Source organism: Pantoea sp. RIT413 (assembly GCF_003057675.2).
GTDB classification, from domain to species: domain Bacteria; phylum Pseudomonadota; class Gammaproteobacteria; order Enterobacterales; family Enterobacteriaceae; genus Pantoea; species Pantoea eucrina.
Genome location: NZ_QBJB02000005.1, coordinates 57,188 through 114,858, shown reverse-complemented (window position 1 = coordinate 114,858; position 57,671 = coordinate 57,188). Strand labels below are relative to the sequence as shown.

At 56.1% G+C, this 57,671-nt stretch carries 49 protein-coding genes, 1 tRNA gene and 1 riboswitch (2 of these 51 running past the window's edge); of the genes, 38 read left to right on the top strand and 12 right to left on the bottom strand.

The window, feature by feature from the left end:
• Window positions 1-498: the 3' portion of a gluconate 5-dehydrogenase gene (gene idnO / locus DBY66_RS09190; protein ID WP_039380488.1), read on the top strand. The gene continues 267 nt to the left of window position 1, outside the view; only the last 498 of its 765 coding nucleotides appear in the window; its start codon lies beyond the left edge, outside the window; it ends in the stop codon at window positions 496-498.
• Window positions 499-641: 143 nt separating this feature from the next.
• Here idnO and DBY66_RS09185 read toward each other — a convergent pair whose 3' ends face one another.
• Complete coding sequence (locus DBY66_RS09185) at window positions 642-1,355, bottom strand: polyphenol oxidase family protein (protein ID WP_108569939.1); 714 nt, start codon at window positions 1,353-1,355, stop codon at window positions 642-644.
• Between the two features lie 931 nt (window positions 1,356-2,286).
• On the opposite strand from DBY66_RS09185, the gene DBY66_RS09180 reads away from it, so the two are divergent.
• Window positions 2,287-3,762: a SulP family inorganic anion transporter gene (locus DBY66_RS09180; protein ID WP_108569938.1), complete on the top strand. Its 1,476-nt coding sequence runs from the start codon at window positions 2,287-2,289 to the stop codon at window positions 3,760-3,762.
• Between the two features lie 220 nt (window positions 3,763-3,982).
• A complete protein-coding gene (locus tag DBY66_RS09175) occupies window positions 3,983-5,401 on the top strand; it encodes a GGDEF domain-containing protein (protein WP_108569937.1) in 1,419 nt (472 codons plus the stop codon).
• Window positions 5,402-5,408: 7 nt separating this feature from the next.
• Here the strand turns inward: DBY66_RS09175 and ddlA are convergent, their stop codons facing one another.
• On the bottom strand, window positions 5,409-6,503 hold the full coding sequence (gene ddlA / locus DBY66_RS09170) for a D-alanine--D-alanine ligase (protein WP_108569936.1): 1,095 nt from the start codon (window positions 6,501-6,503) through the stop codon (window positions 5,409-5,411).
• 413 nt (window positions 6,504-6,916) lie between these two features.
• Between ddlA and DBY66_RS09165 the strand changes: the two genes are divergently transcribed.
• The 26 genes from DBY66_RS09165 to DBY66_RS09045 all read left to right on the top strand — a co-directional run bounded on the left by DBY66_RS09165 (window position 6,917) and on the right by DBY66_RS09045 (window position 36,495).
• Entirely contained in the window at window positions 6,917-7,621 is a 705-nt protein-coding gene (locus tag DBY66_RS09165; RefSeq protein WP_108569935.1) for an MgtC/SapB family protein, read from the top strand.
• Between the two features lie 332 nt (window positions 7,622-7,953).
• Window positions 7,954-8,451 carry a type VI secretion system contractile sheath small subunit gene (gene tssB / locus DBY66_RS09160; protein ID WP_104085399.1) on the top strand — a complete coding sequence of 166 codons (498 nt, stop codon included), beginning with the start codon at window positions 7,954-7,956 and terminating at the stop codon, window positions 8,449-8,451.
• A gap of 38 nt (window positions 8,452-8,489) precedes the next feature.
• On the top strand, window positions 8,490-10,031 hold the full coding sequence (gene tssC / locus DBY66_RS09155) for a type VI secretion system contractile sheath large subunit (protein ID WP_199559919.1): 1,542 nt from the start codon (window positions 8,490-8,492) through the stop codon (window positions 10,029-10,031).
• A gap of 14 nt (window positions 10,032-10,045) precedes the next feature.
• Window positions 10,046-11,383: a type VI secretion system baseplate subunit TssK gene (gene tssK, locus DBY66_RS09150; protein ID WP_108569933.1), complete on the top strand. Its 1,338-nt coding sequence runs from the start codon at window positions 10,046-10,048 to the stop codon at window positions 11,381-11,383.
• A complete protein-coding gene (tssL, locus tag DBY66_RS09145) occupies window positions 11,380-12,030 on the top strand; it encodes a type VI secretion system protein TssL, short form (protein WP_071669200.1) in 651 nt (216 codons plus the stop codon). The genes tssK and tssL overlap by 4 nt, the downstream gene beginning before the upstream one ends.
• Window positions 12,030-13,676: an OmpA family protein gene (locus tag DBY66_RS09140; RefSeq protein ID WP_199559918.1), complete on the top strand. Its 1,647-nt coding sequence runs from the start codon at window positions 12,030-12,032 to the stop codon at window positions 13,674-13,676. The genes tssL and DBY66_RS09140 overlap by 1 nt, the downstream gene beginning before the upstream one ends.
• A gap of 19 nt (window positions 13,677-13,695) precedes the next feature.
• A complete protein-coding gene (locus DBY66_RS09135) occupies window positions 13,696-14,187 on the top strand; it encodes an Hcp family type VI secretion system effector (protein ID WP_039380468.1) in 492 nt (163 codons plus the stop codon).
• Between the two features lie 54 nt (window positions 14,188-14,241).
• The gene (locus DBY66_RS09130) at window positions 14,242-14,550 is read left to right on the top strand and encodes a hypothetical protein (protein WP_039380466.1); all 309 of its coding nucleotides are present in this window, start codon (window positions 14,242-14,244) and stop codon (window positions 14,548-14,550) included.
• Between the two features lie 135 nt (window positions 14,551-14,685).
• Window positions 14,686-17,289: a type VI secretion system ATPase TssH gene (gene tssH / locus DBY66_RS09125; RefSeq protein WP_108569932.1), complete on the top strand. Its 2,604-nt coding sequence runs from the start codon at window positions 14,686-14,688 to the stop codon at window positions 17,287-17,289.
• Between the two features lie 6 nt (window positions 17,290-17,295).
• On the top strand, window positions 17,296-17,943 hold the full coding sequence (locus DBY66_RS09120; RefSeq protein ID WP_108569931.1) for a hypothetical protein: 648 nt from the start codon (window positions 17,296-17,298) through the stop codon (window positions 17,941-17,943).
• A 33-nt stretch (window positions 17,944-17,976) separates the two neighbouring features.
• A complete protein-coding gene (locus DBY66_RS17785) occupies window positions 17,977-18,213 on the top strand; it encodes a hypothetical protein (RefSeq protein ID WP_146745174.1) in 237 nt (78 codons plus the stop codon).
• Between the two features lie 115 nt (window positions 18,214-18,328).
• A complete protein-coding gene (gene vgrG / locus DBY66_RS09115; RefSeq protein WP_108569930.1) occupies window positions 18,329-20,869 on the top strand; it encodes a type VI secretion system Vgr family protein in 2,541 nt (846 codons plus the stop codon).
• A 2-nt stretch (window positions 20,870-20,871) separates the two neighbouring features.
• Window positions 20,872-22,455, top strand: a complete 1,584-nt coding sequence (locus DBY66_RS09110; protein WP_108569929.1) for a DUF2235 domain-containing protein — start codon at window positions 20,872-20,874, stop codon at window positions 22,453-22,455.
• A complete protein-coding gene (locus DBY66_RS09105; RefSeq protein ID WP_039380458.1) occupies window positions 22,452-23,099 on the top strand; it encodes a DUF2931 family protein in 648 nt (215 codons plus the stop codon). The genes DBY66_RS09110 and DBY66_RS09105 overlap by 4 nt, the downstream gene beginning before the upstream one ends.
• Window positions 23,100-23,183: 84 nt before the next feature.
• Window positions 23,184-23,831 carry a DUF2931 family protein gene (locus DBY66_RS09100; RefSeq protein WP_108569928.1) on the top strand — a complete coding sequence of 216 codons (648 nt, stop codon included), beginning with the start codon at window positions 23,184-23,186 and terminating at the stop codon, window positions 23,829-23,831.
• Window positions 23,832-23,891: 60 nt separating this feature from the next.
• Window positions 23,892-24,458, top strand: coding sequence for a tetratricopeptide repeat protein (locus DBY66_RS09095; RefSeq protein ID WP_108569927.1), 567 nt, complete (start codon window positions 23,892-23,894; stop codon window positions 24,456-24,458).
• Window positions 24,459-24,511: 53 nt separating this feature from the next.
• Window positions 24,512-24,778, top strand: a complete 267-nt coding sequence (locus DBY66_RS09090; protein ID WP_108569969.1) for a PAAR domain-containing protein — start codon at window positions 24,512-24,514, stop codon at window positions 24,776-24,778.
• A gap of 3 nt (window positions 24,779-24,781) precedes the next feature.
• Window positions 24,782-25,936 carry a hypothetical protein gene (locus tag DBY66_RS09085; protein ID WP_108569926.1) on the top strand — a complete coding sequence of 385 codons (1,155 nt, stop codon included), beginning with the start codon at window positions 24,782-24,784 and terminating at the stop codon, window positions 25,934-25,936.
• Window positions 25,923-29,318, top strand: a complete 3,396-nt coding sequence (locus DBY66_RS09080) for an ImcF-related family protein (protein ID WP_108569925.1) — start codon at window positions 25,923-25,925, stop codon at window positions 29,316-29,318. Before DBY66_RS09085 ends, DBY66_RS09080 begins: the two co-directional genes overlap by 14 nt.
• Window positions 29,315-30,898, top strand: a complete 1,584-nt coding sequence (gene tssA, locus DBY66_RS09075) for a type VI secretion system protein TssA (protein WP_108569924.1) — start codon at window positions 29,315-29,317, stop codon at window positions 30,896-30,898. The genes DBY66_RS09080 and tssA overlap by 4 nt, the downstream gene beginning before the upstream one ends.
• Window positions 30,899-30,945: 47 nt before the next feature.
• On the top strand, window positions 30,946-31,263 hold the full coding sequence (locus tag DBY66_RS09070; RefSeq protein ID WP_146745173.1) for a hypothetical protein: 318 nt from the start codon (window positions 30,946-30,948) through the stop codon (window positions 31,261-31,263).
• 17 nt (window positions 31,264-31,280) lie between these two features.
• Complete coding sequence (gene tssF / locus DBY66_RS09065; RefSeq protein WP_108569922.1) at window positions 31,281-33,029, top strand: type VI secretion system baseplate subunit TssF; 1,749 nt, start codon at window positions 31,281-31,283, stop codon at window positions 33,027-33,029.
• Window positions 32,999-34,096 carry a type VI secretion system baseplate subunit TssG gene (gene tssG / locus DBY66_RS09060; RefSeq protein ID WP_108569921.1) on the top strand — a complete coding sequence of 366 codons (1,098 nt, stop codon included), beginning with the start codon at window positions 32,999-33,001 and terminating at the stop codon, window positions 34,094-34,096. Before tssF ends, tssG begins: the two co-directional genes overlap by 31 nt.
• Complete coding sequence (tssJ, locus tag DBY66_RS09055) at window positions 34,071-34,610, top strand: type VI secretion system lipoprotein TssJ (protein WP_108569920.1); 540 nt, start codon at window positions 34,071-34,073, stop codon at window positions 34,608-34,610. Before tssG ends, tssJ begins: the two co-directional genes overlap by 26 nt.
• Window positions 34,610-35,035: a type VI secretion system baseplate subunit TssE gene (gene tssE, locus DBY66_RS09050; protein WP_108569919.1), complete on the top strand. Its 426-nt coding sequence runs from the start codon at window positions 34,610-34,612 to the stop codon at window positions 35,033-35,035. The genes tssJ and tssE overlap by 1 nt, the downstream gene beginning before the upstream one ends.
• 104 nt (window positions 35,036-35,139) lie before the next feature.
• Window positions 35,140-36,495 carry a VasL domain-containing protein gene (locus tag DBY66_RS09045; RefSeq protein ID WP_158531831.1) on the top strand — a complete coding sequence of 452 codons (1,356 nt, stop codon included), beginning with the start codon at window positions 35,140-35,142 and terminating at the stop codon, window positions 36,493-36,495.
• A gap of 369 nt (window positions 36,496-36,864) precedes the next feature.
• Here the strand turns inward: DBY66_RS09045 and DBY66_RS09040 are convergent.
• Window positions 36,865-36,940: transfer RNA gene (locus DBY66_RS09040), tRNA-Ile, on the bottom strand.
• Between the two features lie 289 nt (window positions 36,941-37,229).
• Between DBY66_RS09040 and mug the strand changes: the two genes are divergently transcribed.
• Window positions 37,230-37,757, top strand: coding sequence for a G/U mismatch-specific DNA glycosylase (mug, locus tag DBY66_RS09035; RefSeq protein ID WP_039380244.1), 528 nt, complete (start codon window positions 37,230-37,232; stop codon window positions 37,755-37,757).
• A 41-nt stretch (window positions 37,758-37,798) separates the two neighbouring features.
• On the opposite strand, the gene rpoD is transcribed toward mug, so the two are convergent.
• From rpoD to rpsU, 3 genes are all read right to left on the bottom strand, one after another.
• Entirely contained in the window at window positions 37,799-39,646 is a 1,848-nt protein-coding gene (gene rpoD, locus DBY66_RS09030; RefSeq protein ID WP_108569917.1) for an RNA polymerase sigma factor RpoD, read from the bottom strand.
• Between the two features lie 249 nt (window positions 39,647-39,895).
• Complete coding sequence (gene dnaG / locus DBY66_RS09025) at window positions 39,896-41,641, bottom strand: DNA primase (RefSeq protein WP_108569916.1); 1,746 nt, start codon at window positions 41,639-41,641, stop codon at window positions 39,896-39,898.
• A 120-nt stretch (window positions 41,642-41,761) separates the two neighbouring features.
• Complete coding sequence (gene rpsU / locus DBY66_RS09020; RefSeq protein ID WP_001144069.1) at window positions 41,762-41,977, bottom strand: 30S ribosomal protein S21; 216 nt, start codon at window positions 41,975-41,977, stop codon at window positions 41,762-41,764.
• 280 nt (window positions 41,978-42,257) lie between these two features.
• Here rpsU and tsaD point away from each other — a divergent pair, with 280 nt between their 5' ends.
• Entirely contained in the window at window positions 42,258-43,271 is a 1,014-nt protein-coding gene (gene tsaD, locus DBY66_RS09015; protein WP_108569968.1) for a tRNA (adenosine(37)-N6)-threonylcarbamoyltransferase complex transferase subunit TsaD, read from the top strand.
• A gap of 31 nt (window positions 43,272-43,302) precedes the next feature.
• Here tsaD and plsY read toward each other — a convergent pair whose 3' ends face one another.
• A complete protein-coding gene (plsY, locus tag DBY66_RS09010) occupies window positions 43,303-43,905 on the bottom strand; it encodes a glycerol-3-phosphate 1-O-acyltransferase PlsY (RefSeq protein ID WP_039380238.1) in 603 nt (200 codons plus the stop codon).
• Window positions 43,906-44,012: 107 nt separating this feature from the next.
• Here plsY and folB point away from each other — a divergent pair, with 107 nt between their 5' ends.
• On the top strand, window positions 44,013-44,372 hold the full coding sequence (folB, locus tag DBY66_RS09005; protein ID WP_039380236.1) for a bifunctional dihydroneopterin aldolase/7,8-dihydroneopterin epimerase: 360 nt from the start codon (window positions 44,013-44,015) through the stop codon (window positions 44,370-44,372).
• A 190-nt stretch (window positions 44,373-44,562) separates the two neighbouring features.
• The gene (gene bacA / locus DBY66_RS09000; protein WP_039380233.1) at window positions 44,563-45,381 is read left to right on the top strand and encodes an undecaprenyl-diphosphate phosphatase; all 819 of its coding nucleotides are present in this window, start codon (window positions 44,563-44,565) and stop codon (window positions 45,379-45,381) included.
• 18 nt (window positions 45,382-45,399) lie between these two features.
• Here bacA and DBY66_RS08995 read toward each other — a convergent pair whose 3' ends face one another.
• Both DBY66_RS08995 and DBY66_RS08990 read right to left on the bottom strand, forming a co-directional pair.
• The gene (locus tag DBY66_RS08995) at window positions 45,400-46,632 is read right to left on the bottom strand and encodes a multifunctional CCA addition/repair protein (RefSeq protein WP_039380231.1); all 1,233 of its coding nucleotides are present in this window, start codon (window positions 46,630-46,632) and stop codon (window positions 45,400-45,402) included.
• Window positions 46,633-46,770: 138 nt separating this feature from the next.
• Window positions 46,771-47,394 (bottom strand): TIGR04211 family SH3 domain-containing protein, encoded by a 624-nt coding sequence (locus DBY66_RS08990; RefSeq protein ID WP_094110976.1) that lies wholly within the window; start codon window positions 47,392-47,394, stop codon window positions 46,771-46,773.
• Window positions 47,395-47,598: 204 nt separating this feature from the next.
• Between DBY66_RS08990 and DBY66_RS08985 the strand changes: the two genes are divergently transcribed.
• The 3 genes from DBY66_RS08985 to hldE all read left to right on the top strand — a co-directional run bounded on the left by DBY66_RS08985 (window position 47,599) and on the right by hldE (window position 53,294).
• Window positions 47,599-48,909: an inorganic triphosphatase gene (locus DBY66_RS08985; protein ID WP_039380227.1), complete on the top strand. Its 1,311-nt coding sequence runs from the start codon at window positions 47,599-47,601 to the stop codon at window positions 48,907-48,909.
• 29 nt (window positions 48,910-48,938) lie between these two features.
• On the top strand, window positions 48,939-51,788 hold the full coding sequence (gene glnE / locus DBY66_RS08980; protein WP_108569915.1) for a bifunctional [glutamate--ammonia ligase]-adenylyl-L-tyrosine phosphorylase/[glutamate--ammonia-ligase] adenylyltransferase: 2,850 nt from the start codon (window positions 48,939-48,941) through the stop codon (window positions 51,786-51,788).
• Between the two features lie 81 nt (window positions 51,789-51,869).
• Window positions 51,870-53,294, top strand: a complete 1,425-nt coding sequence (gene hldE / locus DBY66_RS08975; protein ID WP_108569914.1) for a bifunctional D-glycero-beta-D-manno-heptose-7-phosphate kinase/D-glycero-beta-D-manno-heptose 1-phosphate adenylyltransferase HldE — start codon at window positions 51,870-51,872, stop codon at window positions 53,292-53,294.
• Window positions 53,295-53,333: 39 nt separating this feature from the next.
• On the opposite strand, the gene DBY66_RS08970 is transcribed toward hldE, so the two are convergent.
• On the bottom strand, window positions 53,334-53,639 hold the full coding sequence (locus DBY66_RS08970; RefSeq protein WP_034828368.1) for an accessory factor UbiK family protein: 306 nt from the start codon (window positions 53,637-53,639) through the stop codon (window positions 53,334-53,336).
• 171 nt (window positions 53,640-53,810) lie between these two features.
• Window positions 53,811-53,960, top strand: a riboswitch (FMN riboswitch).
• Window positions 53,961-54,068: 108 nt separating this feature from the next.
• Here DBY66_RS08970 and ribB point away from each other — a divergent pair.
• Entirely contained in the window at window positions 54,069-54,725 is a 657-nt protein-coding gene (ribB, locus tag DBY66_RS08965; RefSeq protein WP_039380221.1) for a 3,4-dihydroxy-2-butanone-4-phosphate synthase, read from the top strand.
• Between the two features lie 39 nt (window positions 54,726-54,764).
• Here ribB and zupT read toward each other — a convergent pair whose 3' ends face one another.
• Window positions 54,765-55,532 (bottom strand): zinc transporter ZupT, encoded by a 768-nt coding sequence (zupT, locus tag DBY66_RS08960; protein WP_039380219.1) that lies wholly within the window; start codon window positions 55,530-55,532, stop codon window positions 54,765-54,767.
• A gap of 196 nt (window positions 55,533-55,728) precedes the next feature.
• Here zupT and ygiD point away from each other — a divergent pair, with 196 nt between their 5' ends.
• Window positions 55,729-56,508: a 4,5-DOPA dioxygenase extradiol gene (gene ygiD, locus DBY66_RS08955; protein ID WP_169713297.1), complete on the top strand. Its 780-nt coding sequence runs from the start codon at window positions 55,729-55,731 to the stop codon at window positions 56,506-56,508.
• Window positions 56,509-56,560: 52 nt separating this feature from the next.
• On the opposite strand, the gene DBY66_RS08950 is transcribed toward ygiD, so the two are convergent.
• Window positions 56,561-57,671 carry the 3' portion of a glutathionylspermidine synthase family protein gene (locus DBY66_RS08950; protein WP_104085425.1) on the bottom strand. It continues 53 nt past the right edge of the window, so 1,111 of the gene's 1,164 nt are visible here — the last part of the coding sequence; the start codon falls outside the window, past its right edge; it ends in the stop codon at window positions 56,561-56,563.

Here is a 57,671-nt window from a genome sequence, read left to right as displayed (position 1 = left end):
CTGGTAAATAACGCCGGCATCCAGCGTCGGCGGCCTTTTCTGGAGTTTCCTGAACAGGACTGGCACGACGTAATTGCGGTAAACCAGACCGCCGTGTTTTTTGTCTCGCAAAAAGTGGCGCAGCAGATGGTAACGCGCCAGCGCGGCAAAATTATCAATATCGGTTCAATGCAGAGTGAGCTGGGCCGCGACACCATCACGCCTTATGCGGCCTCTAAAGGGGCGGTCACCATGCTGACGCGGGGAATGTGCGTCGAGCTGGCGCGCTACAACATTCAGGTTAATGCGATTGCGCCGGGCTACTTTGTCACCGAGATGACGCAGCCGCTGGCTGACGATCCCGCGTTTACCGGCTGGCTGACTAAGCGTACGCCTGCTGCGCGCTGGGGTAAGCCGGAAGAGCTGATTGGTGCCGCCATCTTTCTGGCCTCTGCCGCCTCAGATTTCGTTAACGGACATCTGCTGTTTGTCGATGGCGGTATGCGCGTAGCCGTGTAGTGCGTGGCCCGAGAGCCTGCCTGGCAACATTTTAAACAGTGGAGATTCAGAAGGAAGCGCCAATCTCGCCGCCTGGAGCCGCGGCTCTGCTGACGTTTAGCGCGCTTATCCACGGGCCGGCTGCTCACAGGGCAGCAAAGCGATTAACGACGGCGGATCCACGAAAAGCGCGACTGGTATCCACTACTGAAGTGGGTATTGCGCCGGTAGCTGGATCCCGCCTCGGCCATACAGTAGGTACATACGTTGACCGCATCAATCTGTGCCGGCCCGAGTCCGCGCTCTAGCAGGATGCTGCGCGCCAGCCCGGGCAGGCTGAACCACGCCCCCTGCTGCTGCGCCTGCGCCTGCGCACGTACCGCCTGCGGATTCACGGGTTGCTGATGCGTCCACTGCAGCGGCGGCAGATCGCTGCGCTGCTGCATCTGGCGGATACGATCCTCGCCCAGCTCATAACAGCAGGGGCCAATGGCCGGACCGATAGCGACGCAAAGCGTATCGATACTCGCGCCGCTTGCCAGCAGGGCATCCAGCGCGCTTTGCAGAATTCCGCTAAGCGTGCCGTTCAGCCCGGCATGGATCGCCGCCACCTGCTGCTGCACGGGATCGGCAAACAGCACCGGCAGGCAGTCGGCAGTATAAACCGCTACCGGACGGTTATCTTCAGCAATCACACCGTCAGATTCACAGCTTTTTGGCGGCCGGTTTTGTCCCGATAACACCACGCGGGCGCCGTGACGCTGATGTCCGTAAGCGGCAGCCTCAGGTGCAGGCAGACCCGCAGGCTGAAAGGCATACTCCAGCCATGTCAGGCTATCCAGCAGCGCTGAACGCGGACCGCAGATTTTACTCTCCATACTTCTCTCCTGTGACCTGAACGTAACCGGCGACTGCGCACAGCTTACGTTAACCGGTACGTTTTTACAGCGCTCCGGCAGATATCTTTCTCATCACGGCTAACGTCATGCGTTCAGCTTATAGCTGCCCGTATCACAGCGCTGTGTTTCACGATGGCCTGCGCTGAGATTGCCGGGCAGAGCCGGAGTAACTGCATAAAAGAGTGGAACGGTAAATAATTTGACCACTGAAAAAACACCCGGCGGCGCAGGGGATTACGTTTTACCGTCAGAGCCACGCATATTTACATTTTGCGTTAGCTGCCAGGCGCTGGCGGCATTTCATGATATATAACCTGATTTTACGCCAGCGATGAGTGGATAATTTTGATGTTTTCCGGGTAATACAGATTATTGCGCTAAGCATTAATTTTAATAACTAAGAACTATCCTGGTTATAGTGCGATTATTAGCCAGCGCGGTGCGCGCTGCTGCCAGATAATATGTATATTTTTGTCAGCCAGCTTCTTGCGTTATTTTTTATAGATTTTTATCCATTGAAATATAATCGCTTTAACTAATTATCCTCTTTTAAATATGCTTGCTTAAACTGACTTATTAATTACCTTTCCTGACTTTTATTTTACAAAACGGCTGCCGTCCCGCGGCGTTAAATAATAAAGATGCAACTTAAATCTTAAGCGGCTATAACCAATTTTTGTGAGGTGAAGCTGCTTTGTCTCCGCTGCGGAGGTTTACGGCCTCCTGCTCAGAGGGCATTTATTATCTGCAAATCAGATACGCAGGCATAAAGAGAAGATGATTGTGATGATACAAAAACCGTTATCAGTGAAATATCGCGGCGCCGTTTTACCCTGTCATGAGCACCGCTCAGGCTATGTTAAATACCCTCTGCGTCATCTGTACCGCAATCAGCTGAGGAGCATGTGCCATGAACGTTAAAACACTGCGGCAGGATATTCCGGCCGGGCTGATGGTATTTCTGGTGGCGCTGCCGCTTTGCCTGGGCATTGCTCAGGCCAGCGGTCTGCCGCCTTTCGCCGGTCTGCTTACCGGTGTAATTGGCGGGCTGCTGGTAACCGCGCTGAGTCCGTCGCGCTTTGCGGTCAGCGGCCCGGCAGCAGGGCTGGTAACGATTGTGGTGGCGTCCATCCAGACGCTGGGCAGTTTTTCTGCTTTTCTGACCGCGCTGATTCTGGCGGGTGTCCTGCAGTGCCTGCTGGGCCTGCTGCGTGCCGGGCGGTTTATCGCGCTGGTGCCCGGCAGCGTAATTAAAGGCATGCTGGCCGCAATCGGCATTTTGCTGATTATGCAGCAGATCCCTGTGGCGCTGGGCGCAGCCGGAGAGGGCGGGCTGGGGGCGCTGATGTCAGGCAATGTCGCGTTCTCAGCCAGTGCTATTGGGGTAGCAGCCGCGGGCCTGCTGACGCTCTGGCTCTGGACCACGCCGCTGGTTAAGTCAGTCAGGGTGCTCAGCTGGATCCCCGGTCCGCTGGTGGCGGTGCTGATTGGCTGTATGGCAACCTTCGCCGGAGATCGGCTCTTTCCGGCGCTGGGCGACGGGCTGCCGCGTATCACGCTCCCTGCCTTTGACAGCTTTTCCGCGCTGGTGGCTGAGCTGGAAACGCCGGACTGGCTGGCGTGGCAGAATCCCGCCGTCTGGGTGGTCGCGATCACGCTGGCGCTGGTCGCCAGCCTGGAGACGCTGCTCAGCCAGGAGGCGCTGAAAAAACTGCGCCCGCAGTATCCGGCTCCTTCGCCTGATAAAGAGATGTTTGCGCAGGGGATAGGGAACTTAACGGCAGGGTTACTGGGCGCAATGCCGATTACCGCCGTTATTGTTCGCAGTTCGGTTAACGTCAGCGTCGGTGCACAGAGCAAACTCTCTATTTTGATCCATGGCGTGCTGCTGCTGGTCTGCGGCCTGTGGTTCAGTTCGCTGCTCAACGCGATCCCGCTGGCCAGCCTGGCCGCTGTGCTGCTTTACACCGGCTACAAGCTGGCGACGCCGCGCCTGTTTGCTGAGCAGATCCGGATGGGGTGGGCGCAGTCGGTGCCTTTTCTGGCCACGATTGGCGGCATCATCCTGCTGGGGATGCTGGCCGGTATTTTCCTCGGGATCGCCGTGCAGATCCTCTGCAGCATCTATCAGAGCCACCGCAATGCGCTGCAGCTCACCCGCCATGACGATCACTATGTGCTGCGCTTTCATCAGAATCTGACGTTTATGCATAACCCTAAGCTGCAGGGCGTGCTGGCAGAAATTCCGGAAAACAGCCTGGTGATTGTGGAGCAGGGTAACGCGGAATATCTCGATCCGGATGTGAAAGCGGTTCTGCGCGACTTTGGCGAAAATGCGCCGGAGCGGGGCATACGGCTGAGCCAGTGGCCGGTAGCCGTTAAGTAGGTGATTATGCCCGGCAAAAATCGGATATCACGGGTAGACGGTTTTTGTTCGGGCGCGGCATAATCGGCGGCAGAACGTCTGCAGGCCGGATGCCTTAGCCAGCCGAACAGGAGAGTAAACCCGAACCTGTTCGCTGAATTGGCACCGCACGATCTGATGTTCAATAAAAGGGGGTGCCACTGCAACGCGGCAACGATTTCAGGTTACAGGATGCGGATGAATGCGCGTTTCGCTGTTTGATGAACATAACGATAAGAAAAATGCTCTCACGCTTTTCTTGATTACGCTCTTTTTCTGTTTTCTTGGCAGCCACCTGCGGGTCCCTGAAGAGTTTTCACTGTTCTGGCCTGTTAATGCGCTGATTGCCGGGCTGATTGTCCGTCAGCCTTTTCTGCATACGCCCTCCACTTATCTTGTTGCTCTGGCCGCGATGATTTTTAACGACACGGTATTTTCAGGCTGGGCGTTTGCTGCTGTCACGATCAATATCGCCAATATTCTGTTTACGCTTGTCGCGGTCTGTATGCTGATCAGACCGCTGCAGACACCGGCTGCCAGCAGTCAGGTCGTCAATGCGATGCGCATTTTTCCCGCCTGTTTACTCGGGGCCGCTGCCTGTGCGACCTGGGGCGCCTGGGCGCAGGGCATCGATTTCAATGCGCGCTTTGTGGTCGCATGGGCTGACTGGTTCAGCGAACAGATCTCGACCTCGCTGATGCTGCTGCCCGTTATGCTGGCCCGCCCGCTGCGCAGCGTCTCTCTGCGTCAGCTGCTGACGCCGGCGACGCTGCTGCCGCTGCTCGCCGTGGTGCTGTCGCTGACAGCGGGCGCGCTGATTGGCGGCGCCGGCAGTCTGACCTTTCCGGTGCCGGCGCTGATCTGGTGTGCGATTTTGCTGCCTATGCCGGTCACCAGCGTGGTGATCCTGCTGACCGGTATTACAGAGATTGTGCTGGTTTCTCACGGCGTGATGAATATTCAGGGTAACGACGCGCTGTTGCCGATTGGCCACCTTACGTCGGCACGCCTCGGGGTGGCGACCGTTGCGCTGAGCCCGCTGCTGGTGGCGGTCAGTATGGACGCTATCCGTCAGCTTAATCAGCGTCTGGCGCTGCGGGCAAACGTCGATGTGCTGACGCAGCAGCTGTCGCGCTCCGGCCTGTATGAACAGCTGAAACAGATGCCGTTTTCTCTGCAGCGCCATACCGGCGTGATCATGCTGGATGTCGATTACTTCAAAACCATTAACGACAACTTCGGACACGACGCCGGTGACAGCGTGCTGGAAGAGATTGGGCGACGTATCCAACAGGTGGCGCAGCAGCAGGGCATGATCTGCCGCTTTGGCGGCGAAGAGTTTGTGATTGTGGTGTTTGATGCCGTGCCGGAACAGCTCTACCGGCTGGCGGAGTCCGTGCGCCAGGCGCTGGCGCGCGAAAAGTTCTGGATCAAAGGAAACAGCGTGACGGTGACGGCCAGCATGGGCCTGGCGTGGGATTGCGCCAGGCATGAGCGCGAGTGGCCGGAGGTGATTAACCGGCTGATTTCCGCAGCAGATAAACATCTCTATAGCGCCAAGCGCAACGGACGTAACCAGGTGGCGCCCGCCGCCGCGCTGAGCGCCAGTCATGTGGCCTGAGCGCCGCTTACATCGTGCTGGCTAAGCGCTGACGCTGCTGATGTCGCGCCTGCGCCAGCTCAATCAGGCGGCTGATCAGATCGCGATAGCTCAGATCCGCCGCCTGCCACAGCTTGGGATACATGCTGATATTGGTAAAGCCGGGCAGGGTATTCACTTCGTTCACCACGATCTCGTCGCGATCCGTCAGAAACACATCGACACGCGCCATGCCAAAACATTCAAGCGCTTTGAAGGCGGCCAGCGCGGTTGCCTGAATAGCCGCGCTGTTTTCCCGGCTGATGTTTGCCGGCACCACCACCTGCGCACCGCTGGCGTTGATATATTTGGTGTCATAGGCGTAGAACGCATCCTGCACCACTACTTCTCCGCACGGGCTCGCTTCCGGCGCGTCGTTACCCAGCACCGCGCACTCAATCTCACGCCCGTTAATCCCTGTTTCAATCAGGATTTTGCGGTCAAAACGAAACGCTAAATCGGCAGCAGCGTTAAACTCAGCGGCATCGGTAACTTTGCTGACGCCCACCGACGATCCCTGATTAGCCGGTTTGATAAACAGCGGCAGGCCCAGCTGCGCAATGACTGCTGCCGCGTCCAGCGTGTCGCGCTCTGCCTGGGTCACGCTGATCCACGGCGCAACGCGAAGGCCGGTATCACGCAGCAGTCGCTTGGTAAAATCTTTATCCATGCTCACAGCGGACCCCAGTACATCCGAGCCGACAAACGGGACATCCGCCATGCGCAGCAGCCCCTGCAGTGAGCCATCTTCCCCCTGCGTACCGTGCACAATCGGAAAAATGACATCCAGATGCGGCAGCGGCTCCGCCTGCTCACAGCCGATAAACTGCGCCCGCTCGCCTCCGGGTATCAGCGCCACGGCTTCTCCCTCCGGGTGCAGCGCAATGCGCGCCGGATCCGTAGCGTTGAGCAGAAAGCGGCCGGCGTCATAGCGCCGCCAGCGGCCCTGTTTATCAATGCCCAGCAGCACCGCGTCATATTTCTGCGGGTCCAGCGCATCCAGAATATTTTTTGCTGATTGTAATGAGACTTCATGCTCAGCAGATTTGCCGCCGAAGACAATCCCTACGCGCTGTTTTGCCATTGTTTCTTATCCGATTGCAGTTAAGCGAGCAGCTAAGATAGCACGCGTATTCCGGGTCAGGGGAGCGCAAATCGCATCAGAACGGCGCGCCTGCTGCCGTGCTCCCGCTGTTGCAAAAAACGGTCAATCATCCCTGAACAGACGGGAAATCAGTTTAATTACGCGACTTTCTGTGCTTAAAATCGCGGCGGTTTACTTAACAGGAGCACTCTCTTGGACAACTGTCCCAAACGATCGCAAAAGGCCTCCGCGCTAAGATAGTGTTCCCGCTGTCTTAACCGCGCGTTGAGATGGCATATTCCCTCCCGAATGGCCTCTGTTCATCTGCTGCCTCACGTGCAGCACGTCGCCCGCTGCGATCCATTCTTTCATTCTGAGCTGTTGTCAGCGTCTGCTGACATGCGGAGGATAAAATGGACTGGAAAATTTTCCTGCTGCGGGTGACTGCAGCACTGATTCTGGGTGCGCTGATCGGCAGCGAACGCCAGCTGCGGCAGCGCATGACCGGCCTGCGCACCAACGCGCTGGTCAGCACCGGTGCCTGCCTGTTTGTACTGATGACGCAGAGCGTACCTGGTATTGCCCATGACGCATCGCGCATCGCCGCCTACGTGGTCTCCGGCATCGGCTTTCTCGGTGGCGGCGTGATTATGCGTGATGGCCTGAACGTGCGCGGACTCAACACCGCTGCCACGCTCTGGTGCACGGCGGCAGTAGGGGTGCTGTGCAGCATGGGGCTGCTGCTGGAGGCGGCTATCGGCACCCTGATCATCCTGAGCGCTAACATTCTGCTGCGCGAACTGACGCGGAGCATCAACCGTCAGACGCTGGTGCCGGCCGCCGAAGCGGTGCAGCACTATACGGTGCAGATCACCTGCCTGGCGCAGGATGAGGTGCAGGTACGCAGCCTGATGCTGCACAGTTTAGGCAACAGCGATCTGCGCCTGCAGTCGCTGCAGAGTGAAGATATCGACAGCTCGCAGCGCATGATGGTCAGCGCCGAAGTGCTGGGTAAGCCCAATCTGACCCAGCAGCTGGAAAATCTTGTCAGCCGCATCAGCCTGGAGAAGGGCGTCAGTGCGGTGCGCTGGCAGGTGTGCGGTATGGAGCGCGATTAAAAGCGTCTGGTTTTACCTGCTTGTTAATTACATCGAGGAACTGTTCCATAAAACAACAGTTAAAATATAATGATCAAGTTAACTGCGCAGAGGTCTCATAACCTGGCGGAATGAAAAATACAATCGATTAATTTCCAGATAAATCTGAGCAATATTTTAAAAATCAATTTCAATGACTTAAGTCGAATTTTCGCTTTTTTTCTATATAAATCAATTATAAGAATTTAACCCATGCGGTTGATTTATTAATCCGGCCTATTTTATATTCACGCCATACCCCTAAGGAAGCAGAGGGGTTATCTGTTTTTTTCGCCATTTTTACAGGAGTAAATATGAGCAATTCTTATCAAAACGAGATCCCTAAAGCACGTATTAATCTGCGCCTTGACCTGCATACCGGCGGGGCACAGAAGAAAACTGAGCTGCCGCTGAAACTGCTGGTGACAGGCGATTTCAGCAACGGCAGAGATAAGCGTGTAGTTTCTGAACGCGAAAAAATCAGCGTCAACAAAAACAACTTTGACAGCGTGCTGAGCGAGTTTTCACCTGCGGTAAATTACGCTGTACCAGACGCCGTCGCCGCTGACGGTAGCGAACAACAGGTCAGCCTGACATTTCGCAGCATGAAGGACTTCGAGCCGGAACAGGTTGCCCGTCAAATCCCGCAGCTCAATGTGATGCTGGCCATGCGCAACCTGCTGCGCGATCTGAAATCCAACCTGCTCGACAATGCGACCTTTCGCAAAGAGTTTGAAACCATTCTCAGAGATCCGGCCCTGAGCCGTGAACTGCGCAGCGAGCTTTCTGCCCTCGCCAGTAACCACGACTGAATTCTCCCCTTAACGGACTAATACGAGAGACAATCCTGATGTCAGTTCAGAATGAAACCCTGTCTGCGGGCAGTGCCGCCGTGCCGCAGCGCCCGGCAGCGGAGGGCGTTTACGCCTCGCTGTTTGATAAAATCAATCTCAATCCGGTCTCTGAACTCAGCGATCTGAACGTCTGGCAGGATAGTCAGGCGCTGTCAGACGCCTCGGCCGATGAGCGCGTTACCGCGGCCATACAGGTGCTGCTTACCCGTCTGAAAAGCAGCAACACACAGGTTGAGAAACTCGACAAGCATCTGCTGGATCACCACATTGCTGAGCTTGATGCGCAGATTAGCCGTCAGCTGGATGCAGTGATGCACCATGAGGCGTTTCAGAAGGTTGAGTCGGTGTGGCGCGGCCTTAAATCCCTGGTAGATAAAACCGACTTTCGTCAGAACGTGAAGCTCGACGTGCTGGACATATCGAAAGATGACCTGCGCCAGGATTTTGAAGATGCGCCGGAAATAGTCCAGAGCGGTCTCTATTTGCAGACCTACGTTGCCGAATACGATACGCCAGGCGGTGAGCCGATTGGCGCAGTCATTTCAGCCTATGAGTTTGATGCATCCGCACAGGATATCGCGCTGCTGCGCAACATCTCTAAAGTGGCAGCCTCTGCGCATATGCCGTTTATCGGTTCAGCAGGCCCGGCATTCTTCCTGAAAGACTCCATGGAAGAGGTCGCGGCCATTAAGGATATCGGCAACTACTTTGATCGCGCTGAGTACATCAGGTGGAAATCTTTCCGCGAAACCGATGATGCCCGCTATATCGGCCTGACCATGCCGCGCGTGCTGGGTCGTCTGCCCTGGGGCCCCGACACCATGCCGGTACGCAGTTTTAACTACGCGGAGGAGGTGAAAGGCCCGGACCACGAGAAATATCTGTGGGTAAACGCCGCGTTCGCTTTTGCCGCAAATATGGTGAGAAGTTTCATCAGCAACGGCTGGTGCGTACAAATTCGCGGTCCGCAGGCGGGCGGCGCAGTAGATGACCTGCCTATTCATCTTTACGATCTCGGCACCGGCAACCAGGTGAAAATCCCGTCAGAGGTGATGATCCCGGAAACCCGCGAGTTTGAGTTTGCGAACCTCGGCTTTATTCCGCTCTCGTACTATAAGAATCGCGACTACGCCTGCTTCTTCTCGGCAAACTCCACGCAGAAACCGGCGCTGTATGACACGGCTGACGCTACGGCAAACAGCCGTATCAATGCCCGCCTGCCCTATATCTTCCTGCTGTCGCGTATTGCGCACTACCTGAAGCTGATTCAGCGCGAGAACATCGGAACCACCAAAGATCGTCGCCTGCTGGAGCTGGAGCTCAATAACTGGATAAAAACGCTGGTGACGGAGATGACAAATCCGGGCGATGCGCTGCAGGCTTCGCACCCGCTGCGTGAAGCAAAAGTGGTGGTGGAAGACATTGAGGACAATCCAGGCTTCTTCCGCGTGAAGCTGTTTGCGGTGCCGCACTTTCAGGTGGAAGGCATGGACGTCAACCTGTCACTGGTATCCCGGATGCCAAAAGCGAAAGCGTAAGGCGGCCATCCGGAATGAAAATTTACCGTCCGTTATGGGAAGAGGGCGCGTTTCTGACGCCGCAGCAGTTCCAGCAGCAGGCGATGTGGGACGCGCATGTGGCCGGTACCGTCGCAGGTATGACGCTGGCTCATCCATGGGGAGTGCTGTGTGCAGAGTTCGATGACGGCGCGCTGGCACTCTCAAAACTGAATGCGACGCGCATTGCCGTCCGTTTTACCGATGGCACGCTGGTTGATACCCGCCTGGCTGATGCGCTTCCGCCAGTTTGTGACTTAACGAACGTCACAGATCGGGATTGTGTGGAGGTGGTGCTGGCATTACCGCTCATCAACGCAAGCGGCGGTAATCTGGTCAACGATGCCGAAAGCGAGCGTCCGCGCCGCTGGGTCGCCGCCCGGGAGCGCGTGCAGGAACTGGCCGGTCATGAGATCACGGAGATTGCGGTGCAGCGTTATGCCCTGCGGCTGCGGCTGGCGCATCAGGAAAACGCTGCATATCTGACCTGTCCGGTAGCCCGTCTTAAGCGCAATGCGCAGGGAGAGTGGGTACGCGACGCGGCGTTTATCCCGCCCATGCTGGCACTGACTGCCTGTCCGGCGCTGGTTACGGGGCTGGGTGACCTGCTGCACCGCCTGCAGGCGCGGCGTCAGCATCTGATGCAGCTGCGCCGCGAAAGCAATGAGCGTATGGCGGACTTTGCCGTGTCCGACGTTTCCCTGTTCTGGCTGCTGAATGCGCTGAACAGCGCCGATCCGGTACTGACAGAGCTGCACCACGCGCCGTCACGTCATCCTGAACTGCTTTATCGCGAGCTGGTGCGGCTGGCAGGCAGCCTGCTGACGTTTTCCCTCAGCAATACGCCGGAGGAGATCCCACGCTACCGGCATGAGCTGCCGGAGCAGGTTTTCCCGCCGCTCTTTATGCTACTGGACACGCTGCTGGAGGCGAGTCTGCCTTCCCGTGTTATCGCCATTGAGCTGGAGAATCAGGGCGTACTGTGGAAGGGAAAGCTGCACGATGCCCGTTTGCGCGAAGGGGCCGATTTTTATCTCTCTGTTCGATCGTCTCTGCCAAATCACGAACTTCAGGCGCGTTTTCCGCTGCTGTGCAAGGCTGGCAGCCACGCTGACGTTTCTGAAGTGGTGAATATTGCCCTGAGCGGTATGACCATCCGCCCGCTAGCCCATGTGCCTGCGGCTATTCCGCTGCGCCTTGAGAACCAGTACTTTGCGCTGGATCTTTCAACGGATGCGGCGAAGGCGATGCTTGCCTCCGGCGGCTGTACTTTTTATACCCCGGAATCGCTGGGTGAGCTGAAGCTGGAACTCTACGCGGTGCTGCGCTCATGAATAATCTTAACAAACTGACGGAACGACTCTTTTTTCAGGGCTGGCTGATGGTGAGCCAGCTGCGAGGCGGGCAGCAAATTGAAAACGGAGACGCGCTCTATCGTGAGGCGGTTAACTGGGTAAAGTCAGCCCGTGAAGCGCTGTCAGAGGCCGGAGTCAGCGAGGCCAGCTGCGACCATATGTTATATGCCTTCTGCGTGTTGCTGGATGAGGCGGTACTGAACCGGGGAGTTCAGGATGATGGCTGGGCTCGCTGGAGCCGTGATCCGCTGCAGGTGCGTTTTTTTGGCTCCCTGAACGGCGGGGAAGCGTTATGGGATCGCATCCGTACCGTGCTGCATGAGCCAGCGCCGGAGATCGCTGTCCTGACCTGCTTTTACCGCACGCTGCAGCTGGGTTTCGTCGGGCACTATCGCGCTCAGGATGATGAACGCCGTGAGGATGTGGTGAATGCGCTGGCTGCGCGGGTGCCGCCGTTTACGCTGCCGGAAGATGCACCGCTGGTTATCCGGCCCGCAGGTCTGCGCACCGGACGCCGCGTTTACTGGCTGAGCTGGGGAGTGGCCGTGATGCTGCTCGCCGGACTCTGGTTCGTGCTGGAGTCAGCGCTGGCAGATATGGTGTCGCACATTGCGGGGGCGCAGTAATGTTCCGACCCGATTCACGTCAGGGCCTGGTGCTGCTGGGGAGCGGACTTGCCCTGCTGCTGGTAGTGGAGTACTGGGGTCTGAAGCCGCTGAACAGGGCGATGTTCTGCGGACTGATACTGCTGGTATCTGCGTTTATTCTGTGGCGGTTGCAGCGGTCCACCTCTGACAGTCACTCTGCTGCAGATGCCAGCCTGCCACCTGAAACCTGGCGCCGGCCGGTGATCCTCGTGACAGGAGACACCGCGCTGCTGTTTGGCGAGCGGGACCACCATGAGAGCGGGCAGGGATGGTATCTGAACGTTCGCCAGCCCGGTGAGTTATCCGCGCTGGCGGAACGGCTGGCTCTTCACTCTCCGTCACTGATGCCGCAGCTGTCAGTAATGCTGGCAATCGTCCCCGGACTGCACACCTCCGCAGAGATATTTACACAGCAGCAGTGCGTGTGGCTGCGGGCATATCTGCAGTGCCGCCGCGTGCTGAGCGGACTGCCGCCGCTCCGGATGGTGATATGGAGTTCGTCCGGGGATAGCGGCACATACTGGTTCAGCCTGACGGCCGACCATCCAGAGCTGCAGTTTCATCCGGACAAACGTGCCCGCCTTTCACTGAGTGAATGGGCAGCACAGGATGCGCACTCTGTTCACCACGCGCTCAGGCTGCAAAGCGTGATGCAGTGGTATGCGGGGCAGTTTGCCGCTTCGCACTCAGCGCGCCCCTGCCAGATCGGTCTCTGCCTGACGCCGTCGCCGGCGCTGGCGGACAACCTGTGGCAGCAGCATGTTGCCGGGCTGACCACGCTTTCATCTGAAAACAACGAATCCCCGCTTTCACTACCGCTGCCGGATCGCCTTCTGTCCGGCCTGGCGCGGCGGCCGGGGATCAGCCGCTGGCTACGCAAATTGCGCATAGCTGGCCTGATGCTGGGTTTGTTTCTGGCACTCGCCATGCTTTTTTCTTTCATTCACAACCAGCGCCTCACACGCAGCGTGACCGATCACCTTGACCTGTGGCGCAGCCTGCCTGATGACGCCATTGCGGCGAAAACCCTTGCGCGCAATGCGCTTATCCGCGATCGCGCGCTGCTGGATGAGTGGCAGCGCAGCGGTGAGCCGATGCGGTTTGGTATGGGGCTCTATCAGGGCATGCGGCTGACCGCACCGGTGAATGCGGCCATACACCGCTGGGCACCCCCCCCGCCGCCGGCCCCGGTTATCCGGCAGGTCGTACAGGGGCCAGAAACGGTGCGCCTTGACAGCCTGTCGCTATTTGAATCGGGCAGGGCAACGCTAAAAACCGATTCCGGCAAGGTGCTGCTCCACGCGCTGGTGAATATCAAAGCCCGGCCCGGCTGGCTGATTGTGATAGCCGGCCACACCGACAGTACCGGCAGTGCACAGGGTAATCAGCTGCTTTCACTGAGACGCGCGGAAGCCGTGCGCAACTGGATGCGCGACACCGGCGACGTGCCGGAGAGCTGTTTTGCGGTGCAGGGTTACGGTCATGACCGCCCGCTTGCCGCCAACGACACCGCGGCGGGTCGCGCGCGTAACCGTCGCGTCGAAATCAGTCTGGTACCGCAGGCTGACGCCTGTCACGTAGCGGACGGACTCACCCGGTCATCACAGGATGATGGCCATTCTTAATCTGAAAAGGAGCAATACCATGGCAATTCCGGTTTATCTGTGGCTGAAGAATGATGGCGGAGCGGACATCAAAGGGTCTGTAGATGTGAAGAGTCGCGAGGGCAGCATTGAGGTGGTGGCACAGGAGCATAACCTGTACATCCCTACCGACAACAATACCGGCAAGCTGACCGGCACCCGTATTCATACGCCCTTTCTGCTCACTAAAGAAATCGACGCGTCAAGCCCGTATCTCTACAAAGCGGTAACCACCGGACAGACTCTGAAATCGGCGGAGTTCAAATGGTATCGCATCAACGACGCGGGTCAGGAAGTTGAGTACTTCAACACAAAGCTTGAGAACGTGAAGGTGGTGAAGGTGAATCCGGTGATGCACGACACCAAAGATCCGGCAAAGGAGAAGCACAACCATCTGGAGCACGTTGAGCTGCGCTACGAAAAGATCACCTGGACCTATAAAGAAGGCAACATCATCCACTCCGATTCCTGGAGCGAACGCGCTACCGCGTAACTGATTCACCCTGCTCAGGGCGTTGTGCTCTGAGCACCTGCAAATGGAGGCGTTATGTCGCATCTCGCTAACTGGGCGACCAACTGGCAGAAAGATCCGCGTTTCAGCAAGAACTATACGGAACGCCTGATTGAAAAAGCGTGTGCCATCGATTCTCAGCTTAATGATGCTTATTGCAGCGGTACGCTCAAGGTGATTGCCGGACCACACCGGAAAGCGGGGCCAAATGGCGGCGGTGATGCCCGCTGGCATATGACACTGCAACCGGATACGGGCAGCTCCTGCTGGCACGTCATTCTGGATAACAGCGTCACCCGGCCAATTGATATCAATAAAAGAGAGCACCTCGGCCACAGTTTTTAACCCCTCTGTGGCGACACCTGTCGCCACGTTCAGTGAGCGTTTTTACACCAGCGCTCAGCCAATCCTGTTTTTAAGCCTTATGGGCCTCGGTGAACGGCCAGGGGCGGTAGCGTGCCTGAAACGGAGAGAAAATATATGGAACATGCGTCTGCAGCGCTGCTGCGCCGGCTTAACCCTTTCTGCGCGCGTGCGCTGGAGGCCGCTGCCTCACTGTGCCAGATCCGCGCACATGCAGAAATCTTACCTGAGCACTGGCTGCTTAAACTGCTGGAGCAGGGAGAAGGGGACATCACGGTCATCGCGCGTCGCTACGAGTGGGACATGGATGACGTCTGGCAGGATCTACTGAGCTTTCTCAACGATCGGCCACGTCAGGTGTGTGGCCGGCCAGCGCTGTCGGCCCGTCTGCACCATCTGCTAAAGGAGGCCTGGCTGGCTGCCTCGATGGCCGGGGAGGAGCGTATCCGCAGCCTGCACCTGCTGCTCGCCATGGCCGATCATCACGGGCTGATGTGCTGTGCTGCACTCTGGCCGGTTCTTACCCTGGATCGGCCCCGGATAACGGCGCTGCGCCCGCTGCTGGATGCGCAATCGGATGAAAGCCAGGCGGAGCCGCAGCGTATACCGGATATCACCGTTCAGCCGTCCGATCTTCCCGGAGAAAAAAAATCCGCTGCCTCAGAGGCGTTATGCCGCTTTACCCGCGACATGACTGCTGATGCGCGCGACGGAAAGATCGACCCGGTATACGGGCGCGATAATGAAATCCGCCAGATGGTGGATATTCTCTCCCGCCGCCGCAAGAACAACCCGATTCTGGTGGGCGAGCCGGGCGTGGGTAAAACTGCGCTGGTGGAAGGGCTGGCGCTGCGCATTGCCGAAGGCAACGTGCCGGAGAGTCTTAGCACGGTCAGCGTGCGCACGCTTGACCTCGGTATGCTGCAGGCGGGGGCGGGCGTAAAGGGCGAGTTTGAGCAGCGCCTCAAAACCATCATTACTGAGATACAGCAGGCGGAGCAGCCGGTGCTGCTATTCATTGACGAAGCGCACACCCTCATCGGTGCCGGTAATCAGGCCGGTGGCGCAGATGCGGCTAACCTGCTCAAACCCGCGCTGGCGCGTGGCGAGCTACGTACCATCGCGGCTACCACCTGGAGCGAGTACAAGCAGTACTTCGAAAAGGACGCCGCGCTGGAGCGTCGCTTTCAGAGGGTAAAAGTTGATGAACCGGATGATGAAACCGCCTGCCTGATGCTCAGAGGCCTGAAATCGCGTTACGCAGAGCATCATGACGTACATATTAGCGATGCCGCCGTCCGCGCGGCCGTTACGCTTTCCCGGCGTTACCTGACCGGACGACAGCTGCCTGATAAGGCAGTAGACCTGCTGGATACCGCGAGCGCCCGCGTACGTATGAGTCAGGATACGGTGCCGGAAGCCATCACGCGGTTACGTGCCCGCACGGACGCGCTGAACGTTGAAAAACGCGCCATTCTGGATGATGAAGCGCTGGGCGGTCCCGTCCAGGCAGGGCGCATGCATGACATTCTGAGCGAGCTGGCCCGCGCTGAGGAACGCCTTGAACAGCTGGAGCTGCGTTACCAGGCCGAGCGCGAAATGATGGAGACGCTGCTGGCCTGTCGTCAGGACGCGACGCAGAACGTCAGGCGTGGCACGTTACACTCTGCCCTGCAGACGCTGCAGCAGGGTGAGCCGCTGATCACGCTGGACGTAGACGCGCGTACGGTAGCGGGCGTCATTGCCGACTGGACCGGCGTACCGATCTCTTCCTTAATGAAGAATGAGCAGACGGCGCTGCTGACACTGGAAAAGACGCTGGAAACCCGCGTGGCAGGCCAGCCGGCAGCGCTGAATGCCATCGCACAGCGACTGCGGGCGTCGAAAACCGGCCTGACCGCTGAGAACGGCCCGCTGGGCGTGTTTCTGCTGGTGGGCACCAGCGGAACTGGTAAGACAGAGACAGCGCTGGCGCTGGCTGACACGCTGTACGGCGGCGAAAAGTCGCTGATCACCATTAATCTCTCCGAGTACCAGGAGGCGCATACGGTGAGCCAGCTCAAGGGCTCGCCGCCGGGCTACGTGGGCTATGGTCAGGGCGGCGTACTGACCGAAGCAGTGCGCCAGCGCCCGTATAGTGTGATCCTGCTTGATGAGGTGGAGAAAGCGCACCGCGACGTGGTTAACCTGTTTTATCAGGTATTTGACCGGGGCTTTATGCGCGACGGCGAGGGACGGGAAATTGATTTCCGCAATACGGTTATCCTGATGACCTCCAATCTCGGCAGCGACGCGCTAATGCGGTTGCTCAGTGAACAGCCGGACGCCAGCGAGGCGGATCTGCAGCAACTGCTGCGTCCGATTATCCGCGACCATTTCCAGCCGGCACTGCTGGCACGCTTCCAGACGGTAATTTACCGCCCGCTGAGCCGTGACACGATGCGTATCATCGTTGAAACGAAGCTTGAGAAGGTCAGAGATCGCCTGCAGCGTCACTACGGCCTGCATACGGATATCACAGACGCGCTCTGTGATGCCCTCACCGCCGCCTGCCTGCTGCCGGATACCGGCGCGCGCAACGTTGACAGCCTGCTCAGCCAGCAGATTTTGCCGGTTGTGAGCAGGCAAATCCTCGCCTGGCAGGCGGCGGGCTCTTGTCCGCAGCAGCTATCTATGACGTGGACAGAAGATGAAGGTTTCGTGCTGGTGTTTAGAGAATAGTAACTTATGGACAGTACAAAAAAGATTGCCAGAGATATGCTTGATGCGATTAATCTTGATGACTCAGGACTATTGGTGAATTTCACCAAAGGATTTATTTCTTTTTCGGTGAGCATGGCTTACCTGAGTTATGATTACATAGATACTGAACATCGCAGAAATAACAGTAACGATAAATATCGGATAGCAGAGTTAGTTAAGCGGGGCATTTTCAGAAAAGAGGTTATTGAGAAAATCGTCAGCGTTTTTATTGATGATTTTACTTCAAGAATCAATTTTGAAAAGGTAAGGGATGTTGCAGACAAAACTGGCGTTAATATTATGGGCCGATTGTCTTTCTCCCATCTGACAGGTGTCAATCTGGGACGTGCTCTGACAGCTAATGCTACAAATGCTATATTCTCTGGCACGATAATTGGCTCACTATTATACCTTGGTAGCGAAGCATCGAGAGCAATTTATACATCAAGAAATCTTGAGTCAGCTAATCCGGTCATTTACTCCAGACTAAGACGCATGGGTAATCTGGATTTACTCTATTTTGTTGTTAAAGATACTGTTGCTCCCTTTGAAAGAGCCTGCAATATACATAAAGAAAACCCTCTTGAGTTTGACGAGTTATGTAGACATTTTTTTAATGGTTTAAAAGGTTAATTTTATCTGCCTGAGAGTATGGTAAGAGGAGTCATGAAAAATTCTTTGATAAAACGCATAGGCTTAACTTTGGCATCACTCGCTGTCAGGGCAATAGGCTCAATGCTGATGGCGACAGGTTTGGTTATGTCAATCTGGTATGTTTTCTTTTCAATTAGCGATTATCGCTATGTCATAATTGCTATTTTGTTCTTGCTGGTATATGCAGGTTATAGTTTGATTAAATTTAGCTTTGAAAAAATGCATAATGAATTTGATATTCACTATTAAGTTTTTCTCATGCGGAAATTTAATTATTAAACACTTTAGCTGACCTGCGTTTTTCCACTGGCTATGAAAGCACACAGGCACCCCCGGTGGGAATTGATCTTATCATGGAGGATAAATGGTCCCTTATAATAATCTCATTAAATCTTCTCCGCTTTCACTCAATCGATTTCATCTGGAAATTCCTGACTGCCTCTTTCAAATGGATGTCGAAGAATTTGATGCTCAGGAGGGGTTGAGTGAAATCTATCGCTATACAATCAAGTTTACCAGTGACAAATCAAATATTCCTTCTCAGAAAGTGCTACGTAAACATATCTGGCTGTATATGTACGACATGCCAGGTGCGCGGGATAAAATGCTGCCTTTGAAAACGCGAAAAACTGTGCATGGCATTGTCACAGGTTTTCGACGCCTGCAAAGCTCCGTCGATCAGGTTTTGTATGAAGTGGAGATAAAACCCTTCATTGCATTACTTGATAAAAATTTTCGCACTCATCGTTTTTTTGTTAATAAATCCGTTACTGAAGTCGTTTCTCAGATATTAGCAGAGCATGGACTGGAGAGCTGGCAATATCAATTCAGCCTGAAGCGGGATTATCCGAGGCGTGAACAAATTAATCAGTATCAGGAAAGCGACCTTGCTTTTATCCAGCGGATATTAGCTGAGGTCGGGATTTTCTACTATTTCCGGTTGCAGGAAGAAGTATGTACTGAGGTTATTCATTTTGGCGATAGTCAGGCAGCATTTGAAGCGGGAAAAGTATTACTGTTCACCACACCCTCAGGCATGGAGGATGGAGGCATCGACTCAGTCTGGGGCTTAAACCAGCAGCATCATATTGTACAAAAAAGCGTGACGACGAAAGATTATAATCATCGCACAGCTCAGTATATTTTGCGTTCTGAAGAAGCAGATATGATGCGGGGGGATGGCGACAAAATAAATTACGGGAAGGCTTATCATTATCGCGCCCGACATCTTCAGGCAGGCGATAAAATGTTTCCCTCCGCAGAAACCGCCAACTTCTATGCGCAACTCGATCACGAACGGTTTCTGGCTGCTCAGTCTGTTATCGTGGGTACAAGCAGCGATCCTGGCCTTGCTGCAGGGCAGGTTATTACTGTAACCGATAATAATATTCCCCCTTCTTTGCCGGAACAGCTTCTCAATCCACTTGTTATGGTCAGACTGGGGTTTGTTGCCAGCAGAAAGTCAGCAATGCGCGTAACGCTTAGCGCCGTTCCCTATAGTGAAACCCTCTGCTGGCGTCCCGATTTACCTGAACGCCCAAAAGTCAGCGGCACCATGACGGCGCGCGTGACCAGCGCAAAAGATAACGATATCTACGCCTGGCAGGATGCAGCGGGATTATACCGCGTGGTATTTGACGCCGACGAGGAGAGCCGGGAGCGCGGTCTGGAGAGCATGCCGGTGCGTCTGGCGAAACCGTACGGCGGCGATATGTACGGCTTCCACTTCCCGCTTATACAGGGCACCGAGGTAGCGATAGCGTTCCGCGAAGGCGATCCGGACCAGCCTTATATCGCGCACGCGTTACACGATTCAAGGCATGTCGATCACGTCACTGAAGAGAACAGCACGCGCAACGTCATCCGTACGGCAGGCTTTAACAAGCTGCGCATGGAGGATAAGCGCGGTGAGGAGCACATCAAGCTCAGCACGGAATATGGCGGGAAGACGCAGCTGAATCTGGGGCATAACGTTGACGCGAGCAGGGTTCTTCGTGGTGAAGGGGCTGAACTGCGGACGGATAAGTGGGTAACCGTTCGTGGCGGAGCCGGTGTATTCATCAGTGCAGACAGCCAGCCCTATGGCAGCAATAAAATGCTCTCCATGAAAGAAGCTGAGGCACAGCTTGAACATGCGTTGAGTATTGCCAGAAGCCTGTCAGGTGCGGCAGAAGGTGCACAGGCATATCCAGCGGATATTCAAAGCCAGAAATTAATGACAGACGCACTGACAGAACTGGTACAGCCGGGGATGGTATTGAATGCACCGCAGGGAATAAGTATCAGCAGTCCGGAAGGCGTACGCGTCTCCTCGGGAAGCGCCAGCGTAGGGATCGTAGCGCAAAAAAATGCTGATATCAGTGTGATAAAGCGCTTTACGGTAGCGGCAGGTGAAGCCATCAGTATGCTGGCACGTCAGGCTGGTATGAAACTATTTGCGGCGAAAGGAAAAGTTGAAATCCAGGCGCAGGATGATGCGCTGGACGTCATAGCGAAGAAAGATGTCACCGTAACCACCACCGAAGGTAAAATTAATATTACAGCAACAACGGAACTGGTCATTAACTGCGGCGGTGCTTACATCAGGTTAAGTGACGGAAATATTGAACTGGGCTGCCCGGGAAATATTCTGCTGAAATGTGCCAATGTGCAGAAAATGGGAGCAGCTTCTGTAGACACTCCTGCTCCTGAATTTCAAAAAGGCTATGGCGGTGTTTACTCCCTGACTGACGAAGCAGGCAATATTATCCCCCGGACTGAATATAGGGTAACAACTGCTGATGGGCAGGTATTCCATGGAGTGTCAGATGACAGCGGAAAGACGTTGCCGATATATACCGCAATGCCTGGGAAATTAAAAATTGAGATCCTTGGCACTGGCAATTCAGTAGCAGGGAGTAAATAACTATGCCTGATTATCATGCATGGGAAGCCACTGAATGCGAGCATATTACTGATGTAAACATTTCAGAGAAAAAAGTTGTCTGTAAGCGTAAGCCTGTTCCAGGAATAACAATTATTATTGGGGTTTTCTTTGATGGTACGGGAAACAACACATTTAACACTCAGAACCGCATTCTGGAGTCATGTTCTCATCTTGATGTTGGAATGAAGGCAGAAGATGCAAAAGCTTGCGCCAGGAAACTGGGCTGGAATGTCAGCAGTGCCGGAAGTTATATTGGGTATTATTCTAATATCCACTGGCTGAATACGCTTTACGCTACCGATGACGAAGTGATTGAGGGGCAGGCAGTTTATCAACGAGCAGTCTATGTACAGGGCATTGGTACTGTCAGAGGTAGTAGCGATAGCTCGATAAGTATGGCGACAGGCGGCTGGTTTTATGGCGTAGTTGATAAATCTGATGAAGGCGTCGCTCTTATCACTGAGCAAATTTCGAAATTCCTGGAGCTTAACCAGGAAGTAAATTTTGCAATTGAGAAAATTCAGTTCGATGTTTTTGGATTTAGTCGTGGAGCAGCAGCAGCCCGCCACTTTGTAAACCGTGTAAGAAACGACGATAAAGCCATACGGCTGGCAATAGCTAAAGGGCTGGGCGGTCGAAATCACCATGGTAAACCTGCAGGAGAAACCCGCTTTCTGGGGTTATTTGATACTGTGTGCGCGGTAGGTACGGTAAGTAATTTATTTGATGTACATAATGGTGTGAACCCTGGCGTTGAGCTGGATTTACCTCCGGGTATTGCACAGAAAGTCTTTCAAATTACGGCGATGCATGAGTGCCGCTACAACTTTAGTCTTAACAGCATCAGGGAATCGTGGCCGGAACTGGCCCTGCCAGGCGTGCATTCAGATATCGGCGGTGGCTATAACCCGAGGGAAAAAGAATATCTTTACCTGACCGAACCCCGGAACGAAACTGTTAATGAAGGTATTTCTTCTGAAATGACCAATGTCTATCGGCGTTCAGTGGCAGAAATATCCGATCTCAATAGTAATCCATTGTTAAGTGCAATAATTCCGAACGGTGAGGTAAAGACAGAGACCTGGTATGACTATCTGGTCAACGAGGATAAAAAACGTGGTGGCACCCTACAAAAACGTGTTGGGGCGGCAATAACTATTGAGAGAGTAGTGACTAATGACTGGAGCAAAGTGAGTTTACGGGTAATGCTGGACGCGGCTCAGGAAGCAGGAGTAATGATGAAAGAAATTGAACCTACAAATGAATATTTGAATTTACCGGATGATCTTATCTTCTTATGCCAAAAAGCAATTGATCAAGGAAAGGAAGTAAGAAAAGGCAATCACCCAATGCCATTTGTCTCACCAGAACTAAAATTGATTGGAAAGTATATTCACTGCTCCGCTCACTGGAACCCTGTAGTTGTTAAAGATGTCTGGCTGGACGGGAAGAAAGTAAAAACTATCTATGGCGCTGTCAAATCATCTGATTTGTTTTTTTATATCAATCGTCCGAATCCCGGCTGGGTTCGCGCTGTGTGGAATATGCAGGGAGGAAAATCATGAGATTAATTACCAGACCAATTCAGCTTTTATTGCTTGTGTGTACTGCTACCGCCTGTACCAGCAATAAACCTGACAGTTACAAGACTCCCTGGGAGAGGTGGTATTTTGCTTTTACCACCCCTAAATCTTTGCCGGCACAGGTAACACTGTTAAGGCTGCTGGACATAGATGGCTATGCAACTACATATCGGACTATTGATCAACCTCGGGGTATCAGCACAGGACGCTGGAGTGAAAAAAATTCAGCAGGAAATACGCAATTTAACCAAGCCGAAAGATTGCCGCAAATAATGATATTTTGCTGGGACTCAATTATAGATAAAAAAATTTACCAATCCACTCTGTTTTTCACTCAGGATACATGGAAAAAGATGATTAGCCCTTACCCTGACGTTCTGAAACCAGGAAAAAATGCATACCGACAGACGATGCTGATAGGTCTGGCGCCTGAGGGGAAAGTCCGCGTCTGGCTGAGGCAATATGGTCATTCAGATATCCCATTAATCGATACAGAAATAATAACTGTTTCAGGTAAAGAACTAGATATGTGCAAAGGTGTCACAGGAAGTGATTTTTCCTATGGTTACAGTAATGAAACAAAAGCGTTTATTTCAAATAAAAAATACCCTTATGGCTCTTGGTAAATTTGATTAAATGCGGTTTGATTATTCATTCAATATGTTATTATTTCTTAGCGCTCAGCCTGAGATAATAAGGTGAGGGTGAGTATGAAAAATACATCCAGGTTAATTTCGTTTTTCTTGATTTTGTTTTTTACTATTTCTTGTGCCAGTAGTAAATCTGACAGTCTCAAAACTCCCTGGGAGAGGTGGTACTTTGCTTTTACCACGCCTAAATCTTTGCCGGCACAGGTAACATTGTTAAGGCTGCTGGACATAGATGGCTATGCATCTACATATCGGACTATTGATCAACCTCGGGGTATCAGCACAGGACGCTGGAGTGAAAAGAATTCAGCAGGAAATACGCAATTTAACCAAGCCGACAGATTGCCGCAAATAATGATATTTTGCTGGGATTCAATAATTGATAAGAAAACTTACCAATCCACTCTGTTTTTCACTCAGGATACATGGGAAAAGATGATTAGCCCTTACCATGACGTTCTGAAACCAGGAAAAAATGCATACCGGCAGACGATGCTGATAGGTCTGGCGCCTGAGGGGAAAGTCCGCGTCTGGCTGAGGCAATATGGTCATTCAGATATCCCATTAATCGATACAGAAATAATAACTGTTTCAGGTAAAGAACTCGATATGTGCAAAGGTGTCACAGGACATCCAGATGGATATGTATACTATGGAGATACTCCTCATTTTATTAAAGATAAAAAGTATCCTTATGGAATCTGGTAAGTAACTATATTTAAAGTAAAATTAGCAAAACAACCTCCCTCTCATCTAAATGGATTTTTCATGAAGCCATCGAATAGCTTATTTTTTATTTTTATCTCTGCTTGTTTATTTTCTGCAACAACCATTGCCGATACCATATCAACAACCAGGGCGGACGATGCAAATAAAATAGCTAATATGTATCATTTAGGTATGGGGGTTCCGCGGGATATGAAAAAAGCCTTCGAGTTCTACCAGATCGCTGCTGAACTCGGAAACATGGATGCTCAGGTTGATTTAGGTGATATGTATTATTACGGAAAAGAAACCGCGCAAAGCTACGAAAAGGCGAATTACTGGTATGAGAAAGCAGCGAAAAATGGCAATGCCACTGCCCAGATGAATTTAGGCTATGCATACCTCAATGGTAAGGGAGCTGAAATGAACTATGCCAAAGCCAGAAACTGGCTTGAGATTGCAGTAAAACAAGGCCAGCCTTCGGCGATGTATCACCTGGGCACGATGTACTTTGATGGCAATGGAGTTGCTGAAAACAAGGAGCTGGCCGTCGAACTTTTCAAAAATAGTTGCTCTAAAGGTGATTACAATGCGTGTGATAAGTTAAAAGATATTAAGCAAAAGAACTAATAAAATTATATGCATAATGAAATTTATATGCGAAATTAAAGATGGGTCTCAATATGTCGAAAGGTTTTGTGTTGCTGGGTGATAAAACCACACATGGTGGACAGGTCATTTCCGTCTCATCAACAATGGTAATTAATGGAAAGAGTGTTGCCCTTGTTGGCGATAAAATAAGTTGCCCGATAAATGGCCATGGCATTAATGCTATTATCGATGGCTCGCCAGAATGGATATCAGATGGTAAAGCCGTGATTGTTAATGGTTGCCACTGCGAATGTGGCTGTCAGGTTATTTCCAGTGCGCCGGATTGCGCAATAGGATAAATAATGAGTTGGGAGCGTCAAAAATCAATAATATCAGCTAAGCCCGAAGAGCCTTCATTCACCCTGTGGATAATGGCAGGGGTTCTGGCACTGGTCGGGTGCATACTATTATTTGTCCTGCATGCTAATAAACTGGCAGGAGTACTTAAAGCATATAATCTTTGGGCTGCCACCTCATTTCCTGCTGTTATCTGGATATTCTTTCTCTGCCTGCGCAGTTGGCTCTACAACAACGCGTTTAACAGGCATGAATTTGAATTAAATGAAGCAGAATTTGCACAACAGCAGTGGGAAGAGTGGGCTGGCCGCAACATCGCAGTCCTGCACAGCGGTGTTATATTGCCTGCAAATCTGACATCTAAAATTCTTTTGGCTTCTCCGCCAACACTGGAGCAAAGCACATTTTTATCCCGACGAATCGCTCTACACACTCCTGAGGCGCACTTTTCTGTTTTGCTAGCAGGGGTAAATCAGGCTTTGGCAACGTTGCCTTCAGGTATCGTACCTGTCGTTACATTGCTGACCGATTTTTCTGATGATTTGCCTGCGTTGCAGGCTGCATTTATGAATGCCTGGCAGAGAGATATTCCCGATCGCCCGGGACCCCGGTTGACCATTCTTAAGTCGAAGTCCTTCCTTTCACTGGATGAGCGAATTCGCGCGCCTGCGCTGGATGTGGAAATAATCCTGATTCATCAGACTCAGGGAGGAGATGCGTATAGTGATGCGCTGGCTCTTCTTATGATGACCTCCGATGATGTGGTCACAAAATTCAACCTCTCTTTCAACGCCCGTATTTTGCGTCCAATGGCACTTGACAGGGAAATATCAGAAACGTCGCTGGATACGTTTTTCTCAACGCAAACGCAGGCCTGTTCAACGGTCAGTATCGTTGGTGACAAAGTGGATTGGGGTAATGCATTTTTTCGTTTGCTCAATTCAGCCAGAGAATATGGCGGTTACTGGAAACCTGAACAGCTCCACTGGCTGGAAAAATATGCCGGAATAAGTGGCCCCTTCTCTCCATGGATATTGGCTGCTGTAGCCAGCGATATCGTCAATATACAAAAAGCGGACTGCCTGATGCTCTCAAAGGATGATGAGCAGAAATTTATTAATACGGTGCAAACAGGGAATATAACTAATGAAAACAGGTGACTCTTTATGGCGTGGAGAATGGGGCCGGCTGGGATTCTCCGCCCTTATTGCAGGAGGGATTGTCTGGCTGATATGGCACTTTGGCGACAGGATTGGGCTACATACTACGCTTATGAAAAGTCTGGTACTTGCCGGTGCGTTATTTCTGTTGATGATGCTTCGTCATAGCAAAACAATGAGTCTGGTTATTCAGCAGAGCTGGCATCGCTTAGAGGCTAAGCGAAAGAATGCCCTGCCTGCTGATGAAAGCCGTGTTGCACAGACCGCACCACGCACCGTCACCGTTGATGCTATCCGCCTCACCCTGCGCAATCTTCACGGTCGCTGCTGGGCACGTAAAACGCGCATCCTGCTGATAACCGGCGCAGTTGATGAAGTGGAACAATTAACCCCTGGCCTGCCGGATCAGCTCTGGCAGGAAGACCGTGGCACGCTGCTGTTGTGGGGGGGCGATCTCAACTCACCTGGTGACATTGCCTGGCTGACAGCGTTACGCAAACTGCGCCGCCGTCCGGTTGATGGAGTAGTATGGGTGACCCGGGCATTCGACCAGCTGTCAGCGCCGGGACTGGAGCAGCGGCTGTCGCTGCCTTCTGAGAGCACCATGGCTCCCCCGTTTTATGCCATTCGCGCCCGGATGGATGCGCTGGGCTGGAAGCTTCCGCTATATGTATGGTCCCTGCATACGCATGCCGGTAAGCCGGAAACTCGCATCACGCAGGCCACTGGCTGTCTGCTACCTGCCGGCTGTCATAGTGAGGCTTTAACAGAAACGCTGACTGCCCTGACGCCGGTCCTCATCTCGCAGGGGCTGCAGCAAACCTGTGGTGAGGTAAACCATCACTTTCTTTTGACACTGGCTGACCAGCTCAGCCGCAGATCGGAGAACGTGACCGCGCTCCTCTCAGTGATGTTCAATCCTTCCAGCCCACTATCGCTTGCGGGGCTGGTGTTCAGCCAGCCTTCTGCGGGGGCCAGGCAAGCTGCTATGCACCACTGGCGCATGGATAAGTGCTGGGATGTTCTGCCTGCGTCAGTCCAGATGCTTCCTGCAGAGCTTCGTCCACGTAAGCCGGGCATTCCATGGCAAAAGATAATGGCATCTTGTGCTTCTCTGGCAATGGTGGGCTGGGCTGCGTGGATATGTATTGCATATATAGCTAATTACAGACAGGTAGCTGACGTAAATGCCCAGGCCGCGCTTGCCGTCAGGCTGAATCAGTCGCCTGAACAACGTATGAAAGCGCTAACTGAACTTCAGCACACGCTGGCTCGCCTGGAGCATCGCTCAGAACATGGCGTGCCATGGTATCAGCGCGCCGGGCTTAGTCAGAACGAAAAACTGCGTTCTGCTCTGTGGCCCCGCTACCTTGAAGCAGCTCAGCCCCTCCTGCGCGACGCTGCCGCAGCCTGGCTCACCGGTGCACTGCAGACGTATGCCGCACTCCCGCCTGACAGCCCGCTGCGTGAAACGCAGTCAAAGCAGGCCTATGTGCATCTCAGACTCTATCTGATGCTGACGCGTCCTGAACGTATGGACGCCAGCTGGTTCAGTCAGACGCTGATGCAGAACCGGACACAGCGGCAGGGGCTGGATGAGGCTTACTGGCAGGGAGCCGGGGAGACGCTGCTGGCCTTCTATGCAGAGCATCTGATCACTCACCCCGAATGGGCGCTGAAAGCAGACCCGGATCTGGTCGGGCAGGTACGCACCCTGCTGGTGCGTCAGATGGGGGTAACCAACAGTGAATCGCGGCAGTATCAGCGGGTGATCTCCAAAGTAAAACACCAGTACGCCGATATGCGGCTGGCCGATATGACCGGCGATACGGATGCCGGTCGTCTCTTTATCACTGATGAAATTGTGCCCGGTATGTTCACCCGTCAGGCGTGGGAAGAGGGCGTTAAACCTGCCATTGAAAAAGTGGCGCGTGAGCGGCGTGAAGAGATGGACTGGGTACTGAGTGATGCACCGCCGCCTGCAGGTGAGGCGGCTTCGCCTGAGGCACTGGAGACGAGGCTCGCCAGCCGCTACTTTGCCGATTACAGTGCGGCCTGGCTGCACTTCCTGAATAGTCTGCGCCTGCAGCCCGCGCCGACGCTCTCAGATGCGATTGACCAGCTCACGCTGATAGCGGACGTCAGGCAGTCGCCGCTGGTAGCGTTAATGAACACGCTCAATGTGCAGGGGCGTACCGCACAGAGCGGCGGCGCGATGAGCGACTCGCTGGTGAAATCTGCACAAAACCTCTTTAACCGGGAGAAGCGCCCGGTGATTGATCAGCGCAGCGGCCCGCAGGGGCCGCTTGATGCCACGTTCGGCCCGCTGCTGGCGCTGACCGATAATCAGAGCAGCAGCACGATGAACCTGCGCACCTTCCTGACGCGCGTAACGCAGGTGCGCCTGCGCCTGCAGCAGATCACCAGCGCGGCAGATCCGCAGGCGATGACGCAGGCGCTGGCCCGGACGGTATTTCAGGGAAAGAGCGTTGACCTGACGGAGACACGCGACTACGGCAGCCTGGTCGCCGCCGGACTGGGGCAGGAGTGGAGCGGGTTCGGGCAGACGGTGTTTGTGCGCCCGATAGAACAGGCGTGGCAGCAGGTGCTGATGCCGGCTGCAGGCAGCTTCAACGCACAGTGGCAGCAGGCCGTAGTGAATGAGTGGAACCGCGCATTCGGCGGCCGCTACCCGTTCAGAAATGTCAGCAGCGAGGTATCACTGCCGCTGCTGGCGAAATATCTGAATGCGGACACCGGGCGCCTTACCCGCTTTCTGCACGCTCGCCTGAGTGGCGTACTCCATCGCGAAGGGACCCGCTGGGTACCGGACCGCATTAACGCCCGCGGTCTGACGTTTAATCCCGCTTTTCTGCAGGCGCTTAATCAGCTCAGTCAGATTGCTGACGTGGTATTTGCCAGCGGTCATGCCGGCCTGCATTTTGAGCTGCGTCCGGGAACGGCAGCAGACGTGATGCAGACTGACCTGATAATCGATAGCCAGAAGCTGACCTACATGAATCAGCAGCCGGTCTGGCGGCGCTTTATCTGGCCTGCTGACACCGACGCGCCAGGCGCATCGCTGAGCTGGATCAGCACCAAAGCAGGCACTCGTCTGTACGGTGAGATGCCGGGCAGCTGGGGGTTGATCCGCCTGCTGGAAAAGGCGCACGTCAGCGCCAGACCAGGGCTGGGCAGCAGCTGGCAGCTGACCTGGCATGCCCCCGACGGGCGGCCGTTAAACTACACCCTGCGTACCGAAGCCGGCGAGGGGCCGCTGGCGCTGCTGAAGCTGCGCAACTTTACGCTTCCGTCCGATATTTTTCTCACCGGCAGCACCCAGAACCCGCCTGGTAATGCTGAATTCATTGAGGAGGAGTGATGCCTCTGCAATCTCTGATTAGCGCCTGCGGCATGGATGCGGAACCGCTCCGCGCGCAGGCTGCTGAGCATATTCTCTTATGGGAGCACTGGCTGCAGCCTGTAAGCACCAGCCATCCTGCCGGTGAAGACCCGACCTATTCCGATACGTTTCAGCGGATGCAGGAGGAGATGAACCGCCTGTCCGGCACGGATATGGCACTGATCTGTTCGCTGGCGGAGCAGATACTGACTTCGGAAGCGAAAGATATCCGCGTAGCGGTCTGGTACTGCGTGGCCCGCCTGCAGCAGGATGGCGAGGAGGGGTTTGCTGAGGGGCTTGCCTTACTGGCGGGCCTGCTGCAGCGCTTTGGTGACAACCTGCATCCGCTGCGGACGCGCAGTCGCGAGGCGGCGCTGAATTTTATATCCAGCGCGCGCGTGCTGGATACGCTGACGCTCTATCCGGAGGTGACGACCGCCACGGCGCAGCGCACCGTGGCGGCGCTGCTGGCTATTGATGACATCTGTCGGGCGCAGGGCGGCACCCATTCCGCAGGGCTTTACAGCGCGCTGGAGTCCCGGCTGCTTAACGCCGGCGGTCCTGATGCGATAGTGCCGCTGACGGCAGCAGACAGCCTGCAACCAGACGCGTCTTCAGCCTCAGCTGCGCCAGCTCTGGCTGCCATCAGCTCCGGGCGGGAGCTGATGGAACAGGCGCGAGCGCTGGCAGCTTATCTGCGCGAGCAGCCAAATGGCGCGCTGGCCGCACACCGGCTGATGAAAACCCTCCGCTATGACACGCTCAGTCAGCTGCCGCTGCTGTCAGGTAACGGCAACAGTTGTGTGACGCCACCAAAATCTGACCAGCGCGCGCTGCTTAAACGCCTCTGGATCCAGCAGAGCTGGGCCGAGCTGGCTGAGCAGGCGGACAGTCTGTTCAGTCGGGGAACAAACCACTTCTGGCTTGATCTGCAGTGGTATCAGCACCAGGCGCAGCTGCGATCGGGGCATGCGGAGTTCGCGGCTATTGTTCAGGACGATCTGAAAGGGCTGCTCTCCCGCCTGCGCGGACTGGAAACGCTGGCCTTCAGCGACGGCATGCCATTTGCGGATGAGGTAACACTGAGCTGGATCCAGCAGCAGGTCATGATAACGGAGAGTGCGTTCGGACCCGATCCCGCCGCTGCGGCGAGCGCGCCGGAAGATGAGGTGCTGTTGCTGGAGAGCGAGGCGACTGAGCTGGCAGACAGAGAGGGCATTGCCGCTGCGCTGACCTGGCTGCAGCAGCGACCCGGTATCCACTCTCCGCGCCAGCAGTGGCTCCTTCGCCTGCTGATGGCACGGATTGCTGAGCAATCTGGTCGGCAGGAACTGGCACTGCAGCTGCTGGGCGCGCTCGATGCTGGCGCAGAGAGTATGACGCTGGCGGAGTGGGAGCCAGCGCTGTTATTTGAAGTAAAGTCCCGCCGGCTGAAGTTACTGCGTGCCCGCACGGGCCGGAGTGATACAGATAAAGCCCGCCTGCAGTCTGACATGGAACAGCTGCTGGCCGGGCTGGTGACTATCGATGCTGCACGAGCGTCAGTACTCTTTTCTTAATACGGTCTGACCTCTTTCTTTAATTTAAATATAAATGGTTCAAAGGAATGATGACATTAACTGAAACACAGAATATGCAGCCGACAGGCTTTCATTATTTTGATAATACGTTTGTCAGCAGGGAAGAAATAAAAGGCGTCATCAATCACGCAGAGCTCATCAATTTAAAAGGCGCTCAGCTGAGTAAAACTGCCAGTCAGTACGAAATTGAATTGTGGACCGATAAACAGGTCATCAATATTCATGCCGGTAATATTCTGACCAATGTGATTATCACCCCGATTGCGGCTGCAGCGGACATTATTTCCTTCCCAATATCGCTGACGTTTCTCCGGTTTATGACTGGTATGGGTGCGTTCAAATAAGAGAGGCTCGTCAGGATATGAAAGACTTAACGCTGCGCTATTACGATATTGAAATGCGCTATCTGCGCGACGCCGCAAAAGAGTTTGCCGAAACTCACCCTGACCGCGCCGCCATGCTCAACCTGGATCGTGCCGGCACGCCGGATCCCTTTGTGGAGCGCCTGCTGGAGGGGTTTGCCTTTTCGGTAGGACGGTTGCGTCAGAAGATCGATGATGACCTGCCGGAGCTGACCGAAGGCCTGGTCAGCATGCTCTGGCCGCACTATCTGCGCACCATTCCATCGCTCGCAGTAGTGGCGCTGACGCCGGACCTGCCGAAAATGAAGATGGCAGAGACGGCGCCTGCAGGACTGGAGATCTTTTCCCGTCCCGTGGGGCCTAAAAATACCGTGTGTCGCTATCGCACCACGAAGCGGGTCACGCTTAACCCGCTGGCGGTCACCAGGGTTGCTATGGGCACTGAGCCGGATGGGCGCTCTGTGCTGCGCCTGCGCCTGACCAGCAGCGGGCAGGCGGACTGGAGCCAGTGTGACCTGCGCCAGCTGAGCCTGTGGCTGGGAGAAGATCTGCCCGTGGCGACGGCACTGCATCAGAGGCTGACCCGCTGCCAGGCGGCGCTGTACATTCGCGAGGCAGGGCAGCCGGAGCGCAGGGCCTTTGACGGCTGGTTCAGCCCCGGCGGATTTGACGAGGATGACCGGCTCTGGCCAAAGGGGGAGAGCGCTTTCAGCGGCTATCAGCTGCTACTGGAATACTTCACCTTTCCTGAGAAATTCCGTTTTGTGAATCTGAATGGGCTGGAGACGCTCGCGCTTCCGCCCGGGCTGGCATACGTCGATATCGAGGTGGTCTTCAGCGAGCCGTGGCAGAGTGATCTACCGGTCAAAGAGAGCTCTCTGCGCCTGCACTGCGTGCCGGTGATTAACCTGTTTGCACTGGAAGCCGATCCGCTGATTGTGAACGGACTGGAGAGCGAGTATCTGCTGCGCGCAAAGCGCCTGCAGGATGGGCACACGGAAATTTACTCGGTGGATACGGTCAGCGGTTCAGGACTGACCGGTGCGGCTGAGTATGTTCCGTTCACCAGCTTCCGGCACCGGGGCGGCATGATGCGTCGTCTTGCTCCGGAACGTTACTTTCATACCCGCGTGCGCCGGGGCGTCACCGGCCTGCATGACACCTGGCTGATCCTCGGCGGTCAGCAGTGGGAGAAAGACGATCTGCTTTCCCGCGACACGCTCTCGCTGCGCATTACCGGTACCAACGGCCAGCTTCCGCGTCGCGCACTGCAGAGCACGCTGCTGGATCGCTGCGAACAGGTGCTGCAGACGCCGGTGACGGTGCGCAATCTCACCCGCCCGACGCTGCCTGCTTATCCACCCGCTGAGGACCGCTTTCACTGGCGGGTGCTCAGCCATCTCGGCTCTGGCTTTATCAACATGATGAACAGCGCAGAGGTGCTGCGCGGCACGCTGGCGCTCTATAACTGGCAGGATGATGAACGCGGTAACCGCAGGCTGGAGGCGATCCTTGACGTGCAGCAGCATCGTCTGCAGCGGTTTGAGTCGGGTTATCTGCTGCGCGGTCTCGATGTTGAAGTAACGCTCGACAGCAGCGGTTTTACCGGTGATGGCGATATCCATCTGTTTGGTGAAATGCTTAACCGTTTCCTGTCGCTGTATGCGGACATGAATCAGTTTATTCAGCTTTCGCTGATAGTCCGGCCTGAAGGAAAATGTATCCGATGGAAAGAGAATCACAGTTAGCGTCTGCCCGGCTGATAGCACGGCTGGGCGACCAGCTGCCCCGTATGAATTTTTACCGTTTTTGTCAGCTGCTGGAGAGGTGCGATCCTGAAGCGCCGGTTCCGGGCAGCGTCTGGCAGGTGCGACACGAGCCGGTACGGTTCAGGCCGCACCCGGGCATGGGATTTCCGGCTGGCGAAATTCGCGCGGCTGAAACCGCCGGGTATCCGTACCTTCCTCCAACCGTACGCATCAATTTTATGGGGCTGTATGGCACGGCATCTCCGCTGCCGACGCACTATCTCGACGATATCGCCCGGCAGCGTGAAGGGCATGAGGCGCTGCAGGATTTCCTGGATATCTTCAGTCACCGGCTGACTACGCAGTTTTATCGTATCTGGCGCAAATACACCTATCCGGCCACGTTCGCCGCCGGCGGCACCGATGAAACCTCTCAGTACCTGCTGGGGCTGGCTGGCCTGGGAATAGACGGCTGCGCGCAAAACATCGCCACGCCGGTTTCGCGCTTTCTGGCGCTGCTGCCGGTCATGATGTTGCCTGGCCGGACCGCAGAGGGTCTCTCCTCGCTGGTGGCGCTGCTGGCACCGGATACGCGCGCGCAGATAGTGCCGTGGGATCCGCGTCGTATTCCCCAGTCCTGCCGTTTACGTCTGAGCACGCAACAGCCGGTCAGCCTGATGCGTCGTCCGGTCATGGGAACGCATGCCACCGACGTTAACGGACAGGTATTACTGCGATTGCTTACCGATAATCCGGAGGAGATGCGCGGCTGGCTGCCTGGCGGACAGTTACACGGCGATCTGATGGCGCTGCTCCACGTCTATCTGGGAGCAAAGCTGGATGCACGGCTGGAGCTGTGCGTTGACCGCGCCCTGCTGCCGGATGCGCAGCTGAGCTGCCGGAGGGAAGCGGCACAGCAGCTGGGCCGCACCGCGGTGCTGCCTCAGCGGAACCTTAACGCCTCGCATAAACCCGATTTACTCACTATACCGCTCGGGCGTTATCAGCGTGTCCGGGAACAACCTTCAGGGACTAAAACAGATGAACAGGGCGACTACCGCTGGTAAAATAGTTATTCCTCTGATGCTGGCGCTGAGTGCCAGCGGCTGCGGCCTGACGCAGAAAGTATCCGAAGGCACCGCGTCCGTCACAAAATCTCTTTTTTACAAACAAATACGCACCCTGCACCTCGACTTCCGCGCCCGCGAAGGCGCCAACCGCAACGCGCAGGGCGCTGCGCTCTCAACCGTGGTGCGCATCTGGCAACTCAGCGACCGTCAGGCCTTTGACGCCTCCGACTACCCTTCACTGTTAGCAGCTGACAGTCAGGTTCTGAAAGCGGATCTGCTGGCGCAAAAGGCTATCCGGGTGCGTCCCGGCGAATCGGTCAGTATTGATGTACCCATGGAGGAGCGAACAGCGTTTGTGGCGGTGGCCGGGCTGTTTCTGTCGCCAGATACTCAGGATGAGACGTGGCGAATACTGCTGACCCGCGCAGACCTCCACCCGGACAAAGCCAGGGTGATTGAGCTGGGTGACGGCACGCTGACGCTGGTAGCGGAAAAAGGGGAAAGACCCTGATGCAGCCTTCACTTTACGACATGCTTTACGGCAATTTCAGCGGCGGCCTGGATCTGGATGCGGTGAGCGAACGGGAACAGGTGATTTTGTCGGTGCTGGATAACCTGCAGCGCATTCTGAACACCCGCGCCGGCGCCCTGGCTCATCTGCCCGATTATGGGCTGCCGGATATGACGCTCATCCTGCAGGGGCTGCCCGGCACCGCACATCAGCTGGTACATATTCTTTCTGACGTATTACTGAAGTATGAGCCCCGGCTGAAACAGGTTGATGTGGTGATGCTGGAACAGACGCAGCCCGGTGAGCTGCGTTATGCCATTGATGCCGGGCTGGACGTCGTGGGTAGGGTGCGCTATGGCACTGACTTTATGCCGGGAGGAAAGGTGCTGCTGCGGCATCTGCGCCAGCAGAACATGATGCGTTAAGCCATAGCCACCAGCCAGATAAGATCGCCGGCCTGGCGCTTCGCCTTTACTTTCCCGCTAACGCTCTGATAATGGACCTGCTTCCGGCAGGCCTGCGGATAACTATGACCTTTTCATCTCAGAAATCGCACGTGCTGATGACCGGCGGAGACCCTCGCCTGCATCCTGAATTTATTTGTCTGCAAAACGAAATCAGGAAGCTCAGCCATCCCGCCCGGCCCGATATTAACTGGCTGCAGGTGATGGAGAGCTGCACCCGGCTTTTCGGACAGGCTGGAGCAGATCTGCAGTCTGTTTGCTGGTTTACGCTGGCGCTTTCTCATCTTGACGGCGCTAAGGGGCTGCAGGAGGGGCTCAGGGTCACGGAGGCACTGATGTGCTCACGCTGGCAGACGCTCTGGCCCCACCAGCCTGCAGACCGGATAGCGATCCTGAGAATGCACTTTCAGCGTCTGCAGTTTCTGTTACGCACCTGGCCGGCGGAGAAGCCTGATACGCAGATCGCGCTGAAGGCGTGCGCCACATATCTGGATCTGATTGAGCAGCATCTGGCGCAGGCGGGCCTCAACGCCGCGAGCGGTATCCGCCAGCTGTGCGATAAAGTCAGAACAGCAGCCGAAAACGCGGAGACGTCACCGGGCCAAAGCGACATGGCGACCGTACGCAGAAGCCGCCCACGCAAGGCGCTTTCCGGCCCGGCTCCGGCAACGGCAAAGCCTCCGACCTTTATCATTCATCCCGAATCAGGGCCTGAACAGACATCATCAGGGCGTTATATCAGGCCTTTTATCGCCGGCATGGCCGCTATGCTGGTGGTTGTTGCAACAGGCACAGGCGGCTGGCTTTATGCCCGCCAGCCCGGTGAAAATACGCGTATGCTCTCTGCTGCCGTACCCGCGCTTCCTCATTCGCTGACGGAAGAGCAGCGGGCAGGCATCCGGCAGGATCGGCGTATCAACGCCGCAGAGTGGATCAATACGATCAAAACACAGGCTGAACGGCTTGATGCCGCCGGTATCGGCAGGGCGGGGAGCTACAGCGCCGACGTTGCGCTGCTGGCCGGCTCGATCTGGCCGGCTGAAGAGTTAACGCGCCGGCTGCTGACAGACGCGCTCGCCAGGAGAGAGGCGATGACAGCGTCGCCGGAAGCGGCAGGTGCCTGGCAGCAGGGGATGGAAAAACTCAGCCTGCTCAGTGAAAAGCTGAATGCGCTTGATGAGAAACGGGGGCGTTACCTGACCGTCAGCGAGCTGAAGTCAGCAATATTTTCCACACAACAGGCATTCAGCCTGCATATCCCCGCTGAAGAGTGGCTGCGCCGCTATGAAGATTCTGCCTCTCCGGCCGGGGAAGCGCAGTTTAAACGGGCAATCAGTGAACTGCAGGCGCGATACGACATGATTCGCCTTCGCAGGGCAGCCGCATTGAGAGGCTCAGCTGCACAGGAGAGCGGCTCTTAAATAAAACCGACGATCTGCTTATTATCAGCGAGTGAATGACAGCGATCCCGACTGATCTACCCCGGCATGCTACACTGGCAGTGAGCGCTGCGCTCATCGTTATTTTTATCGATTTCGTCCGGTGCTTCTCCGGGTGATGTGATAAATCTGACTGGTACAGAGAGCCTGGGTGAGAACAATCTTTACAGCATGCCATAAAGATTTTCACAACAGTAATTCAATCGCTGGATCGTCTTTTCTCGCATTAAGTGGGGAAGTTCTGATATGGCATTGACTCCTGCCATCGCCATTTTGGCGCCACTCTAAAATCAGGAAACAAAAAAGCCACCTCAGAGGGTGGCTTAACTATATGATTTTAGAGCTAAAATTTGGTGGCCCCTGCTGGGTTTGAACCAGCGACCAAGCGATTATGAGTCGCCTGCTCTAACCACTGAGCTAAGGGGCCAGTAGTGCGGGGATTATAAAGTATCTGGCAGAGGCGATCCAGCGTTCGCCGATCGGTTGGTGAAAATTAGCACAATGGTGAGTGATTGATATTAATGAAAAATCCACCTGCTGTGACAGGAGTGATTGCCACGACAGTTTGAGCGTTTTTTTACTGCACAGGCGGTAAAAGAAATCGTTAACTCGTTGGGCGGCTGGCGCAGGGTTTTCACTTATCGCAATCGCCATGCTTTCCCCATCCCGCTGAATAACCTACGCTTTAAGCACGTTTACCAGGTATTCAGAGGCGTATGCAACCCGACCACGACATTCGCGATATTCTCTCGCACGATCTGCAGGTGCTGTTCTGCGGCATCAATCCCGGCAAGTCATCTGCGCATACCGGTTACCATTTTGCGCATCCCGGCAACCGCTTCTGGAAAGTGATCTATCTGGCTGGCTTTACGCGCGAGCTGCTGAAGCCGGAGCAGGAGCGGCGGCTGCTGGAGACCGGCTGCGGCATCACCGCGCTGGTTGAGCGTCCCACCACGCAGGCGAGCGAGCTGAGCGGCGATGAGCTGCGCGACGGCGGGCTGCGGCTGCAGGATAAAATTTTACGGTATCAGCCGCGGGCGCTGGCGGTGCTGGGCAAGGATGCGTATCAGCGTGCGTTCCGGCAGCGTAAAGTGGAGTGGGGCGAGCAGCCGCAGCCGCTGATGGAGACGCGCATCTGGGTGCTGCCAAATCCCAGTGGCCTTAACCGCGCTTCACTGGAGGAGATGGTGGCAGCGTATCGCCAGCTGGCGGATGCGCTGGGTCTGCCGGAGCGCGGGCAATAAAAAACCCCGGCGTGCCGGGGTTTTTGTTTTCCTGCAGACGATTAATCGTCGAGGAAGCTGCGCAGCACTTCCGAGCGGCTCGGGTGACGCAGTTTGCGCAGCGCTTTGGCTTCAATCTGACGAATACGCTCACGCGTTACGTCAAACTGCTTGCCCACTTCTTCCAGCGTGTGGTCGGTGTTCATATCGATACCAAAACGCATACGCAGGACTTTCGCCTCGCGCGCGGTCAGGCCCGCCAGCACGTCGTGGGTCGCAGAACGCAGGCTCTCAGAGGTAGCAGAGTCCAGCGGCAGCTCCAGCGTGGTATCTTCGATGAAATCGCCCAGATGCGAATCTTCGTCATCACCAATCGGCGTCTCCATAGAGATAGGCTCTTTGGCGATCTTCAGCACCTTGCGGATCTTATCTTCCGGCATCAGCATACGCTCAGCCAGCTCTTCCGGCGTCGGCTCGCGGCCCATCTCCTGCAGCATCTGGCGCGAGATACGGTTGAGCTTGTTGATGGTCTCAATCATATGCACCGGAATACGGATGGTACGCGCCTGATCGGCGATAGAGCGGGTGATCGCCTGACGGATCCACCAGGTGGCGTAGGTTGAAAACTTATAGCCACGGCGATATTCAAACTTATCAACCGCTTTCATCAGGCCGATGTTGCCTTCCTGAATCAGGTCAAGGAACTGCAGGCCGCGGTTGGTATATTTTTTCGCGATAGAGATAACCAGACGCAGGTTAGCTTCAACCATCTCTTTTTTCGCGCGGCGCGCTTTCGCTTCGCCGATCGACATGCGACGGTTGATGTCTTTAACCTGTTCGATGGTCAGGCCGGTCTCTTCCTCAATCTGCAGCAGCTTCTGCAGCGAGCGCATGACATCTTCTTCAACATCTTTCAGCTTTTCAGACCACGGCTTGTTCATCGCCAGGGCTGCTTTAAACCAGCTCTCACTGGTTTCATTACCGGTGAACAGCGTAATGAAGTTCTTCTTCGGCATTTTGCACAGTTCAACGCACAGCTTCATGATCAGGCGCTCTTGCGTACGCACGCGCTCCATCATTTCACGCATGTTGTTTACCAGGTAGTCGAACTGCTTCGGCACCAGGCGGAACTGCTTGAAGACTTCAGAAAGGTTGTTGATTTCGGCAACGGCATCAGCGTGGCTGCGGCCTTTCGCCTTAATAACGGTGCGGGCTGCTTCATACTGGGTGCGCAGCTCAAGGAACTTCTCGCGCGCCAGTTCCGGATCGATAGAGTTGTCGTCGTCGCTGCTGTCGTCGTCGTCGCTATCTTCATCTTCCTCTTCGTCGTCATTGCGATCTTCTTCAGACAGCTCAGAACCAACGTGGGTGGCAGTGGGGGCGAGATCTTCTTCAGCGTTAGGATCGACAAAGCCGGTGATGAGATCGGACAGGCGCGATTCGCCCGCTTCCACACGATCGTACTGATCGAGCAGGTAGGTAATAGCTTCCGGATATTCGGCAACAGAGCACTGCACCTGGTTGATACCGTCTTCGATACGCTTGGCGATGTCGATTTCGCCTTCGCGCGTCAGCAGCTCTACGGTACCCATTTCACGCATATACATGCGCACCGGATCGGTTGTGCGCCCGATTTCAGATTCAACGCTGGATAAGACCTGCGCGGCCGCTTCTGCAGCATCTTCATCTGTATCGGAGCTGTTCTCATTCAGCATCAGATCATCGGCATCAGGGGCTTCTTCCACCACCTGGATACCCATATCGTTGATCATCTGGATGATGTCTTCGATCTGATCGGAGTCGACGATATCTTCCGGCAGATGGTCATTGACCTCAGCATAGGTCAGATAGCCCTGCTCCTTACCACGGGTGACAAGCAGCTTAAGCTGTGACTGCGGGTTTTGCTCCATAAGACGGTATCCACACTTCTGTTAATTAGATTGGTGTCGGTCGGCAGCGAGCCAACTATAACAGTGAAGGCATTATGTTTTTGCCGCTGCCTTCAACGCGGCCAGGGCTGCAGCCCCTTTTAGTTCGGCACTTAAGCCGCTTGATATTCGGTCTGAAATCGTTGTGCTCCGGTTCCGCTTATATGGCGTGTAAACCGAAAGCCGCAGGCCAGAACGGGGAATACTCCGCCATTCTGGCCTGGCTGAATCTTATTTTTTCGCTAATGCCTGGCTTAATGCCCAGAATTCGCGCCGCTCAGCGGCACTGAGCCCTTCGGTGCGCTCACGCGCAATCAGCGCTTCCAGGCGCTGCTCCAGCGCAGCATCATATATGCTTGCCAGCGAGTCCTGAAACACCGCTTCGGCTTCCTCATCCACTATCATGTGGTTCCAGGTGGCCAGTGTTTCAAGGGGCTGGCTAAAATTTGTCCCGCGATATAACTCTAGTAGCTGTCCGGTCGTCAGGCCAGGATTCTCTGTGCAGCGGCTGACCAGGTCAACAAACAGCGACAGGCCGGCAAGTTTTGACTGCGCCAGCCCGTCAAGCGTGGGCACAATCGCTGCAAACTGCGGATTCTGCACCAGCAGCGCAATCAGTACGCGCATCGTGGTGCGCTTCAGCGGCGGCGCGACGGGCGGCGTCGCGTTTTCTGCCGCCTTTGGCATCAGCTTGTCTAACTGGTTATCGTCCAGAATGCCGAGTTTATTACCCAGCGTCTGGCGCATATAGATCCGCAGCGTTTCGCCCGGGATCTGACTAATCAGCGGCAGAGCGAGCGTCGCCAGCTTGGTACGACCATCGCGGGTGCTCAAATCCACCTGTGGCATCAGGCTGTCGAACAGAAACACCGAGAGCGGCATCGCCTGCTCCATGCGTGCTTCAAACGCTTCTTTTCCCTCTTTGCGCACCAGCGTATCGGGATCTTCGCCATCAGGCAGAAACATAAAGCGTAGCTGACGCCCGTCATTCATGTAGGGCAGGGCGGTTTCCAGCGCGCGCCAGGCGGCTTCGCGACCGGCCCGGTCGCCGTCATAACAGCAGATAACCGTGTCAGTCGAGCGGAACAGCAGCTGAATATGTTCAGCCGTGGTGGAGGTCCCCAGCGACGCCACGGCATAATCGATGCCGAACTGTGCCAGGGCGACCACATCCATATAGCCCTCCACCACCAGCAGGCGCGCCGGCTGAGGATGGTTTTTTTGTGCTTCATACAGGCCATAGAGCTGGCGGCCTTTATGGAAAATCGGTGTTTCCGGCGAGTTCAGATACTTAGGCGTATCGTTACCCAGCACGCGTCCGCCAAAGCCAATCACGCGACCACGCTTATCGCGGATCGGGAACATGACGCGATCGCGGAAGCGATCGTAGCTGCGGCCTTTATCATTGGTGACCAGCATGCCCGCTTCCATCAGCGACTCGCGGTCTTCCTGCTGCTCTCCGAAACGCTTCAGCACGTTATCCCAGCCGGCGGGCGCATAGCCAATCGCAAAGTGATCGATCACCTGCTGGCTGAGCCCGCGCGAGCCTAAATAGCGCTGGGCCGCCTCTGCTCCCGGACTGCGGAAGCTTTGCTGATAGAAACCATCCAGTTTCTCCAGCAGCTGGTAAAGACTCTGACGCTGATGACGCTCAATCGGGCTGGGGCCGCTGCCTGTTTCGTACGGCACTTCAAGGCCGTGCTGGGTGGCGAGTTCCTCAACGCTTTCGACAAATTCCAGACGATCGTGATTCATCAGGAAATCGATAGCGTTGCCTTTGGCACCACAGCCAAAGCAGTAGTAAAACTGCTTTTCACCGCTGACGGTAAAAGAGGGGGTTTTTTCGTTATGGAATGGACAGCACGCGTGATAGTTCTTACCCTGCTTTTTCAGCTTAACGCGGGCATCGATAAGATCCACGATATCCGTGCGGGCAAGTAAATCATTGATAAAAACGCGTGGAATTCGTCCAGCCATAAGCCCCGATTTTTTTCAGCTCTTAAACGGCAACAAGCCGCGCTTCCTTTCGGAAAGCACGGCCTCTTACTTGACTCTGTCTGCGTTTAACACGCGGCGGAAGCGAACTTCCGAAAGAAATTAGTACAGACGAGTGCGGCGTGCGTTTTCGCGAGCCAGTTTCTTGGCGTGACGCTTAACTGCTGACGCTTTAGCGCGCTTACGCTCGGTCGTTGGTTTTTCATAAAACTCACGACGACGAACTTCAGCCAGAACGCCTGCTTTCTCGCAGGAACGCTTGAAGCGACGCAGTGCTACGTCGAATGGCTCGTTTTCACGTACTTTAATTACCGGCATGTAACTCTCACCTCGATAAAATTCGGTTTTTGCTGCTGACTGCGGCGTCAGCACATCTCAAAATGGTGCAGCATTTTACTCCAGCCGGGGCCAGCTTGTAAAGCACCATGGACAATTTAGAACCAACAGGAGCGTTTGCCTGTGCGGCTGCCGGTTTTTTCAGGCCGTGGAGTATAGCGCACTCTTTGTGCGGCAGAAAAACACTTTTTCCCGTCAAAGTAGTCCGGCGGCAGATTTGCCTGTGCTACACTGCGCGCCGCAAGAAGAGGGTAATAAAGCTATGCGAGTTCTGGGTATTGAAACGTCCTGCGATGAAACCGGCATCGCGATTTATGACGATGTGTCCGGTCTGCTGGCGAATCAGCTGTATAGCCAGGTGAAGCTACATGCTGACTACGGCGGCGTTGTGCCGGAACTGGCATCGCGCGACCATGTACGTAAAACGGTGCCGCTGATACAGGCCGCGCTGAAAGAGGCAAACCTGCAGGCCAGCGATATCGATGCGGTCGCCTATACCGCCGGTCCGGGTCTGGTGGGTGCACTGCTGGTCGGCGCCACGATTGGCCGCGCGCTGGCGTTCGCCTGGAATGTGCCGGCAGTCCCGGTACATCATATGGAAGGCCATCTGCTGGCTCCGATGCTGGAGGAGAATCCGCCGGCGTTCCCGTTTGTCGCGCTGCTGGTCTCCGGCGGACATACGCAGCTTATCAGCGTCACCGGTATCGGCGAATATACGCTGCTGGGCGAGTCAATCGACGATGCGGCGGGTGAGGCGTTTGATAAAACGGCCAAGCTGCTGGGTCTGGACTATCCGGGCGGCCCCATGCTGTCGCGCATGGCGCAGCAGGGTGTTGCGAACCGCTTCCGCTTCCCGCGTCCGATGACCGATCGCCCGGGCCTCGATTTCAGCTTTTCAGGGCTGAAAACCTTTGCGGCAAATACTATTCGCGAGCATGACGGCGACGAACAGGCGCGGGCAGATATCGCCCGCGCATTTGAAGATGCGGTCGTGGATACGCTGATGATCAAATGCAAACGCGCGCTGGAGCAAACCGGCTTTACGCGGCTGGTGATCGCCGGTGGCGTCAGCGCCAACCGCACGCTGCGCGCGCGAATGGCAGAGATGATGAGCGCACGCGGCGGCGAGGTGTTTTATGCCAGGCCTGAGTTCTGCACCGATAACGGCGCTATGATCGCCTATGCCGGCATGGTGCGTCTGAAGGGCGGCACACGGGGTGAGTTCGGCGTCAGCGTCCGTCCGCGCTGGCCGCTGGCGGAACTGCCCGCTATCTGAAAACAAAAAACCGGCGCGCAGCCGGTTTTTTTTATTCTTTCTTTTTTTTCCGTTTCCAGACGCGATTTTCCTGTCCGCGCCAGAGCCGCTGAATATTGTCATGATGCCGCAGCAGGATCAGGCAGGAGAGCATGGAAACCGGAAACGTAAACTGCGGCTTGAACCACCAGACGTAGAACGGGGCGATCAGCGCGCTGACAATGGCACCCAGCGAGGAGTAGCCGCTCAGCAGCACGGTCAGCAGCCACGTCCCGGTCATCAGGCCGGTAAGATCCCAGCCAATCGGCGCAATCGCGCCAAACGCCGTCGCCACGCCTTTGCCACCGCGAAAGCGGAAAAAGACCGGATAGATATGACCCAGGCAGGCAGCTATCGCGGTCAGGCCAAGATACATAGGCGTCACGTGCAGCATCCAGGCGATCCAGACCGGAACCATTCCTTTGGCCACATCAAATATCAGTACCGCTGCTGCTGACGCTTTGCCGCCGATGCGCAGGACGTTTGTGGCGCCAGGGTTACCGGAGCCTGAGATACGCGGATCGGGCAAGCCTGCGAGTTTACAGACCAGTATCGCACTGGAAATCGAGCCGCAAAGATACGCGAAAATAATCATACCAAGCGCGATAGCACTCATAGCGTCGTACCGTTCCTTTTGGGTCGTTTTGTTGCCGGTAAGCGTGGATAATACGCATAATCCGCCGGAAGTGGTATCCGGCCTGGCCAAAAACAGAGAGTGACATCATGGATATCGTATTTATAGAACAACTCACCGTGTTCACCACCATTGGCGTATACGACTGGGAACAGGGCATGCAGCAGAAGCTGGTGCTCGATGTCGAAATGGCCTGGGACAACCGGCGTGCCGCGGCCAGCGACGATGTCAGCGACTGTCTGAGTTATGCCGATGTCACCGACGCCATCCTCTCGCATCTGCAGGGAAACCGGTTTGCGCTGGTCGAGCGCGTCGCAGAAGAAATCTGCGATCTGTTGATGAATCGTTTCAAAACGCCCGGCGTGCGTATCCGGGTAGGTAAGCCGGGTGCAGTAGCCCAGGCGGCGAGCGTTGGCGTGCGTATTGAGCGCGGGACAATTCCTAAATAAACCCCCTGTGATTGCCATCACAATGAAACCAAATCAAATTATGGTGTGTCTTAGCTGAGGCCGTTGCGTTAAGCGAAACGAAGTGGCAGAAAACCCTAAGGTTTTCTTCAGATCAACGCCGGCATAATTTCAGGCGGTAGCAGTTTGCGACCGCCTTTTTACTGTTTAAAACGGATAGGGGAAAATTTTGATGGCAGATATGCATCAGCTATGGGTCGCTGCGATCCTCGGGGTCGTTGAGGGGCTGACCGAGTTTCTGCCGGTCTCATCCACGGGCCATATGATTATTGTCGGGCACCTGCTGGGATTTGAGGGCGATAAAGCAGAGACGTTTGAAGTGGTGATCCAGCTCGGATCAATTCTGGCAGTGGTCGTAATGTTCTGGCGACGTCTGTTTGGCCTGATCGGTATCCATTTTGGTCAGGAGCGTCATGAAGGCACCGGTACCGGTAAGCTGACGCTGATCCACATTCTGCTCGGGATGATCCCGGCGGTGGTAATCGGTTTACTGCTGCACGATCAGATTAAAACGCTGTTTAATCCGATCAACGTCATGTATGCCCTGGTGGTGGGCGGTGTGCTGCTGCTGGCGGCAGAGTTCCTGAAGCCAAAACAGCCAAAAGCGGTGGGCGTGGATGATATCACCTATCGTCAGGCGTTTATGATTGGCTGCTTCCAGTGTCTGGCGCTGTGGCCGGGCTTTTCCCGCTCGGGTGCGACGATTTCGGGCGGTATGCTGATGGGCGTCAGCCGCTACGCAGCGTCGGAATTCTCTTTCATTCTCGCCGTGCCGATGATGATGGGCGCGACCGTGCTGGACCTCTACAAAAGCATGGGCTTCCTGACGATGCAGGATTTCCCGATGTTCGCAGTGGGCTTTATTACCGCGTTCATCGTGGCGCTGCTGGCAATCAAAGTCTTCCTTGAGCTGATCAAGCGTATCTCGTTTGTATCGTTCGCCATCTATCGTTTTATCGTTGCAGCAGCGGTTTACGCCGTGTTTATGTAACAGCGGTTGCGCGGCGGGTTATGCCGGCCGCGCACCAATCAGCGTCTCTTCAATAGCCGCAATCCGGCGCCTGCCCAGCTCTTCCCGCACCTCTGCGCCTTTAAAGCCTGCTGCAATCACCTGCTGCACCGGTACCGCCTGCGCGAGCGCAAACGCCTGACGCAGATAGTTACCCTGCGGATAGGGCATACTCTCGAGCGTGGCGCGTCCGCGCGCGTCCGCCTCACTGGTCAGCGCCATCTTTTCCACCCGCTCCGGCTTACGCCAGGCGTCGATGCGATCAAACAGCGCCACCAGCGCCGCCGCTGACTGCCGCTCAATGGTGTGCACGATGTCATGGAACTCTGTCACGATTAGCGCCAGATCGCGTACGTGATTAGGGACGCGCAGCCGCTGGCACAGGGCGGCGACAAGCGGGACACCCGCCGGGCCATGACCGTGATGCGACGGCCACTTCTCCGGAGGAGTCAGCGCCTTGCCCACATCGTGAAACAGCGTAGCGAAGCGCACGTCGAGCTCATCAGAGAGCGCGGCCGCCAGCGTCAGCGTCATCAGCGTATGCACACCGGTATCGATCTCAGGGTGCCACTTCGGCGGGGCAGGAATGCCGTACAGATTATCGATCTCCGGAAAGAGCACCTGCAGTGCGCCACAGTCGCGCAGTGCCTGGAAATAGACCTGCGGATTGCGCGTCAGCAGTGCATTTTCCGTCTCTTTCCAGACGCGCTCTGCCGTCAGATGCGCCAGCTCGCCGCTGGCAGCCATCTCTGCCATTAGCGCCTGCGTTTCAGCGGCAATGCGAAAGCCAAGGTGGGCATAGCGGGCGGCAAACCGCGCCACGCGCAGCACGCGCAGCGGATCTTCGCTGAACGCTGCCGAAACGTGACGCAGCGTGCGACTGGCAAGATCGCGCTGGCCGTGGCAGGGATCGATCAGGCTGCCATCTTCCGCCTGCGCGATGGCGTTAATGGTCAGATCGCGCCGCTGCAGATCCTGCTCCAGCGTGACGTCGGGCGCGAAGTGCGTGATAAAGCCGGTGTAGCCGCTGCCCTGTTTGCGCTCGGTGCGCGCCAGCGCATACTCTTCACGGCTGTGCGGATGTAAAAAGACCGGAAAATCGCGGCCTACCTGCTGATAGTTCTGCGCCAGCATCTCATCAGGCGTGGCGCCAACCACCACCCAGTCACGATCTTTTACCGGCAGCTGCAGTAAGGCATCACGCACCGCACCACCGACCAGAAAGGTTTTCACTCAACAACTCCAGAGGTATTCAGATAACTGCGCGTCAGGCGCCTGTTTCGTAATTGTTGCATACTTTGGCGGAAAAGCGGGCATGCGAAAGGGGGCATCTGGCGATCCCCCCCGGACAAACGGCTGGCGTGCGGCAGATTAATTCATCCAGCGATCTTTCTTTTTACGGCGCGGCACCATATGTGGCAGCAGCAGGCCCAGCAGCAGGCCAACGCCCAGTACGCCGCCCCCGTACATAAACCACTGCATAATGATGGTGCGCTGTTTGTCATCCAGCTGTACGTTGGCTGCGCTCACTTTTTTCTGCGCCACGATCAGCTCATTTTTGAGCTTCTGGTTTTCCTGTTTCAGACCATCAATCGTGCCGTCGCTGTTAGCGACTTTGTTCTGCATTTCTGACGTGCGCTGATTCCAGCTGTTGTCGATATTAGCCAGCTTGTCAGTCAGATCTTTAACCTGCTGCTCCAGCTGTGGCACGCGGGTGCGCAGGCTTGGGGTCGCGCTGAGCTGCGACAGCGGGATCCAGTTGGTTTTGCCTTCTGCATCGCGGATTTGCGCATACTGCGCATCGCTGTTGGTCTGCAGTACGGTAACTTCTTCCCCGGCGTTCAGCTTACCGACCAGGCGATACTGATCGCCCGGACCGCTGCGTACCCAGGTTGATAACTCATCGGAGATATAACGCTTTTCATCAGCAGCGTGAGCGGGGGTGATGGCGCTGAAAGCCAGCAAAGAAAGGGCGGCAAGTGTAATTTTTTTCATTCGATGTCGTATTTTCTTGATGGGCGTAAATTTACCGGCACAGTCTGGAGTTGCCTCGCATAAATCTGAATGAGAACTATCCTGGTCTCAATCCGGCGCGAAAAGGGGCGTAAAAGCACAAGAAAGCCGAGACAGCGTGCTTGTGGTGCATTACTCTCGCCAGATTAACCGTATAAGTGCCAGCAGCGTAGTAAATAAAAAATTATGACCACTGAAATCGAATTAAAGTTCATTGCCACCCCGCAGGCTGCCGCCACCCTGGCAGAGACACTGGCCGCCTGGCCGCATCAGCATGAAGCCGCCCGCGAGCTGACGAATATCTATTATGAAACGGACGACAACCAGCTGCGCCGCTGGGATATGGGGCTGCGCATCCGGGGTGTGGACAAGCGTTATGAGATGACGCTTAAGGCGGCGGGTCAGACGCTGGGCGGTCTGCATCAGCGCCCGGAGTACAACGTGGATATAACGGCGCCGCAGCTTGATATCGCCCGGCTGCCGGCAGAGATCTGGCCGCAGGGTACTGATATTGCCACCCTGCAGCAGCGGCTGCAGCCACTATTCAGCACGCATTTCCGGCGCGAAACCTGGACGGTAGAGGCAGGTAACAGCACGATTGAAATTGCCTTCGATCAGGGCAGCGTGGCGGCCGGCGAGCTTAGCGAACCGCTGTGTGAAGTTGAGCTGGAGCTTAAACAGGGCACGCCTGCCGATCTGCTCAGGCTCGCGCAGACGCTGGCAGCGGGCGGTGGACTCCGTCCCGGCAGCCTGAGCAAAGCCGCGCGTGGCTATCAGCTGGCGCAGGGCGACGCGCTGCGTCCGGTTCGGGCGCTGCCGCTGCTGAAAGTGACGCCAAAAGCGACAGTAGAGCAGGGGATGATCGCCGCGCTCAGCGCCGCGCTGGATCACTGGCAGTATCATGAAGAGGTCTGGCTGCGCGGTAATCCGGCTGCGCGACACGCTGTGCTGGAGGCGCTGGAAACGCTGCGTCAGGCGTTTTCGCTGTTTGGTGCGCTGGTGCCGCGTAAGGCTAACAGCGAGCTGCGCCAGAAGCTGACCCGTCTTGAGGAGCTGCTGCAGGATGATGCTATCAGTGCGGAAACCCTCTGTTTCTCTGCCACCTCAGTCGAGGCGCAGATGGCGCTGACGTGCTGGCTGGCAGAAGCGCAGTGGCAGCCGTGGATCGACAGCAAAAACCAGATCAAGCTGCAGGGCTCTTATAAACGCTTTTGCGACATCATGCTAAGCCGCGTGGCTGCGGATCTGCGGGAAACCTTTACGGATGTAAAACTGGTCAGCGAGTTTCAGGATAAGGCCACGCGTCTGCAGCGGCAGCTGCTGGCTGTCTGTCTGCTGGCGGCGGCGTATCCGGCTGAAGAGGTATGCCAGTGGATGGCGGGATGGCAGGAGCTGCAGCTCGCCATCCGGGAAAAACAGCAGCACGGCCTGATTCAGCTCGCTACGATGGCCATGCGCCAGCCGCCATTCTGGCTGAGCAGCGGCGTCAGGCGTTAACGACACTATGTAAAATTCAGGGAGAGAGGATGCAGTTACCGTTACCTTCGCTGATGCAGGCGCAGCTGGCCGGCATCGCAGAACGCCTGCAGCTGTCGCTGCCGGCGCTGACGTCTGAACAGGCTGGCGCGCTGGCCTTCAGTGACTTTATCGCAGATAACCTGCAGCAGCAGCCAGCATGGTGGCAGCAACTGCAGCAGCAGCCTCCTCAGCCTGATGAATGGCAGCACTATGCTCTGTGGCTGCAGCAGGCGCTGCAGCATGCGGATAGCGAGGCCGCGCTGATGCGTGAGCTGCGCCTGTTCCGCCGGCATATGCTGGTGCGTATCGCCTGGATGCAGGCGCTGCAGCACGCCACGACCGAACAGAGCCTGACGCAGCTTAGCGTACTGGCAGAAAGCCTGATCGCTGCCGCCCGCGATCGCGTGTGGCAGGATTGCTGTCGCGATTTTGGCACGCCCTGCAACGAGGCGGGCGAGCCGCAGCCGCTGCTGATCCTCGGCATGGGCAAGCTGGGTGGCGGAGAACTCAACTTCTCCTCTGATATCGATCTGATCTTTGCCTGGCCGGAGAGCGGCGTCACGCGCGGCGGGCGACGCGAGCTGGACAACGCACAGTTTTTTACCCGCATGGGGCAGCGCCTGATAAAAGTGCTGGATCAGCCTGGCGTCGATGGTTTTGTTTACCGCGTGGATATGCGACTGCGTCCGTTCGGCGATAGCGGCCCGCTGGTGATGAGCTTTGCGGCGCTGGAAGATTACTATCAGGAGCAGGGGCGTGACTGGGAGCGCTACGCCATGGTCAAAGCGCGTCTGATGGGCGACGATCGCGGCGAGTGGAGCCAGGCGCTGCAGCAGATGCTGCGGCCGTTTGTCTATCGCCGCTATATCGATTTCAGCGTGATTCAGTCGCTGCGTAACATGAAAGGGATGATCGCGCGTGAAGTGCGCCGTCGTGGCCTGAAAGATAATATCAAGCTGGGTGCCGGCGGTATCCGCGAAATCGAATTTATTGTGCAGGTGTTTCAGCTGATTCGTGGTGGACGTGAGCGCTCACTTCAGTCGCGCTCACTGCTGCCAGTGCTGCAGGCCATCGGTGAGCTGGAGTTGCTGCGTCCGCAGCAGGTCAGTCAGCTGCATGACGCCTACCTTTTTTTACGCCGGCTGGAGAATCTGCTGCAGAGCATCAATGATGAGCAGACGCAGACGCTGCCGCAGGATGCGCTCAACCGGGAGCGTCTGGCGTGGGCGATGAACTGCGCCGACTGGGAAGCGCTGACGGCACAGCTAACGGCGCACATGGCCGCCGTACGCGCGGTGTTTGATGAGCTGATTGGCGACGATGCCCCGGACGTTGATGACCAGCCGGAACTGGCGGAATTTGCGGCACTCTGGCAGGACACGCTGGAGGAGCATGAACTGACGCCGGTGGTGCCGCAGCTGAATGAAACGCAGCGGCAGCGTTTTTTTTACGTGCTTAATGACTTCCGGCAGGATGCCAGCCGGCGCACAATCGGGCCGCGTGGCCGGCTGGCGCTCGACCAGCTGATGCCGCGCCTGCTGGGGGAGATCGCTTTGCGTGAGGATGCCGACAGCGTACTGGAGCGCCTGACGCCGCTGCTGCTGGGGGTGCTGACGCGCAGCACCTATCTTGAGCTGCTGACTGAGTATCACGGCGCGCTGCGTCACCTGATCCGTCTCTGTGCCGCCTCACCAATGATTGCCAGCCAGCTGGCGCGCTATCCGCTGCTGCTGGATGAGCTGCTCGACCCCGCCACGCTGTATCAGCCCACTGCCACTGACGCCTACCGTGACGAACTGCGGCAATATCTGCTGCGTATTCCGGCAGAGGATGAAGAGCAGCAGCTGGAGGCGGTGCGCCAGTTCAAACAGGCGCAGCTCTTGCGTATTGCCGCAGCAGATATCGCCGGAACGCTGCCGGTAATGAAAGTAAGCGATCACTTAACCTGGCTGGCAGAGGCGATGATCGAGTCGGTGGTGCAGCAGGCCTGGCAGATGATGGTACAGCGCTATGGGCGGCCATCACATTTGACGCGTGACGATGAGCGCGGCTTTGCCGTGGTCGGCTATGGCAAGCTGGGGGGCTGGGAGCTTGGCTACAGCTCCGATCTCGATCTGGTGTTTCTGCATGATTGTCCGGAGAGTGCAGAGACCGACGGTGAACGCGTCATCGACGGAAGGCAGTTTTATCTGCGTCTGGCGCAGCGCATCATGCATATCTTCAGCACCCGCACCGCCTCCGGTATTTTGTATGAGGTGGATGCCCGCCTGCGTCCTTCTGGCTCAGCAGGCATGCTGGTCAGCACCTTCGACGCCTTTGAAGAGTATCAGCGTAATGATGCCTGGACCTGGGAGCATCAGGCGCTGGTGCGCGCGCGTATTGTCTTTGGTGAGCCGGCGCTGATGGCGCGTTTTACGCAGATCCGCCACGCTATTCTCAGCCTGCCCCGTGCAACAGCACCGCTGCGGGCTGAGGTACGTGAAATGCGCGAAAAGATGCGTGCGCACCTGAGCAACAAACATAAAGGGCGCTGGGAGATAAAAACAGATGCAGGCGGTATTACCGATATTGAATTCATTGCCCAGTATCTGGTCTTAGCGTCAGCGGCGGATCGGCTGGCCCTGACGCGCTGGTCAGATAACGTGCGCATTTTTGCTCTGATGGCGGAGCACGATATTATGCCTGCCCAGGAAGCGCAGGCGCTGACGCATGCTTACGTCACGCTGCGTGATGCGCTGCATCATCTGGCCCTGCAGGCGCTGCCGGGTCACGTGGCACCGGATCGTTTTGCCCGCGAGCGCGGCATTGTCAACGCCAGCTGGCAGCGCTGGCTGGGCACGGTTGAGTCAGACAGTTGAGGCGTGCGGCGGCATCTTACCCTGCGGCGGGTATATGGTATTATCCGCGCAATATTTTGAGCGTAGTCTGGAGTCTCTGAAATGAAAGTAACACTGCCCGCGTTTGGCAAGGCCACCGTACTGGTTGTTGGCGATGTGATGTTAGACCGCTACTGGTATGGCCCGACCAGCCGCATTTCACCCGAGGCGCCGGTGCCGGTCGTCAAAGTGGATACCATTGAGGAGCGTCCGGGCGGCGCGGCCAACGTGGCAATGAACATTGCCGCGCTGGGTGCCGCATCGCGTCTGATTGGGCTGACCGGTGAGGATGATGCCGCGCAGGTACTGAGCCGCACGCTGGAGCAGGTTAACGTCAGCTGTGACTTTGTGGCGCTAAAAACGCATCCCACCATCACCAAGCTGCGCGTGCTGTCGCGCAACCAGCAGCTGATCCGGCTGGACTTTGAAGAGGGCTTTGATCAGGTCGATCCGCAGCCCATCCACGATCGTATGCGTCAGTCGCTGTCACAGGCTGGCGCGCTGGTGCTGTCAGACTACGCTAAAGGTGCCCTGAGCAGCGTCCAGACCATGATCGGGCTGGCCCGCGAAGCGGGCGTACCGGTACTGATCGACCCGAAGGGCACCGACTTTGAGCGCTATCGCGGTGCAACCCTGCTGACGCCAAACCTGTCTGAATTTGAAGCCGTTGCCGGCAAATGTAAAACCGAAGCGGACATCGTCAGCCGGGGAATGCAGCTGATCGCTGACTATGCTCTCTCAGCGCTGCTGGTAACCCGTTCTGAAAACGGCATGACACTGCTGCAGCCGGGTAAAGCGCCCCTGCATATGCCGACGCAGGCGCAGGAAGTCTATGACGTGACCGGTGCCGGCGATACGGTTATTGGCGTCCTGGCCGCGGTCCTCGCGGCAGGTGACACGCTGGAAAACGCCTGTTTCCTTGCCAACGCGGCGGCAGGCGTCGTGGTGGGCAAGCTGGGAACCTCCACCGTCAGTACGGTGGAGCTGGAGAACGCTATTCATGCACGTCCCGAAAGCGGCTTTGGCGTGATGACGGAGAGCGAGCTGAAAACCGCCGTGGCTCAGGCGCGTCAGCGCGGCGAGAAAGTGGTGATGACCAACGGCGTGTTCGACATCCTGCATGCAGGACACGTCTCTTATCTCGCCAATGCCCGCAAGCTGGGCGATAGGCTGATTGTGGCGGTGAACAGCGACGCGTCAACCCGACGTCTTAAAGGCGAAACCCGGCCGGTTAATCCGCAGGAGAACCGGATGATCGTGCTGAGCGCACTCGAAGCGGTGGACTGGGTCGTACTGTTTGAAGAAGATACGCCGCAGCGTCTGATTGCCGATGTGCTGCCGGATTTGCTGGTGAAAGGCGGAGATTACAAGCCGGAAGAGATCGCAGGCAGCAAAGAAGTGTGGGCCAACGGCGGTGACGTACGCGTGCTTAACTTTGAAGATGGCATCTCCACCACCAACATTATTAAAGCGATCCGCAGTCACTGAGCAGACAGCCGGGGGCAGCAGCCACCCGGCTGATAATATTTACTGTGGCGTATCGATTTTACCGGCCGGATCGGGGGTCACCACTGCTGGCGCCGGTGCCGCCGGGCTTTCACTCTCCAGTTTAGCCAGACGCTGCTCCAGGGCTGCCAGCTTTTCGCGGGTGCGCAGCAGGACCTGAGTCTGCACATCAAACTCTTCACGGTTAACCAGATCCATACGGGTCAGCTGCGCCTGCAGAACCTGCCGGATTTTCTTCTCCACGTCGTCGCCAAAGTCGCGGATGCCTTTCGGCATCGCTTCATGGACCTGGCGCGCCAGTTGTTCAATTTTTTTTGTGTCGATCATGGTTATTTCCTGATTGCGGTGGCTGTGAGCAGCACGTTTTCCGACGGTACAAGAAGTAAGTGTAATGCCAGAACCAAAAAGGTTAAACCCGAAATCCGCAACGCATGATGTGCAAAAGCAATTGCACTTTTGTCGATTGCCCGTCCCGGTGAATAACGCTATAGTGATTTTGCTTATTCTCAGGGCGGGGCGAAATTCCCCACCGGCGGTAAATCAGCTTCTGCTGAAAGCCCGCGAGCGCTTTTGCGACCGTGCAAAAGGACAGCAGATCCGGTGTGATTCCGGGGCCGACGGTTAAAGTCCGGATGGGAGAGGGTAACGACATCAGCCGGGTTTATGCCCGCGTCACGTTTTTGCCATGTGTATTTTTCACGCACTCCTAAGCTCGCCCTGGTTCTGGTAACTCATAATATTTTAAGGTTAATTACCATGAATCAGACGCTTCTTTCTGAATTTGGCACGCCGGAACAGCGTGTAGAACGTGCACTTGACGCACTGCGTAACGGTCGCGGTGTGATGGTTCTTGACGATGAAGATCGCGAGAACGAAGGCGACATGATTTTTGCCGCCGAGACCATGACCACAGAGCAGATGGCGCTGACTATCCGCCACGGCAGCGGTATTGTCTGCCTCTGCATCAATGAGGCCCGCCGCCAGCAGCTCGATCTGCCGATGATGGTAGAGAACAACACCAGCTCTTACGGCACCGGATTTACCGTTACGATTGAAGCCGCAGCGGGGGTGACCACCGGCGTCTCTGCAGCTGACCGCATCACCACTATCCGCGCCGCGATTGCTGATAACGCTAAACCGGCTGACCTGCACCGTCCGGGACACGTTTTCCCGCTGCGCGCGCGCGAAGGTGGCGTACTGACGCGCGGCGGTCATACCGAGGCCACGCTCGATTTGGTCACGCTTGCGGGCTTCAGGCCGGCTGGCGTCCTGTGCGAGCTGACTAACGACGATGGCAGCATGGCGCGCGCCCCTGAAGCGATCGCGTTTGCGCAGCAGCATGATATGCCCGTGGTGACCATTGAAGATCTGGTGGCTTACCGCCGCCAGCGTGAGACCCGTCAGGCCAGCTAAAGCTGGCATACAAAAGCAGACCAGCCGGAGGGCGGGAAATCAGCCCGCGCCGGCGGTCTGCAGCAGCGTCAGACTCAGCCCCATCACCGTCATCCCACACAGCACGCCATAGCTCGGGTTATTGTGCGGATCGATTTCGCGCGCCAGCGGCATCAGTTCATCCACCGAAAGTGCGACCATAATCCCTGCGACGGCGGCCATAATGGCAGCAATCACTACCGGCGACAGCGCCGGACCGAGCAGCAGAAAGGCAATGACGCCGCCCAGAATTTCCGCCATACCAGAAATACAGGCCCAGAACAGCGCTTTGGCTTTGGAACCGGTCGCCGCGTACATCGGCCCGGCAACCGCCAGTCCTTCAGGAATATTGTGGATGGCCACGGCTAAAGCGATGCCCAGCCCCAGCTCCATATCGCTGCTGGCAGTAACAAAGGTGGCGACCCCTTCAGGAAAATTGTGCAGGCTGATGCCCAGCGTCAGCAGCACAGCAGTTCGCTTCAGGTTAACGGGACGACCCTGAGTGGCCATCAGATCCTGCGGATGCTGATGCGGCAGCAGGCGATCCATCGCGAAATAGCCGATCAGGCCGAGCATAAACATACCGTATCCCAGCATCGGTGACATTCCCGCAGTATGCAGCGCCGCTGGCAGCATCTCCATCAGCGAAATCAGTAGCATAATGCCGGCGGCGAAGCCGAGCGCAAAGGCGAGCAGACGGTTTGACGGCTTTTGACCAAGAATGCCAAACAGGGCGCCAATAAAGGTGGCACCACCGGCCAGAATAGTGAGCAGTAAAGGCACCGACATAGTAAGCTCCATGATGATAATGATTACCAGTTACATTATAATTAACCTTATAAAATATCGAGTTATTAAGCGTAAAGTTATGTCGTTCACGCTTATTCAAATTTGCTGACAGACATTATCACGCTTCTCCGCGTTTAAGTGGCCTGGCAAGCGCGTATTGTGACGCTTATGAAAGCAACAGCGATGAGGTGTGAAAATGTGTGATGGCCGTATGCCTGCTCTGTTTCTGGGTCATGGCAGCCCGATGAACGTGCTGGAAGAGAACCGTTATACCCGGGTATGGCAGCAGCTGGGCAGAGATCTGCCGCGCCCGCGCGCTATTCTCGCGATTTCCGCGCACTGGTACACGCGCGGAACGCGGGTAACCGCCATGGAACAGCCACGCACTATTCACGATTTCGGCGGATTTCCGCAGGCGCTGTTTGACGTGCGCTACCCGGCACCCGGATCGCCTGCGCTGGCGCAGCGCGTAACGGAGCTGCTGCCGGCGGCAGAAAAAGATGAGAGCTGGGGGTTCGATCACGGCTCGTGGGGCCTGCTGGCCAAAATCTATCCTGAGGCGGATATTCCGCTGGTGCAGCTCAGCGTGGACAGTACCCGGCCCGCCGCATGGCATTTTGAGGCCGGACGTAAGCTGGCTGCGCTGCGCGATGAGGGGATCCTGCTGGTTGCGAGCGGCAACGTGGTACATAACCTGCGCAAGCTGCAGTGGCAGGGGAGTGCGCCGGCGTATCCATGGGCCGAAGCGTTTAACCAGTATGTGCGCGATAATCTGCCCAGCGACGCGCCGGCAGCCGATCATCCGCTGGTTAACTATCAGCAGCATCCGGGCGCGGCGCTTTCGCATCCGACGGCTGAACACTATCTGCCGCTGCTCTATATTCTGGGCGCACGCGCAGCGGGTGAGGCGGTCAGCGTGCCGGTTGAGGGCATGGAGATGGGCGCAATCAGTATGCTGTCAGCGCAGGTGGGATAACGGCCCGCGGCGTCGCAGGCCGGAAGGGGGCGCACCGGAATGCGCCACCAGGTTAGCCGATAAAAGTATGCGGATAGAAGCGCGACAGATCCTGGGTGATTAGCGCCCGATCTTCGCGTAAGCCAATCCCCGCCGGCTGATCGTCTATCAGCCAGCTGCCAATCAGCGTATAGCTGTCGCCAAATCGGGGCAGCGCGCAGAACTGCTGGATAATCATACCCTCTTCGCCATAGGGACCGTCAGCGCGCGCAATTTCGTTGCCGTTTTCAATAATACGGATGTTGGCGCCCTCACGGGAGAAGAGCGGCTTCACCACATATTTATCCATCTGCGGCGCCTGGCTGTCATCTGCAAACCAGGCGGGCAGCAGATTGGGATGGTCCGGGAACATCTCCCACAGCAGCGGCAGCAGGGCTTTATTGGAGAGGATGCTTTTCCAGGCGGGTTCCAGCCAGCGTACGCCGGCATCGGCCAGCTTGGTCGAGAACACCTCGCGCAGCATGAACTCCCAGGGGTAGAGCTTGAACAGGTTGCTGATGACGCGATCGTGCTGGTCGGTAAACTGGCCTTTTTCCCCTAGTCCAATCTCGTCGATATAGAGAAACTCGCCGGGAAGTCCCGCTTCTGTGGCGCAATCCTGCAGATACTGTACCGTCGCGCGGTCCTCTTCCGTATCACGGCAGCAGGCAAAGTGCAGCCAGTTAAAGCCGTGCTGCTGCTGCAGAACCGCAAACCGCTCAATCAGCTTCTCCTGCAGGCTGTTGAACTGATCGCTGCCCGCCGGCAGGTTGCCCGCTTTGAGCTGATCTTCGAGCCAGATCCACTGAAAAAAAGCGGCCTCATAGAGTGATGTCGGCGTGTCGGCGTTGTTTTCCAGCAGCTTGATCTCACCGCTGCCATCCCACACCAGATCCAGACGGGAATAGAGCGAAGGCTGACGCTGAGCCCAGGATTCGCGGACAAACTCCCAGGTGTGTTTCGGAATGCAGAAGCGGGTCAGCAGCGCATCGCTGTTAACCACTTTTTCCACCGCCTGCAGGCACATCTGATGCAGCTCTGCCGTAACGCTTTCCAGCGTCTCTACCTGTGCCAGCGTGAACTGATAATAGGCCTCTTCACACCAGTAAGGCTCACCATACATCGTGTGAAACTGAAAGCCATAT

Coding starts and splice junctions, on each gene's coding strand:
- DBY66_RS09185 (WP_108569939.1), bottom strand. CDS start 1,355: ATGGAGAGTAAAATCTGCGGTCCGCGTTCAGCGCTGCTGGATAGCCTG.
- DBY66_RS09180 (WP_108569938.1), top strand. CDS start 2,287: ATGAACGTTAAAACACTGCGGCAGGATATTCCGGCCGGGCTGATGGTA.
- DBY66_RS09175 (WP_108569937.1), top strand. CDS start 3,983: ATGCGCGTTTCGCTGTTTGATGAACATAACGATAAGAAAAATGCTCTC.
- ddlA (WP_108569936.1), bottom strand. CDS start 6,503: ATGGCAAAACAGCGCGTAGGGATTGTCTTCGGCGGCAAATCTGCTGAG.
- DBY66_RS09165 (WP_108569935.1), top strand. CDS start 6,917: ATGGACTGGAAAATTTTCCTGCTGCGGGTGACTGCAGCACTGATTCTG.
- tssB (WP_104085399.1), top strand. CDS start 7,954: ATGAGCAATTCTTATCAAAACGAGATCCCTAAAGCACGTATTAATCTG.
- tssC (WP_199559919.1), top strand. CDS start 8,490: ATGTCAGTTCAGAATGAAACCCTGTCTGCGGGCAGTGCCGCCGTGCCG.
- tssK (WP_108569933.1), top strand. CDS start 10,046: ATGAAAATTTACCGTCCGTTATGGGAAGAGGGCGCGTTTCTGACGCCG.
- tssL (WP_071669200.1), top strand. CDS start 11,380: ATGAATAATCTTAACAAACTGACGGAACGACTCTTTTTTCAGGGCTGG.
- DBY66_RS09140 (WP_199559918.1), top strand. CDS start 12,030: ATGTTCCGACCCGATTCACGTCAGGGCCTGGTGCTGCTGGGGAGCGGA.
- DBY66_RS09135 (WP_039380468.1), top strand. CDS start 13,696: ATGGCAATTCCGGTTTATCTGTGGCTGAAGAATGATGGCGGAGCGGAC.
- DBY66_RS09130 (WP_039380466.1), top strand. CDS start 14,242: ATGTCGCATCTCGCTAACTGGGCGACCAACTGGCAGAAAGATCCGCGT.
- tssH (WP_108569932.1), top strand. CDS start 14,686: ATGGAACATGCGTCTGCAGCGCTGCTGCGCCGGCTTAACCCTTTCTGC.
- DBY66_RS09120 (WP_108569931.1), top strand. CDS start 17,296: ATGGACAGTACAAAAAAGATTGCCAGAGATATGCTTGATGCGATTAAT.
- DBY66_RS17785 (WP_146745174.1), top strand. CDS start 17,977: ATGAAAAATTCTTTGATAAAACGCATAGGCTTAACTTTGGCATCACTC.
- vgrG (WP_108569930.1), top strand. CDS start 18,329: ATGGTCCCTTATAATAATCTCATTAAATCTTCTCCGCTTTCACTCAAT.
- DBY66_RS09110 (WP_108569929.1), top strand. CDS start 20,872: ATGCCTGATTATCATGCATGGGAAGCCACTGAATGCGAGCATATTACT.
- DBY66_RS09105 (WP_039380458.1), top strand. CDS start 22,452: ATGAGATTAATTACCAGACCAATTCAGCTTTTATTGCTTGTGTGTACT.
- DBY66_RS09100 (WP_108569928.1), top strand. CDS start 23,184: ATGAAAAATACATCCAGGTTAATTTCGTTTTTCTTGATTTTGTTTTTT.
- DBY66_RS09095 (WP_108569927.1), top strand. CDS start 23,892: ATGAAGCCATCGAATAGCTTATTTTTTATTTTTATCTCTGCTTGTTTA.
- DBY66_RS09090 (WP_108569969.1), top strand. CDS start 24,512: ATGTCGAAAGGTTTTGTGTTGCTGGGTGATAAAACCACACATGGTGGA.
- DBY66_RS09085 (WP_108569926.1), top strand. CDS start 24,782: ATGAGTTGGGAGCGTCAAAAATCAATAATATCAGCTAAGCCCGAAGAG.
- DBY66_RS09080 (WP_108569925.1), top strand. CDS start 25,923: ATGAAAACAGGTGACTCTTTATGGCGTGGAGAATGGGGCCGGCTGGGA.
- DBY66_RS09070 (WP_146745173.1), top strand. CDS start 30,946: ATGATGACATTAACTGAAACACAGAATATGCAGCCGACAGGCTTTCAT.
- tssF (WP_108569922.1), top strand. CDS start 31,281: ATGAAAGACTTAACGCTGCGCTATTACGATATTGAAATGCGCTATCTG.
- tssG (WP_108569921.1), top strand. CDS start 32,999: ATGTATCCGATGGAAAGAGAATCACAGTTAGCGTCTGCCCGGCTGATA.
- tssJ (WP_108569920.1), top strand. CDS start 34,071: ATGAACAGGGCGACTACCGCTGGTAAAATAGTTATTCCTCTGATGCTG.
- tssE (WP_108569919.1), top strand. CDS start 34,610: ATGCAGCCTTCACTTTACGACATGCTTTACGGCAATTTCAGCGGCGGC.
- DBY66_RS09045 (WP_158531831.1), top strand. CDS start 35,140: ATGACCTTTTCATCTCAGAAATCGCACGTGCTGATGACCGGCGGAGAC.
- mug (WP_039380244.1), top strand. CDS start 37,230: ATGCAACCCGACCACGACATTCGCGATATTCTCTCGCACGATCTGCAG.
- rpoD (WP_108569917.1), bottom strand. CDS start 39,646: ATGGAGCAAAACCCGCAGTCACAGCTTAAGCTGCTTGTCACCCGTGGT.
- dnaG (WP_108569916.1), bottom strand. CDS start 41,641: ATGGCTGGACGAATTCCACGCGTTTTTATCAATGATTTACTTGCCCGC.
- rpsU (WP_001144069.1), bottom strand. CDS start 41,977: ATGCCGGTAATTAAAGTACGTGAAAACGAGCCATTCGACGTAGCACTG.
- tsaD (WP_108569968.1), top strand. CDS start 42,258: ATGCGAGTTCTGGGTATTGAAACGTCCTGCGATGAAACCGGCATCGCG.
- plsY (WP_039380238.1), bottom strand. CDS start 43,905: ATGAGTGCTATCGCGCTTGGTATGATTATTTTCGCGTATCTTTGCGGC.
- folB (WP_039380236.1), top strand. CDS start 44,013: ATGGATATCGTATTTATAGAACAACTCACCGTGTTCACCACCATTGGC.
- bacA (WP_039380233.1), top strand. CDS start 44,563: ATGGCAGATATGCATCAGCTATGGGTCGCTGCGATCCTCGGGGTCGTT.
- DBY66_RS08990 (WP_094110976.1), bottom strand. CDS start 47,394: ATGAAAAAAATTACACTTGCCGCCCTTTCTTTGCTGGCTTTCAGCGCC.
- DBY66_RS08985 (WP_039380227.1), top strand. CDS start 47,599: ATGACCACTGAAATCGAATTAAAGTTCATTGCCACCCCGCAGGCTGCC.
- glnE (WP_108569915.1), top strand. CDS start 48,939: ATGCAGTTACCGTTACCTTCGCTGATGCAGGCGCAGCTGGCCGGCATC.
- hldE (WP_108569914.1), top strand. CDS start 51,870: ATGAAAGTAACACTGCCCGCGTTTGGCAAGGCCACCGTACTGGTTGTT.
- DBY66_RS08970 (WP_034828368.1), bottom strand. CDS start 53,639: ATGATCGACACAAAAAAAATTGAACAACTGGCGCGCCAGGTCCATGAA.
- ribB (WP_039380221.1), top strand. CDS start 54,069: ATGAATCAGACGCTTCTTTCTGAATTTGGCACGCCGGAACAGCGTGTA.
- zupT (WP_039380219.1), bottom strand. CDS start 55,532: ATGTCGGTGCCTTTACTGCTCACTATTCTGGCCGGTGGTGCCACCTTT.
- ygiD (WP_169713297.1), top strand. CDS start 55,729: ATGTGTGATGGCCGTATGCCTGCTCTGTTTCTGGGTCATGGCAGCCCG.